Below are 56,474 nucleotides of genomic sequence, written 5' to 3' on the forward strand. Positions count from 1 at the left end.
CGACGCCCCGAGGACCCGGGTCCAGAGGCCACAGACCCCAGGATTGCGCGCCGCTTCCGGAGGTCGCACCTGGATCGCCCAACGCCGCGATGAACTGCGTCGATATGCGCTGGAACTTCGTCTGACCTCCGCCTGCGGCGTGAACCGGTTGAGCCACGGCGGCTATCGTCACCAGCAACGCCGTCGCAAGGCATGCGCGGCGAATGAGGCCCTGCGTTCTCCTCGTGAGCGCCAACAGGGCCCCTCGCGGTACATGGGTTCGCACCCCGATCGTTCTGAGTTCTGAAATCATCTCTCGACGTTCCTTTCAGAACTGGTCAGCAACAACTCGATCACCGCCGTGTCCTTATACGTTTCACGTTTAACGTCTTTCATAGAACAACTCCAGCGCGGCCGAGAAGCCCTTCATCCGTCCCTGGCGAAACACCTCTTCCAGCCGACCTCGTATAAACCTCACGCCACTCTCATCGCCCCGTTTCGCCACGCCTTGGGACAGCAGCATCTCCGTCGCCACTTCAAGGAGCCGCTCCTTGCGTCCCTCCATCTCAGCGGTCGCCAGCTCCTCCATCACCTCCGATGCCCGCTCCCGAATGATCTCTTCTTTAAATGTATCGTACCCTTGATCCGCCACGGTTCGCTCGCGAATCACGGCGAGTTCTGCCTTGACCCGCTTCACATCTTTCATCAAGACTGCGAACACTTCCTTGCGCCCCTCATCGAACAGTTTCTGCTCCATCTCGTCGACAATGACGGCTGGATCGGCTGCTTCATCCCGCTCAGTTTCATCTCCCCAAGTGAGCCGGTCATAGGTCCGCCGTTTGTCCGGATCGCCGACGACCTCGTAAGCTGCATTCAGTTCACGGATTTTCGCTTCGGCCTGAGCGCTATCGGGGTTACGGTCAGGATGGTGCTGAAAGACCAGCTTCCGGTAGGCCTTCTTGATTGCGTCGTCGGACGCATCGCGCGAGACCCCCAGCACCCGGTAGAAATCGATACGTCCCATGGCGAGGAACTATAGCATGGGGCTTCGAAGGGCTTCACCTTGACTCCTCATTCGAACAACTCTCGCCTGACGCTGCCACGGAACGGTCCACGACCCTTGACATCCCGGCAAAAGGGCTTATCTATATAGCTATGACAAACACACCATCGCCCAAAGTTCTGACCCATGACGAGAAGAAAGCCGCGGACGCGGCCTTTAGCGGCCGCCCGTTCGATGAGGCCTGGTCTGCCGCAGCCAGAACGGTCTACGACGGTATAGTAATGGCCTTGCCTCAGAGGGACGCCACGATTTCCACGCCAAGCGAGCCTCTCCAACCTCAAGAACCTCTCGCCCAGGAGCACGTCGCTGAGCAAGAGGTGGCAGTAGAGGGGACTGTAATGCCTTCAACCATTCACGACCGGGAAATGGCGATTCAGGCCGGAATCTTGATCGACGTGACGCCGACCGCCTTGCAACTCGGTATCACATTCCCTGTCACGATTACGCGGCCGCTCTGGGAGATGGGAATTGCCACAACTCAACCACTCCCGGAAGAAGATCAAACCGGACGGTTGCGCGACATTCTGATGGCGTTTCGTCTGCGCCTGGCCAGCCTGACAACTGTGTCTCCGCTTCTCGACTTTCCGGTTCTGCTGGCCTTGCCGCCAAACAGGGTTCCACAGCCGGTGCCTTTGTTTGCCCTCATTCAACCGGACCCCGCACACCAGGCGAATGTGACGCTCTTGTTGCCACAGGAAGTGTCGCTATCCATCAGTTCGCTGAATTAGGCAGGATTCTGAAAAAGTCCGCCAGAAGAAGACCGTTGTTTAGTTTATTTGGTTTGTCTCGTTTGTTTGGTTGAACTAGATAGGCCAGACAGACTGGCCTTGTCCCTGCCTGCTAACCGAACCGTTTCTTAACAAAAGCGCGCTCCTCCGCCTCGGTTGTGATCACGCCATCGATGCGCGCGCCCAATAATTTCCCCAAGATGGTTTTGTACTGCGGTCCTGGTTTCAACCCCATAGACTGAAGATCCCGCCCCGTCAGTGATGACTTGACCGTTCTGCTCTTCGTGTATGCAACAAGATGTCGTTTCAGCAGAGTTAGCCGCACGTCGTGTCGCATCGCGACTTGCCTTGCGAGAAGCAGCACGAGGGCCTCGTCCGAGAATTCTGCCAAGAGGCGATACACCTGCGATGGTCGTATCGCCCTTGCATCGGTAAGTCTCTTCCTTGCGCGATCGATCCGCCTTCCTCCGACCGTCACGTTCCTGGCCTGTTCTCGTGACAGCGCAAGCCGCCGGATCATCGTGGCGACCACGAGTGGGCTGGACTCACCCGACAAGCCCATCAGATACAGGATCGGCCTGTCGATCGCAGAGTCCTGGAATCGGCTCACCCACCAGGCGAGTGCCTTTGGAACGGCAGTGACCGTTCGCTTCACCTTCGTCGTGTAGCGCAGACGGCGATGGAGGAAGCGAAGCAATTTCAGCTGCTCTAGTCGCGCAATCGCGCGTACAGGATCTCCCTCGGCGAACAACAACAGGATTTCGTTCCGCAATCGAGGGCCGGAGAGTCGCTGGATCAAATTTGTAGAGACCGCTTGAGCGAGTAGGCGCGCTGTGGTGCGCTCAAGGTGGAAGCCGAACCGTTGTTCGAACCGGATCGCTCTGAAGATGCGCGTGGGATCGTCCAGGAAACTGCCTGCGTGCAGTACACGAATGGTGCGAGCCCGCAGATCGCGTTGCCCTTCGTAGGGATCGAGCACCAGACCGAACTGCCGCTGGTTGAGTTGCACCGCGATGGCATTGATCGTGAAATCCCGCCGAGAGAGATCCTCTTTAATCGACGAATGCTGAACCGTCGGCAGGAGGGCTGGCTGCGCGTAGGACTCTCGCCTAGTCGTCGCGATATCCATCTTGAGGCCATTTGGAAACGTAAGCCGCGCCGTTGCAAACCGCTCAAATACCGCCAGCCCGGCCCCGTACCGGCTTGCCACCAGCCTCGCGAAGGCGATTCCATCTCCCTCCACAGTAAGATCAAGATCCCAATTCCCCCGCTTCAGCAAGAGATCGCGCACCACTCCGCCGACAAGATAGACGGACAGGCTTCGCTCGTCTGCGAGCCAGCCGATTTGCCTCAATAGCCGGAGATGGCCCGCAGGCAATCGGTTGAGTGAAATGACCTGCTTGCTCCGGCTCCTCATGGCGCCATTGTAGCAAGCTCCCCGGAAGTCTGTCTGGTCGGGATGGTCTGACTGAACGAAACGAGGGGCTCACGATTCGGATCGTGAGCCCCCCTTCTTATCTCCACCGATACGCTTCTCGTTACTGATGCCGCTTCCCTTGAACATCGTGCTTCTCTCGGGCAATTTGGTGCGAGGCGCGATTCTGCGCCTTGTTAATCCTGGCCCGCTCTTTTTTCGTCACGACGCCATCGGCTTTTGCTTTGCCTTCCACCTTGTTGATGTGTCGCTGCTGCCTGTTTAGCCGGTTGGCTTCCCGCTTATTCAGCTGCCCACTGACAACTCCCTGATCGACCCGCTGTTCCTGATTCGCCTGTCTCTGGTCGATCACCGGCGTTTCAGCCTCCGCATAGGCCATTCCGGTCATCAGCAACGCCATTGCAGTGACTGTGAACAATACTCTTTTCATCGCGACCTCCTGGTGTGTGATTATGATGTCTCCTTGCATCGAGTCACCTGCGATCTCCCAAGACGTGACTAGACGAAGAGCGGCCTGACCCACAGGCTTTCTAGACGACACCAGTACTGTACGGGGTTTTTAAGGAAATGAAAGAAAAGAGAAGAATGCGGGTATTAATTAGTGGTCGCGCCCGCCGCCACCACCACCCCCACCACCGTCCGATCGCCCGCCTCGGTCGTCGCGGGCATCACCACGGTCAGGACGTTCACCGCGATCATCCCGCCCACCGCGATCCGAATCTCTGCCCCGATCTATCCGCTCCCCGCCCCGATCCCCGCCGCCGGACCCGCTGTGACCCTGGTCGCGGAACAGCCGATCGCTCCGCTCACCTCTGGAAATCTGATCGCGAACAGACTCCGTGGTGATACGACCCTCGCGGAATTCTTGCCCATGCCGTTTCATTTCGCGCGCAAGGTCCGCCAACTCAGACGGACGAAAGCCCTGGCGCATGCCCTCCGCCACAACCGCCGCGCCGTCTTTCGAAGGGATATGTGCTTCCTTGATCACCGCTAAACTTTTGGCGCCCATCGCCAGCGTGTCTTCGCTCATCCTTTGTCCCTGGTGCTGTCCCATTCTCGCCAATTCGCGCACTTCATCGACTGTAGCTCCGCGACCGAGTGCTTCCGCCAACGATTCCATGGCTCGCTGACGGTTACCTTGATCCTGATCGACCATCCCCTTCGCCACCGATTCTTGCAACACCTCTTTGGCCGACTCGAAGTTCCCCACCATCTGTTTCAACACCGGATCGATTCGCCTCGGCTCCACACCCTTCGCCAATCCTTCCTTCAGCTTATTCGCCAACGGCTCGGTCGGAAGGCCTCTATCGCCGGCCTTATTCACCTGTTCCAGCAACCGATTGACCTCTTCCGCCGAATGCCCCCTTGCCGCACGCAGCCGATCGATCGCCTCACGATCCTGCATCGAAAGCGGTTCTGCCAGGGCCGGAATGGCGGGCAGGCTCAAGGCCAGGCAGAGAAGCCACACGTGTATGTCGACTCGCTTGCTCATAGCCTTAGTGGACGATCACAACTCCGTTCGTTTGTCCGAATCCGTCCGTCACAAAATCTTCAGCCGCGGGAGGCGTCACCCACCTTGTCCCATCAACCAGATACATGAAGGTATATTCTCCAACTTTCAACGGCACATCCACCGACCAGAAACCTGTTCCATCCCTCATCTTCATCTTGATTGCCTCTTCGGCCCACCCGTTAAAGGAACCCACCAGCGCCACCTTCTTGGCTTCCGGCGCCAACAGCACGAATCGCACACCACCGGCAACAGGCTTCGGCAACTCCGGCTTTTGTATCGTCTTCGCGCAGGCCGACAGACCGACGATCATGTATGCGGCCGTGACGACGCACATGAAGCGGCTGAAGCATGCGGACAGTGTCACCATGCACGAAAGAGTACCCAACAGCCCGATCCGTTGCAAGGGACCGGCTCGGAGGCTCAGATGGCGACATCGAGCACCGCATTCTGTGCTCCAAATCCATCACCTGCTCCTTCCTCCGCCAAGGGATCGGCGATCCACTGTTTACCGTCAATCACGAACATGTACTGATACCGGCCCGGCTTCAGGGCGATCGTCGCAGTCCACATACCGCCTTCGGATCGCTCCAACTTGGTCTGGGCAGGATTCCAGCCATTGAAATCTCCGGCGACCGAGACAGAACGAGCCTCAGGCTGTAAGAGCACCAGACGCACGTATACCTTCGTCTCTTGCCCACTGCCGAGCGAGACTGTCTGCGCAGGCGTTGCAGCCACCGGTACTTCGACGATACGCTCCGGCCTTATCTGCACCAAGGCCCAGACAGCCACGAGGGCGACACAGGCAGTCGCCAGCGCTCCGGTCAAGTTCCATTCCAACGTGCGGGGTACAGTAAAGAGTTCCGCCATCCGGTCGAAGAACCCCTTCGGCATCTTATCGAGCTTGGCCAGCACCCCTGCGGTAAATTGGCTCGACGGTGCGATCTTGGGAAGCCGTGCTGCCTCCGACAGGACCATTTCAAGATTCAACCACTGTCGGCGCAACCGGGGATCAGCATCGACGGTTTCGAGGAACCGTACTCGCTCCTCGGGCGCCAAATCCTGATCGAGAAACCGTTGTATCAAGAGATCCTGGTCATCCATAGATCACCTCGCCACAGGAGGCCGACTGTCGTTGAACTCCGCCAACTCGCGGCTCAATTGCACCCGCCCCTTGTAGACCCGCATCTTCAATGTATCCCCGTTTACCCCAAGAATCTCTTCCATCTCTTCGTAACTGAGTCCTTCGACGTGCTTTAAGATAAATGCCTCCCGGTAGAGGGGCGGCAACCGCTGGATTGCCCGGTCCAGATGATCAGCCACCTGCTGCTGCGAAAGAATCCGCTCCGGGGTCCTGGCCTCCACTACCTGCTTATCCGCCACCGTGTCCACCTCGACATCGAGCTGCTCAGGCCGTTTGGCACGGAGCCAATCTTTACACTTGTTCGCCGCAATCCGATAGAGCCAGGTCGAAAACTTCGCATCGGCTCGAAATGTCGGAAGGGCCTTGAATGCCGCGATGAAAGTCTCTTGCGCAAGATCCTCCGCATCGGTCCGATTCCCCACCATCCGATAGGCCAGATTAATCGTCACAGTGGCATAACGATCGACCAGCTGCCCAAAGGCTTCGTGATCCTGTTTCAGGCTGCGGGCGATGAGTCTGGCCTCATCAACCCCTCCCTGTGGCTCAAGCGGCATACCCACCATCATATATAGACCAGGCCGCTCAGAACCCTTCAACACTTCTACTGAATATGACGAGCGACCGGCCGATTCGTAAACAGGCGGCTTCTACTGACCTATCAAGGCGTCAGATGTCGCCAAAACATCAATGCTTTCAACTACAAAGATTTTTTCGAGGAGCGCCATTCTATATTGCGCGCAAGACTGGCGGGATGCTTTGTGTCTACTTAGAAGCGATAGCTGGTTCCCAATGTGAACGCATAATCCGGCGCTCCGTTGGACACCCCGACTGTCACCCCGGCATTGTACCGCCAGGCATCAGAGGCCTTGTAGTTGCCGGCAAAATAGAAGTCGCGGATGTTCTGCCGTCCGGACACGAGCGACCGGTACTCTTCGAAGTAGACGCTGGTGAGCAGGTTTTTCGTCCAATAGTACCCAGCCCCCACGTCATACCACCACTGGTTCCGCAGCTCCAGCCCCTCGGGCCGTCCAATAACGTTAAAGCCTCCGTCGAGAAACGTGAGCCATTTCTCACCCAACAACTTGGACACTTCCGCTCCGACCCCTTCGTCCATTTTTCCGGTGCCCAATCCCTGACTCGCACTCGCTGTAGGAATTTTCAGGCGACCGGTAAGGGCGACTAACGGGAGATAGTCTCTCTCTTCAAGAACGTAGTAGCGCCCCCTGATGATGATGTCTCCGATTCCGGAAGTCGTCACATCATTGCCTTGCACACGAGTCGTCAGCCCTCCAGTGCATGCAGGATTATTGTTATTATTTCCAGGGCCACTATTAGAACATGTGTTGTTATTTTGATTTCCCGGTCCGCTATTACTACCGCTACCTTGGATCTGAACTGGGTTCCCTCCAACGAACGTGGTTTGCCCATCGGTCGTCGCTGTCACAAACGGAATCACCACCGCCACATCGCCATCGCGAAAGAACCTCCGCACAGAAATAGGTGCATACAAAAATGTGCTCGTTGTATCCGTTCCAAAGTTTCCACTTGAGTAACTCGGGGAAAAGCCAATTTGCCAATTCCGAATGGCGGCCGGTTGAACCTCAGAAGCCGATTGCGTCTCGGAGGCCGGTCGAGTCCCTTGGTCTATCCTATCTGCTGCCAATCCAGCGCTCGCCGTCACGACGAGACTTAGAATCCCCCCAATGACCCTGCTGCTCCACCTATCCATTCCGGTTTTCCCTAATACGGTACGGCACTAGTATTGAACCTGCTGCGAGGCCCCGGAAACAGACCGAGCGATGCCACCGGATGGTGGCATCGCTCGGTGCACGTCACATTGTGCAACTGTTCAGTTCAGTGCCGCCCCTGTCGTCCCTCTCGCTCCGGCCTCTCCAGTTGATCCGGCCTCTGGTGGAGTTCAACCCGGTCCGGTCGATTGGGCTGATCCATCTGAGCCGTCCTGGCATTATCGCGCCCTTCCCTCCCATGATCACCGGCCACGTGATCGGCACGGTCTAGGCCGCGTAGTTCCCCACCGCTGTTGGAGCGACGGTCTTCACGCCGGTCCTCTCGGCGATCCATTTGCCGGTCTTCCTGCCTGACATCACCGCTCTGTGAGACTCGATTATCATCCTGACCGCCTCGACCACTATTCTCCTCACTGTGCCCAGAGCCACTATTGGCAGAACCGTGCCCGCTGTTTGCCGAGCCAGGTCCACTGTTCTCCGACCCGGACCCGCTATTGACCGACCCCGGTCCGCTGTTTTCGCTCCCGCCACGACCGCCCCGGTTATCAACTCGACGGCCATCACGATTGTTTGCACTTTCGAGCCTGACACCGCTCGTCGTCTTCTGCGACGCCCCGGGGGTATCCACCTGACCACTCTGGATCGAAGGAGCTGTCTGGGCCAACACCGGGGTTGCCACGATTGCCAGAGTACTCGCAACCAGGACCAACCTCGTAAAACGTATCATGTTTCTCCTCCTTTTCAATTAATCTTCCAGTTCCGCTTCACGCCACGTCACCACGCCGTTGGCCAGCCGGCCCTTCACCTTGACCAGTGTCCCCTCCTTCACGACATTGAAGAAGGCTGCGCGGCCGATGATTTGATCATTCAGCCCTTCAAAGTTGTCGTTGCTGATCGTCGAAGTATCGACCGCCACTTCCAGGATCGTCAGGACCTGACCGGAGACTGACTGCACCGGTCCCTGGAGATCCACATCATCGTCCTGCGACCTCTGTTCGACTCGTGTCGCGATCACGGAGTTGCTGCTCCCCAGGCGGCCACGGACTCTCACGTGGTTCCCGCCCGACAAATTATTTCCACCCTCCGTCTGACTATTCACAGTGACCGTGATACCTGGAAGTCCGTCGATCGTGAAGGTATTCCCGTTGATCGTGGCAATGTTCCCCTCCAGCTTCACCGCCGCATGGAACTTCACATGCTTGGCCGTCAAAATCCCGTCAGCCAACCGGCCTTCGGCAGACAGTTTCGCTCCCACGACGATCTCGTCGATCGTGCCGCCTCGAAACTCCGTGCTTGGAGTCGTTTGCACATGGGTTGTCCCGATAAAGAAGTCCCCAACACCTACAACCTGGGTCACGAATCCTTCCACTTCGAATTCGTCCATATTATTGCCGAAGCCCTGATTTTCCCGCTCGACCTTTGTGGCAACGAGAGTCGTCGTCACAGAATTGAAGTTCGTTCCTTTTATTTCCACGAAGAGCCCATTCCAGTTGCTCCCACTCGGAGTCGGCATGTTGTCGATCAGCGATGTCGAGTAATCCACAGTTAAATTCCCGATTTTGAAGGTCTTCGCGGTCGCGTCATGCAGGCTCACAAACCCACGCACTTCAGGCGTCACTCCGACCAATTTCTTTTCGATGAACGTCGCCTGGATCACTCCGTCCGGCCTGATATGCCCATTCACCTCCACAAAGTCTCCAGCGGCGAGATTGCCAATGTTCCCGTTAAGACCATTGCTGTCATCGATCAGGGTCGTACTATCGACCAACACAGTTTGCCCCATAACCACCAGGCTCAGCCTGTCCGCCGCGATCGACTGCACCAAACCCTCTACCGCATCCTTCTGCTGAACTGTGCTGGCTGACCGTTGGTCTCCGTTGAACGAGCCGGTAACCGTTACTGTCATGCCAAGTTTGAGGTCACCCTGGCTGCCAGACTGGCCGTCGACTGTGAATGACGACCCGCTCGTGTCGAATCTTTTGCCGTTCACAAATACACTGCCGAAACCGGTAACGGTACCGGACGAGGCAGCTGATCCGCTGGCGCTGCCGGTTGCCGGACTGGACGACCCCCCGCCACCGCCGCAGGCACTGAGCAATCCCACCAAGCCAACTGCGCCGAGAAGATTGAATAAGAAAGATGACCGTCTCATGAAATGATCCCCCTGTGTTAGAAATTTGACTTCCAATCTAAAATATGAACTTGAGCCCGACAAAAACCGCGCCCTCGCCATCGGATTTGCCGAACGGTAACGGTTTTGTCCAACACACTTCAGCGAGGGTCGGAACTTCTGCCATGTTGATGGGCGTCGGCATATGGACCTTCATCACTTGTTCGATCGCCGGGGCCTGATCCATCAAGACCAGCATTCCTCCATTGCTGATGTTCAGAGAGAGCAATTCCCCTCTGTGGGTCGACGCAGCCGGGGTTTCTCCCTGTATCGTCATCTCGTATGGTATCGGCCTCAACAACGTCGCCCGCGCGCTGTGACTTCTCTGACTATCTGTGATCGGCCAGTCCCAGCCTGTCTGTGTCATCTCGCGTCTCCTTTGTAAAAAACTTTCTACGACCTCAATCTCATGACGGTTCACATTTTCTAAGGCGAGAGCCGGCGGGATCGCACTCTCTCTCCAACCTCATCTGATGGGTTAGACGGAGCAGGGGGGGAAAGGTAAACAGGGAATGCGGGCGTCTTACAGGATGTCTTGAAAGAAGGCCCATGGCCGCGTCGGCGGAGTGGTAGGTCAGTCACGTTCCGCTGTAATTTGGTAATTACTGGCCATCCCGGCCCTCTCCGATTAGGGGGGAGAATCTATATCAAGGGGAATCTATATAAAATGGTTAATGGCTTTCAATCGTTTCCTGGAGCCATTTTGAGACTTTAGCTAGCTTTTAACCGGCTCAGGAAACCATACCCCTCTTATAGTGGGTTGTAAGGTGATTTATGTAGACATGTCTAGCTGTCCTCTTAAGCAAAATATCCCTGACACCTGCGAGATGATTGACTAGTCCATTTCCCATATCGTAAGCGCCAAACCTCCCTCAGTATTTGGTGATTACAGGCACCGTCCCTTCAATCTTTCCCGATTGAGCGGAGGCTGTTGGTATGCGTGGATGGATGCCTGATAGGTGGTTCAGTAAATATCTACGGTAAACTGTGGGGTTTTAGGTTGGCTCAGGGAGCCTTGCCCCTCTTAAGGGCAGAGGTTAACTCTTATTAGGCCATCATGCCGGTTGCTCCGGTTGCAATGGAGCCACGATGGCCAGAGTATTCTTGTGGAGATACCGGTTACTTCTAAGCATGAACCGGCTAGAAGCCTGCGGGCAACCTTTTCTTGTCACGCCGGAATTTCACTGGCCTGGACGTCATCGCGTCTTTCTCGCATACCTCGCGCTTCACGCGCCACGGTCTCTGTGAGACTTTCTTAGTATCCTGCCAAATGACAGAAGCGTTTGGGTTATGGCCGTGCAGGCTACTGCCGTCAGCTCCGCCTCATATCTGCAGATACGGTCATATTTGGACAAACGCATGCCGTTTTTCTCCTGCGTCCTTCGTATTTCACTGACCCTTAGCCACCAGCTCTTCTCATCTGCTCAATTTTCTTGATCAGTTTCGTACCGCACCAAGGCACACAGCTTGCTGAGGGGTTCTGGGTTGGAATTACCCCACTCACTGGAAGGAGGTTCGTAATGCACAAGGCGAAAAAGCAGATTCTCCCGGTCCTGCTCACTGTCCTGGCCATTGTTGCGTTGGCAGTCACTCCGGCGCTGGCCAAGGATTCGAAAACCAAGAAGTCCAGCCAATCTTCTGCAAAAACGGCGGCTGAAGCAGCTGGACATGTCCCGGAACAGCCCGAGGCACCCAAGGCAGGCCAGTTCGACTCTGCACCGGGCCCGGCCTGGAAAACCCTAGGTGGAACCCTCAAAAAAGTCGAAGGCAACATCTACACAGTTGAAGATTACGAAGGGAATCACGTCAAGCTGCTGGTCGGACAAGGGACGAAACAGCTCCACAAGAAAAAGGTTGGGGACACTGTCCGCGCGGAAATTACGCGAGGCGGCTTCGCGAATTCCATTCAGTAACTCCCATTTCGAATCCGCGCACCCATCTCACGCGCGGGAGTGTCCATGAAGAGGCCGGCCCTGAACAGGTCGGCCTCTTCTTTTTTCCCCTTCCTTGAAGGGCTATTTCCCAACCGAAACAAACTGGATGTCGCCATAATAGGCAGTGGCCCGTTCCTTCGTGTTGTCCGTGTCGGTCATGATGGCGACGCCGTTCATCAACGGTGGTTCTTCGCCGAATGCCCTCTTGTAATCTTCATAGATGTTCCGTTCTTCACTCACCCAGAGACCCACCTTCTGGGCTCCACTCTCCACCACAACCATCTGCGCAAAATCGGTATAGGCATTCTCAACAATCGCCCCGACCGGCGCGTGCGTGTCCCAAATGTAATTCAACGCCCCGATCGGAATGTCGCCAAAGATCGCTTGACCGGCTTTGAACTTGAGCTTCTTGCCGAAACTGACTTTGTCCGGATCGTAGGCGAAGGTAATATAGAGCCTCGCTGGAAAATCATCGCCGTCTTTCCTGGTCACGTCGTTGTGTTTCAGAATATTCTCGATCTTCCATCGCCACCGCACAATCGGGTATTCCTTTGGATCGATGTTGACTGCTTTGATGAGGCCGGAAGCGGAGGCCTCGCTCACGGCCTTGACGACGACTGCGTCTCCATCCTTGACTAATTCATACACCGTCTGTTTCGGAATCTTCTTAAACGTGAGCGGCTTCCAACCTTCCGGGACAGTCTGCCCGACCATCCCGCTCGAAAACTTCGCAACGTCGATCACCGACGGAGACTCAGCCCTGGCAGCTATGGGTGCAATGAGTAGCCCCAACGCAATCAGCACGAATTTCCACACCCTTCTTTCTATCCACTTTTGCGATGAGGGAGGATAGGTCATCCGTACGCTCGCGTGTCCAACGAGGGCCTTCTGAGGCTGCGCGTTGCGCGAGCACAGAAGATCATCAGCCGGCATCCCCTCACCTCCTCCTCATCCATGCGAACAACTTCGCAAGCCAGGCCTTCGTACTCGGAGTGAAATGTTCCTTCCGCCAAAGATTCACCACCTTCTTGTTCACTTCTGCCTGGGTTGGATAGGGATGGATCGTCCCGGCGATCGTCTTGGCTCCGCCGCCGGCTTTCATCGCCACGGAAAACTCACCGATCATCTCGCCTGCGTGCGACGCTACGATTGTAGCTCCAAGTATCTTGTCCGTGCCCTTCTGAATGTGAATCCTCGCGAAACCCTCTTCTTCTCCATCGAGGATCGCGCGATCGACCTCATCGAGCTTGTAGGTGTAGGTTTCGACCCCGATGCCTTTCTCTTTTGCATCCCTCTCATACAGTCCGACATGCGCGACTTCCGGCTCCGTGAAGGTGCACCAGGGCATGATCAAGGAATCGACGCTTGCGTAGCCCAATCCAAGCGGATGTGGAAACAAGGCATTCTGACTAACGATCTGCGCCATGGCATCGGCCGCATGGGTAAATTTGTAGCGGGAGCAAACGTCGCCCGCCGCGAAGATCTTGGAATTCGTCGTTTGCAGCCGTTCGTTCACCGTGATCCCATTCTTGTCGAACTCAACGCCGACCGCCTCCAGTCCGACTCCCTCGACATTCGGAGTCCGGCCGACGCCGACAAGAATCTCGTCGACCGTTACATCGTACCGCTGACCGTGTGAATCGACCGTCAGCCGCTTGCCGGCCTCCGTTCTTTGTACCTTCACATCCTTCCCGCAACAGAGCAACTTTACCCCGTCGCGCAACATCTGCTGCTCGACGATGTCTGCTGCATCGCGGTCCTCTTTCGGCATGATGCCGTGAGTCGTTTCGATCAGGTAGACCTGGCTCCCGAAACGGGCGAACGACTGCGCCAACTCGCAGCCGATGGGGCCAGCCCCGATCACCCCGACGCGTGGCGGCAACTCCGTCAGCGAGAAGACTGTTTCGTTGGTGAGATAGCCCGCCTCTCCCAGGCCGGCTGTCGAAGGTACGGTGGGTCGCGCGCCGGTACAAATCGCGGCCCTTGCAAAGGTCAAGGTCCTGTTGCCGGCCGGTCCTTGGACTTGGATGCGATCGGTTCCAATGAAGTGCCCGTTGCCGATATAGACATCCACGCCCAGCTTGGTATAGCGGTTGGCCGAATCGTTGTGGCTGATCCGTGCCCTCAGCTTCCTCATGCGGGCCATTGCGGCTCCGAAATCGTACTTCACACCGGGAGGAATATGGAGACCGAACTCCTCGGCATTTCGCAAGTCGGTCCAAGCCCGCGATGCCCGAATCATTCCCTTTGAGGGCACGCAGCCGACATTGAGACAATCGCCGCCCATCAAGTGTTTCTCAATCAACGCCACTTTGGCCCCTAGGCCGGCAGCAATGACAGCCGTTATCAATCCTGCCGTCCCAGCCCCGATGACCACGATGTTGTAGCGGCCAGCCGGTTCAGGATTGACCCAATTGGACGGATGGACATTATCTTTCAGAATACGATTGTGCTCGTCGTTCGGTAAAAGGAGACCCTCTGTATGCTCACGCATCGAGGCCGTCCTCTCTGAACTGGGGGCAATCATAACGGGATTTTCCTTTTCTACTACACTTCACGCTTCACGCCTCACGTTTCACGTTTCACGGAATTCGCGCGTCATACCTTTTTGACCGAGAACCTCTTGTAAGCGATCGGCACAAGCGCGAGGAGCCCGAGGAGCACGAAAGCGGCAATGACCTTGGCGGAGGCGATGTCACCCAACGAGTTGATGGTCCCCAGTTGGCGGCCCGCATAGGCATAGACGAAGGAACCAGGGATGATGCCCAGGGCTGTGGCGGCTATGTAGCTTCCGACGTTCATTCTCGTCAAACCGGACACCAGATTGACGGCAAAAAATGGAAAGAGCGGAATCAGCCGGAGTGTGACGAGATAGCTGAACGCGTTTTTAGCAAACCCTTGTTGGAGCGGTTCCAACCACTTGCCGAATCTCTCCTCCACCCAGTCCCGCAACAGGTAGCGCGCAGCCAGAAACGCGAGTGTCGCTCCTGCTGTCGCTCCGAGGTTCACCAGCAGGGTGCCGAAGATACTACCGAATAAGAACCCTCCGGCCAATGTCAGGATCACTGCGCCTGGCAGCGACAACCCCGTCACCGCAATGTAGCAGAGGACGAACAGCGCCGCGGCTCCGACAGAGTTGGCTTCCGTGAAGGCTAGCAAGTGATCGCGATTATCTTTCAGTGCCGCCAATGACAAAAATCGTCCGAGATCAAAATAGAAGAAGGCTCCGATTGCGCCAGCAATCACCACGGCAATGGCAAGTTTTCCGGCACTCGAGTTAGCCGGCATAGCTGTCTCAGACAAGGGGGTGGGCATAGTAATCTCGTCTTGTATCATGGGGACTCCTCTTTTGACTGTCAATGTCGGACAGACTGCTAGAAGTTTCGTCGCTGGCCCCTGCAGGATATTACAAGCCAGTCTCTCGTGCGGCAGGGCCCTTTTTAGGAAGCAGATAGTGGGAAGGGTAGGTATTGCTTGGGGATTCCACAATATTGAGAGGGTGGGGAATTCCCGGCTTGGACCACCCGAAACTGAAGAAGGGCATGACAGCCAGACCAGTTCGTATAGGAGCCTGTGGGGAAAATATTGGCGACTGCTTTTTTTCTGAGTCGATTCGAGGGGCCTTTTAAGGGAGATTTACGTGGAGGGGGGGGATATTCCCATTGATAGTTGCTGACATCACGATTCATGTCGAGCCGGCCAAAGGCTCGCTCGAACGGATCGATCATTCCGTCATGGTTCTTGTCGAGTTCTTGAAAGTGATCGTGCAGGATCTCACCGGCCTGGGGATTTGGCGGTCGGCCTGCTCGGCGGTCCCTGCTGGGATCATAACGTTGCGGCTGCTCGAGTATTCCATGATACGAGAGGTCCGGCTTCGGCTCGACGATGGCTGGGGAAGGCCGTTCTATCACCGCCTTCTGGTGGAGAGTGATCTTCCGGGGAACTTGCTTGGAGGGTTTCTGTCCCTGCGCCACCGTAGGCAGCATCTTGGTTGACTCAGTCCCGGCCTGTGGCTTGGCATCTGCCCTGGGTGACTTTGCTGAACCATGGCGTTCTGGGGCGAGCGGATGAACCACTGGTTGCTTGGCAGAAGTCGCCAACGCAAGGGAGTCCAACCCTCCGAAACCACTCAGAGGCACCAAGATCCCTACAAGGAGAAACCAGCCTGTATATGGATGTAACACTGTCCTCCCTCGGCGGACTTTCACGAAAGCCTTTCAAGTGTATCAGGCCCTATGATGCCTCAAAGACCCCGGATTCCTTAAGTGAATTCCTACTCCTGTCCAAAGACCTCCTACTGTCTAGAACCTTCCCAAACCCTGGCACGCTTTTCTAGCAGGCTGTTGAGAAAGTCCGCCAGCGGCGTTCTCGCTGCGCGCAGAGGCTCAACGTACTACAGAGAGTACGCGTCGCCTCGTCGCTTGCTGCGGCCTTGCTGAACGGCCTTTCTGAACAGCCTGCGATGGCTTCTGAACGGGTCTGCGAGCATCCAGATGTTTCGTGTCTGTTTTGCTCGAGTCGTTTGTCAACACACTGCCAGAGATCTTGCCAGTTGTCAGAAAGGCCTTGGCTCGCGTAGTCTGTGATGAGGAGGCCACCATGGACGAACCCAGCAGACTGACCAAGACGAAGGAGCAATGGGCCAAGGCGCGCCGAGGGGGTGAAGAACGGGAGGTATTTTACGAAGGAGACGCCCGCCTGCCACCGGGGCAGCACCTCGTCGAGACATTTCCTGTGCTGGATCTGGGATTTAAGCCTGACATTCCCTTGACTGACTGGAGCCTGACCATAGACGGGTTTGTGACCACCCCTGTTACCTGGACATGGGAGCAATTCTTGGCGCAACCCCAATTCACAGATGTCTCAGACTTCCATTGTGTGACGAGCTGGAGCCGATTCGACAACGAATGGGAAGGGGTCAGTTTCCAGCACATCCTGTCCGTCGTGAAGCCGCTGTCTTCTGCAAAGTTCGTTCTCTTCAAATCGTTCGACGACTACACCACCAATTTGCCGCTTGAATCCTGCGATGACAGCGACGTGCTGCTCACTTACAAATGGAACGGCAAACCCCTCACGAAAGAACACGGAGGCCCGGTTCGCGTGATCGTTCCGAAGCGTTATGCCTGGAAGGGCGCAAAGTGGGTGAAGGAGATTACCTTTTCGGATAAGGATGCAAAGGGGTTTTGGGAAGTGAGGGGCTATTCGAATAGCGCGCTTCCTTGGAAGAATGATCGCTATGGGTGAGACCGAATGGATCAGATGGATCCATTAACGGCCTTCTTAATCTGAAGAATTTCCTTCCCACCAAGCACAAAATGTCGGGCAGCATACGTAAGATCGAATTTTGGCCGGTGGATGTGCCCATCACTGACCCATTTGTCGTCGCCACAGGCGCGCGAACGATTGCGGAAAACGTCTTCCTGCAAATTACCCTATCGAACGGCGCCCAAGGATATGGCGAGGCAGCGCCGTTTCCCGAAGTTGGAGGAGAGACGCGTGATGGTTGCCTTACGGCACTCCGCCAACTCTGCACGACAGTGCTTGGTCGTTCAGCTGCAGATTACAAGAATATAGCGCTGGAGCTGTCCGAGCAAGCGCCCACTCATCCAGCCGCACGTTGTGGACTCGAAACCGCCGTCATCGATGCCCATTGCCGTTCGTCAAACATCCCGCTGTGGCAGCTCTGGGGTAGCGCGGATGTGCGGGCGCGAGAAACGGACATCACCATTCCTATCACCGACCGCGACAGGACCGTCGCTCTGGCGCGCGGATGGTATGAACGGGGATTTCGCCTCTTCAAAATGAAGGTCGGCAAGGATGTGGAAAGCGACCTTCGGCGTCTGGAAGCAGTCCACCGCGCACTTCCCGGCATTTCATTCATCGGTGATGGCAACCAGGGCTTCTCACGCCGGGACTGCCTGACGTTTGCGCGGGGAGTCAAAGCATTCGGCGGGACAATGGTGCTGCTTGAACAGCCGGTCGTGCGGGAGGACCTCGACAGCATGGCGGCAATCCGTCGAGAGACCGGTATTTCTGTTGCAGCGGATGAATCGGTCCGCTCGCTTGCGGACGCGCAAGAAGTCGTCGCCCTGAGAGCAGCTGATTACATCAATATCAAGATCATGAAGACCGGCGTAGTTGAAGCGGTGGAGATTGCCTCCTTCACCAAAACGTCAGGCCTCAAACTGATGATCGGTGGGATGGTCGAAACACGCATCGCAATGGGCTGTTCTTTTAGCCTGGTTCTAGGGCTCGGAGGTTTCGACGTACTCGACCTCGATACCCCGCTCTTACTGACCGGCGATCCCGTCACAGGTGGCTACCAATACAACGGCCCTCAGCTGCAAACCTGGTCAAGCCCAGGACTCGGTATGAGGGTAGCACCTTCTTTGAACGTGACGACCGTCGAATAGTTCAACCGCTCGCCTCATCACATTTCTTGCAGTTTAACGTCTCACCGAGATGTTGTTTCCGACCTTCTTCTTTCAGAACCCAGGGCCGATTCGTCATCGGCGGCTGGTGACGCACATGCTGACCATGGCCGCATTGCAGATCTGCGACCCAGTCACCCTGTTCGTCCAGATGAAACCCAATAATGGGTTGATGCATACGCAAGCCTCCCTGACATCCTCGTTACGGAGTCGAGGTATGGTAGACTCGCGCGCATGCTAACATGAACGAAGGAGTAACGGTGATGCGGCAATCGACATTAAGGATCGGCTTCGTCGGGGTTGGACGGATGGGGGCTAACATGGCCCGGCGCTTGAGGGATCAGCAAGAAACCGTCGTGGCTGTTTACGATAGGGACCACACGAGGGCCGCCGACCTTGCGACCGAGTTAGGCTGTGAAGCGGCTGCAACCCCAGCCCGTGTTGCAGAACTCGCCGGCATCATATTCACAGTCGTGTCTGATGACGCTGCGATGCGTCAAATATTTTCTTCAACCGGCACGGAGAGTCTTCTCCGCCATGCTAAGGACCGTCTTTTCGTGAACTGCGCCACCCTCTCGCCCTCTATGCACATCGAGGTCGAAACTCTGGTGACTCAACATGGAGGCCGAAGCCTCGAAGCCTGCATGGCCAGCAGCATCACGCAGGCGCGTCAAGGCACACTCTACCTCATGTGCGGCGGACGTCCGGATGTGTTCGAGTCGGCGAAACCCCTGTTGGAGAAATTGAGTGCTCACCTCCGCTATATCGGGACGTCAGGAGAAGCAGCGAAGGTCAAAGCCCTAGTCAACATGGTGATGAACTGCAATACGGCGGCGCTGGCCGAAGGGCTCGGACTTGGAGCGGCACTCGGCCTCGATCTGACAATGTTGCGAGGTATCTTCGCTCAAACGGGAGCCGCATCGCGCGTGTTAGAGACGGACGGCGAGGATATGCAGAACCGCGCACATGACTGCTACTTCTCGGCTATCCATGCAGCCAAAGACTCGGGCATCGCCCTTTCGTTAGCGAAGGCTGCCGAGGTCACAGTCCCATTAGCTCAAGCGACCTACGATCAATACCAGCGGCTGGTCACACTTGGGAAAGGCGAGCTGGACAAATCCGCCGTCTCTGAACTCACCTTCAAAGACCGAAGCTCGCACTAGCAGGATGCTCCCTCACCGTTTCTCAAAGGGAAGTTCTGACCTCTGACTGGCGGGAAAGTACGCCCACCGCTTCTGCTCGTTCTCGTCGAAGCTGCCAAGAAATGTCACGTATCGATTGAGGGTGCGAAACTCCGCGAGCGTGATGGTGCAGTGTATGGTGTCGACGACGCGGGCATCAAACTGGCCTACCACATAGAGCAGGCCCGCTCCCGCTTGATAGAGATTCCGTCGACTCACATACCCCGTATTGGGGAACAGCGTCTCCTCAACCGAACAGCCATCAGGCCCTTCGATCGCGAGCCGAAGGTTGTGTCTGGAGAGGAACATATCCGTGGCAACCCTGGTGATCGTCAGGCGGATATGATCAGCCGGGAATTCAACAGTGGCTGGCACCGCTTCATCACTGTTACAGGCGGCCAACAATAGCAATAGGCCGGCCACGTACCTTACCGGATACGTCCTGTTCACTTGGTTGCTGGAACTTTCGGCGCTGCGCCAATCGCTTCCAGCCCTGCCTGAGCGCAGGCATCGTCGAGGTGCGCACCTGGTGCCCCCCCAACTCCAATCCCTCCGACGAGCTCACCACCGATCTCGATGGGCAGTCCGCCCCCGAGCAGCAGTATCTGATCGTTCATGTCGCGAAGGGCTTGCAGGGTCGGCACCTTGGTGACCAGCTCAGCAAGCTCCGTCGTTGGGCGCCGGAGACTCGCGGCTGTATAGGCCTTCTTCCTGCTACTATCGACCGTATGGGGCCCGGCCCCATCGGCTCGGCCCATAGCGCGAAGCACGCCGGCTCGGTCCACAACCGACACGCTTACCCGGTGACCGTCTTTGTTGCAAGCATCCAGCGATGCCTGGATTGCCTTGGTGGCCTTCCCTATCGGCAACACTGCTTCTCTTGGCAATTCATCAGACGCCTGGACTGTATAAGGCATCAGCAGCAGAGCCGTCGCGACCATCAGTTGAAAGGCCAGGGGGACAGAACGCCTCTGAGGAGGTAGGCGAAGACGAGCCATTGGTATATCTCCCTGTAGAAGAACTCTGGACGGGAATGAGGGTACGAAGCCCTGACAGGACTGTCAAGGGGTGAATTCTTGGAGTTCAGGAGAGGAGGAATGCGGTCGTCAGCTCCAGACGACGCGCTCTTGATTGAGGAGATAGTCGATCACTTCGATGCTATTGCGCATCTGGATCTGGGCCTTTTCAGACATGGGGAGGACGGCACCGACCAGCTTGCCTGACTCGACATCGTCAAGCGACGGAATCCCTTCAGGTCCACGCTTTTCCAGCTCTTGTCGGTAACTTGCCACGCTTGCCTCCTGTTTATCTGAAAAGTCCAGCAAATCCTACGCCAGAAAATCATCACCTATCTGACTATCGGCGTACAGGAAGCATAGCACATGGAAATCAGCATGCCGGTGAGAGTGGTCATCCTATTGATTCAAAGCTACTTTTCAGCTGATCGAGGTGCAGCTGGCGAGGCAGGTGGAAGGGCCCCGAGGTATGGGAAATGGCCGATCTTTTGAAGCGGTGTATCGAGGCGCAGTCGAAAATCGTCATGCATTGGGTCAACAAAGTACGGGTCACCGGTAATATCTGACCGGGCCTTGAGTTCCGGGGCCGGTTGGTTTGGGTTACCCGCACGAAAATAATCACCCTCCCGGTTGTAGAACGCATTGAACGCGGTGCTGGTCTGGGTGGATGAGGCGATCACAAACCCGACACGATTGAGCCCGACGACATTGCCGGTGACATCGCTCTGTGATTGCCCAAGAAACGATGCGCCACCATCATTCTTGACCAATGTATTGCTCACCAGCACGGCTCTGGCATGATCGCTGACCACGATGGCTTCAAACAGACTTCGGGTAATGACATTTCGCTCTAATCGCACCGTCGACTTGCCGGCAATCGAGACCCCATGATCGTTATCATGAATCACATTCCCAATGAGGATGGCCTCTGAATCGGCAAACTGAGCTCCGGTCGTCTCGCTCCCCCCGATGACACAATCCTCAATCCGTACATTCTGGACCTGCTGACTGAACATCATGCCATTGATCTTCATCCGACGGAGGACAATCCCTTGCCCATTGAACAGACCGACAGCATGGCCGCCACGGTCATTGATGGTCATGTCGCTGATTTCAATGTTCGTTGCCCCATAGGGCCACTTGCCGACATGCAGTGCGCCCACCATGGTATCACGCCCGAGAATCGTTACCTGGTCCATGCCAGCCCCAACGAACCTAATCTTTTCCTTGCTGTGGATAGTCACATCCTGTGGATAGTGACCTGCCTTGACGAAGACCATATCCCCTTTCTTCGCGGCATCCACCGCTTCCTGAAGAGAGCTATAGTCCCCGGTTCCATCCAACGCAACCACCAGGGTCCGAGGGACCGGCAACGGCCCCTCTTCAGCCCACACCGAGCCGAAGACCCCCAACCAGGTCGCCGCGAGGAGGCAGAGGAAAACTTGGCTTTTCATGCGTGATCTCATACAGACCTTCCGTGGCGGAAGTCAATCAGGGCCGGTGGTTGTGAGGTGCGGACCCTCGTGCTATGCTCCGCTCCCATGATTGTCGTTGGCCTCACAGGGGGTGTCGCCTCTGGCAAAAGCACCGTCGCCAAGATGTTCAATCAATGTGGCGCCGTTGTCATCGATGCCGATGAACTTGCGAGGGAGGTCGTCAAACCAGGCAAACCGGCATGGCGAGAGATCGTAGACACGTTCGGTAAATCCGTCCTCAACCCCGATCGCACCATCAACCGCCGAGCTCTAGGTGCCATTGTCTTTGGAAATCGAGCCAAGCTGCGCCGCCTTGAGAGAATCGTTCACCCGCGCGTCTCACGCGAACAGGCCCGGCTGACAAAACAAACCGTGCGCAAGGATCCCGATGCCGTCGTGATCTATGATGTCCCCCTCCTCTTCGAAGCCGGCGTAGACAAACGTGTCGACAAGATCATCGTGGTCACCGCCGACCGCGAAACCCAGATTGCGCGCCTCAAGAAAAGAAACGGACTAATCAGGACTCAGGCAATCCGCCGCATCAACAGCCAAATGCCCCTGTCAAAGAAGATCCGACGAGCCGACCACCTGTTAGATGGAACCCTCCCTCGCCCTTCGCTTCACAAGCAGGTCGGTCACCTATTGAAAAGCCTCCGCCTTCTCGCTTAACCAGCGCCGTGCATTCCCTCCACCCCCTGTGCTAAATTTTCGCCTATGCGCAACGTCGCGATCATAGGCTCGGGACCTGCTGGACTGACAGCCGCAGTCTATGCAGCCCGGGCGAACCTCTCACCTCTGCTCATAGAGGGCTGGCAATCGGGCGGGCAGCTCACGACGACTACCGAGGTAGAGAATTACCCCGGTTTTGCCAAGGGCATCATGGGCCCTGAGCTGATGAAGGAGATGCGCGCGCAGGCGGAGCGCTTTGGCACCGAATTCCTTACCGGAGATGTTTCCTCGGTCGATGTCATGAAACGCCCCTTCGGCATCACTGTCGATGGTGAAAAGACCGTACACAGCAAGACGCTCATCATTGCGACCGGCGCATCGGCCATTACGATCGGGCTCAAGAATGAATCGCGCCTGACCGGCCACGGCGTCTCAACCTGTGCCACTTGCGATGGATTTTTCTTCAAAGGGAAAGAGCTGATCGTCGTCGGTGGGGGCGACAGCGCGATGGAAGAAGCGACGTTCCTGACGAAGTTTGCAACCAAGGTCTCGATTGTTCACCGGCGCGACAAACTTCGAGCCTCCAAAATCATGCAAGACCGGGCAATGAAGAACGAGAAGATCTCGTTTGTCTGGAACTCCGTTGTCGAAGACATCCTGGGAAATGACATGGTGACAGGCGCGCGAGTGCGGAATCTTGTAACCGGCAAGGTCACAGAAGTGCCTTGTTCTGGCGTCTTCGTCGCAATTGGGCACCGCCCCAACACCGCTCTGTTCGCCGGCCAGCTGGAGATGGATACAAAAGGCTACCTCATCACCAATGACGGCACCGCCACCAGCATCCCCGGCGTCTTCGCGGCCGGAGATGTGCAAGATTCGAAATATCGTCAGGCTGTCACCGCTGCTGGCTCAGGCTGCATGGCAGCCATCGACGCTGAACGATTTTTGGAAGCGCTCGGCGCGTGAAACGTCGTTCGTAAACAAAGATGGAACCCCTCTGCAAAGCCAACCTCGCTTCACGCTTCACGAACGACGAGCGACGCACGTTATGAGATGCGCGATCGTCCATTACCACGAACTTGCCCTCAAAGGCCGCAACCGGGAATACTTCGAGCAACGACTTGTGCGTAATATCCAATGGAGCCTGAAAGATATCGGCGTCAGGCGCGTCGAGAACCTTCGCAGCAGGGTTCGCGTCAGCCTGCCTGACACAGTTCCAGACCAGTCCGTCATTGACCGGCTCACACGGGTCTTTGGGATCGCCAACTTTTCGCTCGCGCATGGGTTGCCGCTCGATCTGGACAAGCCGGACCTGAAAACACTCAGCAAGGCAATTATAGAATCCCTCCGGCCCGAATCCTTTTCGACCTTTCGCGTATCGGCGAAACGGTCCGATAAACGGTTGACTCTGACTTCCATGGAAATCGCGCGAGATATAGGTGCCGCTGTCTGTGAAGAAACAGGAAAAAAAGTCAGTCTGAAGGACCCGGACATCACGGTGTATCTCGAACTGCTTGCCAAAGAGGTCTATTATGCTATCAGAAAGATTCAGGGACCGGGCGGGATGCCGGTCGGAGTCAGCGGAAAGGTCGCTTGTTTGATCTCCGGAGGGATTGATTCGCCGGTTGCAGCCTATCGTATGATGAAGCGGGGGTGCCGGGTCCTCTTCGTCCACTTCTCAGGCCGACCTCTCGTCAGCCGTGCCTCGGAAGAAAAAGTCCGCGAACTGGTCCAACTCCTCACAAGCCATCAATACACATCGAAGCTTTACATCGTCCCGTTCGGGGAGATCCAACAGGATATTGTGGCAAGCGCGCCGGCCCCCTATCGCGTGGTGCTCTACCGGCGTGTCATGATCCGCATTGCAGAGGAATTAGCTAGGCGGGAACAATGTTGGGGCCTTGTCACGGGCGATAGCTTGGGGCAGGTCGCCTCGCAGACCCCCGAGAACCTGACGGTCATCGAAGAGGCGGCGGAACTGCCGATCCTGCGCCCGCTCATCGGTATGGATAAGTTGGAAATTACCGACCAGGCGCGACAGATCGGCAGCTTCGCCACGTCGATCGAGCCGGATCAAGACTGCTGCTCACTCTTCACTCCGCCGCACCCCAGCACGAGGACTAGGCTCGATGATATTCTGAAGGTTGAACGGCTGTTCGATATTGACGGACTGGTGAAACAGGGACTCGACAAGGCCGAGCTGTCTCAATTCAGATTTCCTCTGTAGCGTAATATTTGCTAGGATCCTCACTGCGACTGGATCGGCTTCGACTGGGCAAGTGCCTTTTCCTTTATCAGGCGAAAATGCGATTCCAAATCTCTCTTCATCGCTAAAGCGATGAGCCACTCCGGCATATTCGAATCAACCTCTACAAGCAGTTCAAACTCGCCTTGTGTATGGACCCCTCCGTCGATCGGGGAGAGTTTCCAGAGCCGGCGGTACTGTTTGAAGTCGCCCCCCTTCAATTCCGTCAGAAACCCACCGGGCGGCAGAGCCCTCGTCTCGCTCAAGAGGCGGCGTTCCCCCGGAAGCAAGACATGTTCGATCCGAATATCCGTAAATACCTTGCCGTCTTGCTCACGTATTTCTGCCATCCGCATCCGTACGTCGAAAAGCTCAGGCCAACGGGCATAGTCGGTCAATATTCGCCGAATGATTGCCGGTTCCACTGGAAAGAGAATCGTGGCAGTTGCCCGCACGCCGCCCGCGGGTTCCGTACGAACATCCAGCAGGACAGACTCGGCTGCACTGCTCCACCCTGCCCAGCCAAGCACGAGGCAACTCATGACGATCATCGCACGCCACAACATAGGGCCAGTATACAGACTCCGTGAGACCCAGACGAGTAAAAGCGTGTTGAATCCCAATTGACGGTTCCAAACATCCCTGTGCTAGGATGCGACGTGATGACTCGCTGGTCCTTCCTGTTACTCATGCTCGTCGGCCTGTTCTGCTTCGCGGGAACGGCTCACGCACAGCCCATGGATGATTCACACCCCACGACTGAACAGTCGTGTAGTTTTGGCATGGCAAAGGGAGAGGGTTCGCAGAGCTGCCTTGTCCCTTTCCCCATAGGCTGCCTTGTGGTTCATATCCCCGGAACCAGCAAACCATGGACGACCATCTCCAAGGGTGGCAAAACCTCCTGCCGATTTGACGACAGCACGACGGACTGGAAAAGCAAGATCACCGGCTCTTGCGACCAATGCAAATCCGACCATTGCTCGGTCCAGTTTATTGTCCGCTTTGACTGTTCCCAACAATCGCACTAACAGGATGCTGAAAAAATCCGCCAGCATCGTTCTCGGCTCATCGAAATCCTCAACGTACCCCGCCCGGGAAAAGAGCTGTTCCGACAGCTCGGGGTGGGTGGGTGAAAACCGCCACGCCTCCGGTTTCGATTCGCCTGCGGCCTTGCTGGACGGCCTTTTTAAGCATCCTGGTCTGTATTCTCCTGCTATCCCAAGCCTGACGACCAGTGAAATTGCAGCGTGCCCACCTAGTCTTCCACCAATTACCAGCCATCATGTCCTTAGCTGAAGCAATCAAAGCCGAAGCTCGATCCCTAGGTTTTGAGGCCGTCGGCATCAGCCGAGTAGACGAAAGCGGCCAGCCATCAGCGATCAGCTACCAGCCGAACTCATCCCTTCCTGACCCCGCTGCCTCCTTATCCCGTCGCTTGTTCGGTTATCTCACCGAATGGCTCAGACTGGGCTACCACGGCGCAATGGCCTGGATGACGCGCGACCCAATCCGTCGATGCGACCCGCGATTGGTATTGCCAGGGTGCCGATCGATGGTATCGGTCGGCATGAACTACTACACAGACAACCGTGCGAACGAGCAGCCTGGAATGGGGCGCATCGCACGCTATGCATGGGGAAAGGATTATCATACGGTGATGAGCCAGCGACTCGCGCAACTCGAAGCGAAGATCGTAGCACTGGCGCCAGACGTCGCTACACGCAGCTACGTCGATACAGGCCCGATCATGGAAAAGGCCTGGGCCCAGGAAGCCGGCCTCGGCTGGATCGGGAAACATTCCAATCTCGTCTCGGCCGAATGTGGGTCCTGGCTTCTGCTCGGGGAGATCCTGACGACCCTGGATCTGGAACCGGATGAGCCTGCCACAGATCTGTGTGGAAGCTGTACCCTTTGTATTCAAGCCTGTCCGACCGGCGCCATCGTGGAACCCTATGTCGTCGATGCCCGACTCTGTATCTCGTACCTGACCATAGAATTACGAGGTGGTCGAGAGGTTATCTCTGACGAACTCGCCTCTCAAATGGGGAATCGCATTTTCGGCTGCGACGATTGCCTGGATATCTGTCCCTTCAACCTTCGGGCAGACACGACGAATGAACCGGCGTTTACCCCTACCCCCTTGACCCTCGCTCCTAGCCTCAAGGCTCTGGCCGAGGTCAGCGATGAAAGTTTTGCGAATTCGTTCAAGGAAAGCCCCCTCAAACGAGCAAAACGAAGCGGCCTCCTTCGAAATGTGGGGATTGCAGAGGAAAACTGCCGCCGACAGACAGGGCGCCAAGCCTCCCAATAGACCCCCCTTCTTTCTTTCCGGGAAGAGGAGTACGCTGTTTTCAATATTCAGGGTGACTCGCGGGGAGGCTTGAATAACTTGCACCCTCCGATCTTGCTGCTCATCTCGGCCGATCCTCTGGCCAAGCTCTTGCTCGAGCAGGCCCTCGACCAGCGCAACGCCACGATCCTTGTTGCTGCCACGACCGACGAGGGTCTGCGCATCCTGAAAGACCAAGCAGACCTCGTACTCGTCGTGTGTGATGAAAGCCGGGGACGGATTTTGAGCCAGGTAATCCTGTCTCAGGCTATACGCGTCGCTCACCACCTTCCGGTGATTATCCTTGGAACAGATGGATCAGCAAAAACCGCTGTCGATGCGTTACACCGTGGCGCCAGCGACTACCTCGCGCAGCCTGTCACGGCAAAGGATCTCCGGACGGCCATCCACAAGACCCGCGCACTAGAAACGCCAGGGTCCCGAATTCCTGTCGAGCAGACCTTCGCTTTCGATCAAATCATTGGCCGGTCGCCCCAGATGAAACTGCTGAAACACCTGGCAGCAGAAGTCGCCCAAACCAATGCCACTGTCCTTATCACAGGCGAAAGCGGTACAGGAAAAGAACTCTTCGCCCAGGGGATCCATGTAGCCAGCCCCAGATCTAAAGGCCCCTTTGTGGCGCTCAATTGTGCTGGTATTCCCGAGCACCTCCTCGAATCGGAATTGTTCGGCTATCAGAGAGGCGCCTTTACCGATGCGAAACAGGCCAAGCCGGGACGATTCCAACAAGCGGAGGGAGGCACGCTCTTCCTCGACGAAATCGGTGAACTGAGTCCTTCTGCGCAGGCGAAACTCTTACGCGTCTTGGAAAGTCGGCAGGTCGATCCGCTAGGGGACACCCAAAGCATTCATGTCGACATTCGCGTGATTGCGGCCACCAACGAAGATCTGCCGGCACAGATCAAGGCCGGACGATTCCGCTTGGATCTCTATTATCGGCTGAACGTGTACCAACTGCGCATTCCGCCGCTCCGCGAACGACCCGAAGATATCGAACCAATCCTCATTTCCTTCCTGGATGTCGCCCGCCGAGATCATGGCTGTCGTATCACTGGCATCGCTTCAGCCGCATTGACAATCTTGCAGAACCACGCCTGGCCAGGCAACGTACGGGAGCTGCACAACGTGGTCGAAGGGCTCACCATCACGTGCAAGGATGAGACGATCACACCGGACCATCTCCCTGCCTCCGTGCGAGACGCTCCATCGGTGGGATCGAGCAGAGAGATTGACCAGCCCTCGCTCCTGGACTTTGGTCTCTCTGCCCAGGACATGGAGAAAAAACTGTTACAGGAGGCGCTGCAACGCGCTGGTGGCAACATATCCGAAGCCAGCCGACTCCTCAAGATCACCCGTAATACACTCAGATATCGAATGGCGAAGTACCACCTCTAATCGTATGCTGAAACAGACCCCCAACTTTGTTCTGGGCTCGGCAGAATCCTCAACGTAGCCAGCAGGCTACGCCTCCGGTTCTGCCATCACCTGTGGCCTCGTTGGATGGCCTGTTTGAGCATCCTCACCCGAGCATGCGGAGTTCAGCGGGCACTGACAGAATTGTCCGTCACAGCCGACGATCAAACCACGTAGCAGAGTCTGGCCCGCTTGCGTAGGCCTCTCTTGTCTTCCACGGTGCGCTTATCTAGAATGTGCCGTCTTGCAGGACTTAGGGGAGGAGTCGGTGAAGGGTCTACGGTTCGAACGTATCGGAAAAAACCGCTACTACAATGTGGTCTTCCACATGGGGAACAGCTACGTGCCAGTGAGTGATGAGACCCTGGAAGAACTCAAAGCCCAAAGTCTACTCCCAGTCGAACGGTTTCTCGACTTCTTAATCGACCGCGTCGGCTACTCCTCCTACCTCAAAGAGCAGATCCGTGCAGAACTCAAAGCTTCCGGCGATCCGGTGACGCAGATCACGGTGCTACAAGGCGCCATCCGCGAACTCTAAGCGGCTGCTGAAAATTCCGACATTCTCACCCACCCAACCCCGGCGCGCCAAGACGCGCTCTTTCCCAAGCTTCGTTCTCAGTCTCGTGCCTCCCTGCGACGTACCGCAAGGGTACGCCTCAGTCGTCCTGATCCCTGCGGCCTTGCTGGCGGAAATTTTGAGCATCCGATAAAGCCCCTAAAGCCCCTAAAAAGACGACCCCGTTAAGGACTGGTTGATTGGCGTGATCGTTGACAAGGGAACGTCGATGTCATTCGTCCACAAAATCTGCAAGGACTCCAGCCTCCGAACTCTCGAAGTCCGAACCTACCAAGACTACCCGTCTTGTATCCCTAAATCAGATACCTGATAAGTCGCTGATATCCCCTTCCTTCAAATTTGACCTTGAGACTTTGGTGCGGGCCTTCTAAAATGACTGTTGTCTCAGCCGTATCACATTTCTTGCGTTTCTATTGTGTCGTGTTTCTCCAATCAAATATCTCGCGGGATACTGTGACCTGATGAGCAACAATCTCGTTCTTGGCGACTCTGAAATCCGTTCGGTTCTTCGATCCAGCCTTTCAAAAAAACACGCCAATACATCTCGGACAGTCTTCATCGAAGAACTTGGGCTCTGCCGTGGGCAGGTAAGAGTCGACCTTTCGGTCGTCAACGGCCTGCTGCATGGATATGAAATCAAGTCTGATCGGGATAGTTTTCGTCGGTTACGCGGCCAGGTGGAACTCTATGGGAAGGTGTTAGATCGAGCAACACTAGTGGTGGGTGAGCGCCATTTGGATGAAGCACTCGATAACGTGCCTGAATGGTGGGGAATCTTACTTGCTCATCGATCGGCCAAGGGGCTGCAGCTCAAAACCATGCGTTCACCACGCAGTAATCCCAAGAAAGATCCTCGCGCCTTGGTTGAGCTATTGTGGCTCGATGATGCTCTAGCATTGCTGGAGAAACGTGATACCGCACGAGGTTTTCGGGGAAAAGCTCGTTGGATTGTTTGGGATCGAGTCTGCGAAATTTGCAGTCTCAACGAAATCGCAAGAGCTGTGAGAATACAACTCAAGGCCAGGGCAAAGAAGCGAGTGCCTGTGTAACCACTGAAAGATGATGGGTAGTCCCCAGTTGGCGCCATACCCCAGCTGATCCCAAACTCGGAGCTCCATCTGCCGCCGCCTTCATCGCATGACAACCGTTGCAGTGATCTGATCCGCAAAAACTTGACCGGAAATTCCCATAAACAAGTTCATGAGCCAGAGCAGGAAACTGCTCGCCCGCGCGAATAGCTTTAGTACTCTCGCCCTTTATCAACAACCACTCATTCTCCAAGGTGTACCGAATAGCGGCAGACACCGGCATTATCCGAGGGTCAAATCCCTCAACACCTGCCGGATGTTGAATCACGCAGTCACTAAAAGTCGGAAGGCGAGGAATATTATTTTTCTCATCGTAAAGATGCCGCTTCCATGCCAGCCAATCACCTCGCTCAGCAAGAGCATGTGAATTCCTGTCGACTCCTCTCATGCTCTTAGGGAAAGCGCAGGCCGAAATTGTGAACGTGTGCCATCGACTATGATCAGGAACTTCGGCCATGAAGGCGCCAGTCAAGGCTTCGATCCCTTCAACAATGAAGTCCTCTACTGCGCCCAGATCAATAATGAGATCTAACTGTTCTGGCGTAAGATTGTGTTCGGTCAAGAACACATTTACTCGTGTGGAGAGATCTCCTTGCTCAAACTCCGTTCGAGTTAATCGGAGTGCGAGCCCATATTCTCTGTGAGCAAGAGCGGGACCCACATCTGCCGTACGGGATATTCCTGTGACAGGAGTAAATACGATACCGGCGTCTGATGCCCGCTGAAAAACATCGGCCGCACCTGCCTGCCCTTCAACGGCTATCTCACGCGTGTCAAGAAAGCACCGCGAGTATGGGCGAATGGTTTCTGCAAGATCGGTGAACGCCGTATCAAGATGGCCGCTGCGAGTTTTGGGAGGTTTTCTCTCAACAATCTCTAGAAGAGGGGTCATTCGTGACTGGAGAATTGGGGAAATACGCTGAAGAGCTCTTTTCTCTCCTCCCTTCACTTTGAGCACCGGCACGTAATGATCTGGCCCAAATGTCATGTCTACCCTTACCCTCTTGGATCCCAGAGTTTGAGCGGTGCCAGTTCCATTTTAAGTGCCCGATAGTATGACATCAGTGCGGTTGAAGGATCTGGGTTCCCACTGGAGAAACAGACTTCAACCATCCGATCTACTGCGGCAAGCGGAGCCACCCGCAGGCGCATCTCCTCTTGTCCCAATCTATCGCAAAGGGCCAGCAAGACGGCCTCCAGTATGACTACACGCCCATCGAGTACAGTGATAAAATCATCAATGTTCTTGAGTGCTATGAGGGCTCGCTTGTCGCCAGACAAAAACGGCTGCCCTAGTTCTGCAGCTACGGCAAAGATCTGGGCTTCCCCCGGGTCAATAGCTTCAATCCCTGTCAGCTTCTCAAGCCAGGTGACACTGGGATCAGACATGACGGGTATTACATCGGCGACAGGGATTAATGCGTCACAGGCAGGTCCTCCGAACAGATTTCGAAGGCGGCCTTTCTTCAACATGAATGGGAGGGCGTATAGCCTTCCGCACTCCTGCAACTGCCCGCCGAAGATCTGTGCTGCGTCCTGAAGTAGGCTAGCGATTCCAAGCTTGCAGAAAGCATCTGTATCAAACAGTAGCTTCATGACGCTCTGGCTCGCCAAAAACGCAGCGGAGCAGTGCGCGGTCAGTCTCGGTTGCAGCGTTTACATCAACATACTCATCAAATAATTGTCTCAGCTGTCTGCGTGCTCCGGCATTTCGGTAAAGGGCCCTTATGGCTCGTGTAGCCTTCTGATAGCTGTCTGGGCTGTCTATCCGCCGAGCCCAAGAAAAAAGTATCGTGCTCGCATTGGCGCCTGTCTGGCGTTCAAGCTCGGCAGCACGACGAGCGAGATCTTTGAAACTACCACTATCTAGGGGGTGAACATTGTCGCTACCAATAAGAACACGATTCGCATACTGATCTGCCTTAAGCTCCATCTGAGAATTGTCCGAAGTTTCCTCATCTTCATCCACAACAGGCTGATCTGGAGTGCAATCACCTGTAGCCACATGCCCAGTCTCATGCGAAACGACAAAGGCTAGTCGCCCCGGCTCGTCATGCCTGTGGCCAAGCAATATGACTGGCCGGCCTTCGACAATCCCTGCTAATCCTTGGAAACTAGGGACTGGGAGCACATCAAGGGGGATTACAGGAATCCCTCGTATCCAGAGATCCTGAGTGACGTCCTTCAAAGTTATCGAAGGACCGGTGTGCTGGATCAAGTTCCGCCAAGCCAGACCGTCAGCAGGTGGGATGGTTACATTCGGGACGGTCTCCCGTAGACTCCGAACTACAGCAGCGGCTATACGCATACCCGAATGAATCGCGGGTCCAAGCCTGTCACGATCTATATCCTTAACACGTCTCAGCTGCGCTCCTGGATACGCAGGCGCTGCCAACCTCATGCTAGGATCTTTAACCTCGGCTAGAGACTGGCCAAGGAATCGTGCAACCCGGATCTCAATGTCTTGGAGGAGCCTAGGGTCTTCTCGACAATCGTCGTCCCACCAATCCGGCAAGATTGCTGATCGAAGAAACTCATTCGTGAAACCGGCTTTCGACAACCGGCTTGTTAGGCTCTTGAAAGTGTGCCTCGCCAAAGGATTGCTCCGTTTGTATTAGATCCAACCATCCTGTGACCCACACGGAAAATCTTAGGCGCGGCATTTTAGCACCCTATATCTTCGAACACCATGTATGGGCGGGTAAGCAGCGCTACCGCCTAACCAGTTCCAAATCCCTCCTGCTGAAAGATCCTTCCAAGCTGGCTCCTCTTCATCCTCCTCCACACATCAAGAGGGCCCGCCATCTCTTCGTTCGACCGCGCGCATTGAGCGAGCACCGCCCATGATGTAGAAATCTGATTGTTTCGTGTGCGCGCTCAGCGAGCGAGGAACGAGGAGATGGCGGACCCTCAATCCGCCATTTGGCCTTCTTGGAATAGCTGATTCAAAATCGCGTTTTTCATTTCGGGATCTTTGTAGTACTTGAGCGCATTGGTAAAGTTTTCCATTGCGCTCTCTCGTTTCCCCTTATGGGAATAATACTCAGCAATGCCATGGTAGGCTCGAGGATCTTCGGCGTTGGATTTGAGGGCGCGATTGAAGGATTCGTAGGCGGCCTGCATCTGTTGTTTGCCCAGCGCCAACCAGCCGATTGCCGAGTGCGCTGGGCCGAAATTCGGATCGGCGATGAGAGCCGCGTCATACGCCTTCTGTGCCAGATCCAGACGGCCTCGCGTTTCATAGAGGCCTCCCAGCGCAAGATGGACAGCTGCATCCATGGGGTTCAGGCGCAATGCCTCCTTATAGGACTGCAAGGCAGGCTCCAACTTGCCCTGCTCGACAAGCGCGCAGGCAAGATTGGCATGCGCCACCGGGTCGTTTGGGTGCAACTTGATCACTTCGCGATATTGGGGAATCGCCATCTCCAGCCGTCCTTGCTCTTGATAGGACACGCCCAGATTGGTCCGCGCCGGCGCATAGGAAGGATCAAGTTGCACGGCTTCTCTGTATTCCTTGATCGCCATTTCAAGATGGTTGGCCCGCTCATGAATCTGGGCAAGAAAATAATGAGGATGGGCGGACTCTGGTTCGAGGTTGATCGCCTTCTTATAACAGGCAATGGACTGTTCCGACTGGCCTGATTGGGCCAGGAATAATCCCATTACGAGATGGGCGTTGGCCCGCTCCGACTGCTGCATCACAATACCTTCGATCCAGGCTTTGATTTGAGCAATATCTTCCGGTTCTTGTAGGCACTTCGAATGGGTGTTCCAGGCTTCCGCAAACTCTCCACGGAGCAGATGGATCACGTTGAGCGCAAACTGGGGCTTCGGATCTCTGTCTGTGCCGCTGACGGGATGGCGGGCCCAGGCCAGCGCCGCCTGTTGCGCCTGATCCCATTGGCCTTCCAACAGCGCTGTTTCACACTGGGTTTGGTAGTCGATCATTGGGATCGGTCGTGAATGGTTATCTCGTGAGGGTGTCTTCAATGTCCGGCGAGGTCGCCTGGATGCGATCTCCAAGTGCGGGGTAGCGCGCCGAAAGTTTCTGTTTCATCAACCAAGCCACCGTCCGGTACGACCAGTGGCCTTTCACACCAGAGCGCAGTTTCGCGATGTACTCGGCTTCTGCATAGTCCATCTTGAAAAGGCAACGCACTTTGAATCCAAACGGCGTCGCGTAGAGCGACCCCTCCGCGCTCGTTTTCCTCAGTTGTTCAATGTCCGAGCGGACTGCGTCCATCGCCTGCCGGTACTCCTGATCCAATCCTGCCTGCACGAGCGGTGGTGGGACTTCATAGCCATGCACCGTCGTAAAGTTCTGTTGAATCTGCTGACAACGCCGATGCCGATGCATGTCGCGCCAGCCCCCGATGTCCATCAGCACATCGAACGTGAACGCATAACCGCTTCGAAATTCTTTGATCAGTTCGTCATAAGGCCCTCGTGCACTCGTCGCCACGTCGACAGCCTCCTGTTTTTGCTTTTCTGTCCAGGAGCGGACGAGCGCGAGGATGTTCCGATAGGATGCGTGTGAGACACGGTATAGCAAGGTGGTCACGATTTCGTCCATTGGATCGTGGAGTTCGATGAGGTCCACAGGCTCCGGCGCCCCCCAGGCTGTCGGTTGATCCAACCCGGTTCCCCTGAGTGCTTCCTTCGCGTATTTGGCGAGGTTCTGGTAGACCGAGGTCTGGTAGTCGTTTGACGTCGCATGGCGGGCGAGGGTCGGGGCGAGGGGCTCATGCGCTCCGGCCGACTGACCACACAGCTCACCCCAGAGATTGATGGGTGACCGTTGGCAGGAATCTTTTAGTTCGTCTCCGATTGCACGAAGCTCCGGCAGCTGTGATGACAACAGTCTGGTGATTTGCTTCTCTAATGTCCTGATACTGACAACCTGCCCGACATTCGTCCTGGCCGCGAGGGGCAGGAGATACCGCGTCACATCAAATGCACGGGCGTCAATCGTACGCTGGTAATCGGCCTGTTTCATCGACTGCGGGCACGGTTCACGCTTCGAAAGAAATTCTGTGACCGGTTGGTGTAAGAGCCGATAGATTTCGGCAAGACTTCGAAGAATGCCGTAGTACGTGCCTTCCGTTTCCGACCCTCGGATGGAATCCGGCACGAACCACCCGCCTGAGGCAAAGTTCTGATATCGGCTTGATTTTGCCTGGCCATCCCACAAGGGCTCGTCTTCAAGCCGAATCGCGGCGAGTTCCGAGATGTTCTCAAAGCAGATGATGACATGGCCAAGGTCGGCAATCGACGCATGACCATAGTCGAAGTAAAACTGATCCCAGAACTTTTCAGATGAATGCCCGTGCACCCAGCGGAGGCTGCTCTCGATAGAGTCAGGTGAACGGCTGTACCGGGCCAGGGCGTATGCAGACTTCTCGGGCGGCATCGGTGCGAGCGCGATGACGCGGCGAGTCGGTTGTTCTCCACTCATCACATCTCCTCAGATGGTAGGTAGGCCGCGAACTATACGCCCGCGCGCCGGTCGGCGCAAGAAGGCACGGTATCTCTCACCATGTGTCGTTCATGAACCGTAGAATCTCCGAACTTGCGTTCTCGCAGGATGCTCAAAAAGACTGCCCGGCAAGGCCGCAGCGAGTGAAGACCGAAGGCGTACCCTCTGGGGTACGTTGAGGATCTGAACGATGCGACCTGCCTGCGCGAAGCGCTTCGGCGGAGGCAGGGAACGATGCTGGCGGACTTTTTCAGCATCCTGCCAGGCCTGCGTTGACTTGCCGGTACCCCGCGGCTATAGTCCCGATCTTTCCCAATTGTCGCTGGCCTATGGATTCGATCAAAGGCATCAAAGGTGTCAAGGATATCCTTCCGGAGGAAACGCCACGGTGGCGTCTCATTGAAGAGACCGCGAGGCGCTGGGCGCTTTGTTATGGATATCAGGAGATCCGTATTCCCATCTTCGAACTGACTGCGCTCTTCTCCCGGAGTATCGGATCGGCGACGGACATTGTCGAGAAAGAGATGTATACCTTTCCTGACCGAGACGGGGCATCATTGACGTTGCGCCCGGAAGGGACGGCCGGCACGGTCCGTTCCTTCATCGAGCACAATCGTGCGGCTGATCCACTCCCGCAGAAGTATTTCTACATTGGTCCAATGTTCCGCCACGAGCGACCGCAGGCAGGGCGCCTGAGGCAGTTTCATCAATTCGGCGTCGAATTCTTCGGCACAACGGACCCTCGCGCTGACATCGAGGTCATTGCGCTCCTGTGGCATCTGCTATCTGACTTGGCTCTGCCGGACTTGACCCTCGAGATTAATAGCCTCGGAAGCTCTGGTGATCGCGCTGGCTACATACCCCTCTTGGGCTCGTTTCTCTCACAACGGCAAGCTGATCTCTGTGAAAACTGTCGGCGCCGTATGGACACGAATCCCTTGCGGGTGTTGGATTGCAAAGTGCCTGACTGCCGAGCTGCGACCGAGTCAGCCCCCAGGTTGACGGATCACCTTTCCAGTGAAGCCCGTATACATTTTGACGAGGTGCTCGGCGGTCTTCATGCCCTGGGAGTGCCTTATCAACTCAATCCTCGCTTGGTCCGCGGGCTCGACTACTACTGCTTGACAAGTTTTGAAATTACGTCGACTCATTTGGGCGCTCAGAATGCCGTCGGTGCAGGTGGCCGTTACGACGGCTTGGTCGAAACACTCGGCGGTCCTTCTGTTCCTGCTGTAGGATTCGCGCTCGGGCTTGAGCGCGTGTCGCTGATGCTCCACAAGAGATCCTCACCGTTACGAGACGCATGTCTCTATTACGTGGCAGCATTCGGGGAAGAAGGGAAGAAGCGTGGGTTGGTTCTTCTCGATGAACTCCGAAGAGCTGGCCTTTCTGCCCAATGTGACTATCGCGCGACCTCGCTCAAGGCCCATCTTCGACAGGCCGATCGCGCGAACTGCCGTTATGCGATTCTGTTAGGCGATGATGAAGCAGCTCGTGGATCGATTATCCTCCGCGACCTTGAATCGAAGGCTCAGGAAGTACTTCCTCTCGCAGGGCTTGCCCCGGTCCTTACACATCGCGCTTTGCCTACATAGGAAGCTCATTTTTGGTATTGACTTTGGAAACTAAAACTCGTAGTCTCGCCGAGTGTCAACTTCATAACTAATTGATTGTATTGATTTGTTTTATTTATAACTATGGCGGATCGCAAGCTGGGCCTCCTGTTATCCACACCCCCGTCCCATCCGAGTGTTGAAACTGTCGTTGAGTTGGCTCGGGCGGCGTTGCGTCGGGGAATCGAGGTCTATCTCTATCTTATTGATGAAGGAGTAAGGACAGCCACAGACCGACGCTATCTTGGCTTGATTGACGCCGGCGTGAAGATGTCTGTTTGTGCGTATGGCTGTCAGCGACACGGAGTTCCAACGGTTGTTATCGATTCGAGGGCTTCTTTGTCCGGGCTGGTTGTACTATCCGGGATCATTGATGGCTGCGACCGTTTTCTTGCCTTTACATAAAACGTCTCTCCCTTGCGGCTGGTCGTTCTATGTCAAAACGGATCGCCGTCGTCATTTCGGAAGATCCCCGTACGACGGCTCGCCCAGTTGAGGCACTGAGGATCGCCTTGGGGCTTTATGCAGGGGACCATAAGCTGACTGTTATTCTCCTAGGCCAAGCGCCGCTTCTCCTGAAGGAAGACTTGGAAGACATCACTGATGGCGAGATTCTCGAAAAATATCTTCCTTCTTTCAAACACCTCTCCATCCCTTTTGTCATTGAGGAGGGAACGGTGCTGGACGTCGGCATGAAGGATTTTTCTGTGACAACTCTACCGGCAGATGACATAAGACGCTTTGTGAGGTCGGTTGAGAGAAGTCTCATTTTTTGACTGACCAGTGATTGTATGAGTGGAACTCTCTATCTTCTTCGACAACAGCCTGAATATATATCTCCATCACTCTTTCTCGGAAGTGATAGAGAACAGGATTTTGTTGAGCTGGGTGAATCTTCTCAGGCACTGACATATGATGACCTGGTTGAAAAAATTTTCTCATCGTCGCATGTGATTGTTATCTAGGTATGTGGGAGACTCTTCTCTTAGATTTTTGTGAAGTAAAGAAAAATTATCGTAGGAGTAGGAATAGGAGTAGGGTTTGTGGATAGGGGGGAATGAAATTAAACCGTTGAATTTATTCGTATAATGTAACGTTACTGCTGTGGAAAAAGCTGGGGGTTGACTCTTGGTAAGCACCGTACGCAGAGTGCCCAAGCTGTGGCAATCCTCGTAAGAGAGAGGATCACGGTCTTGCTTGTGGCGTGTCGATTCTTCATCTATTGGATGGAAAGATCATAAGAAGACCCAGGTTATCAACAGATGTGAATAAGTCTGTGTATGAAAAATGATGTGGAAATTATGAATATTGCGAGCGAATGGCAGAATGCCTTGGCCTATATTCAAGGCAAGGTTCCAAAGCAAGTTTACGATACATGGTTTACACCGATTCACCTCGAGCGAATTGAGGGATCCACGGCTCAACTTGTTGTGCCGAATAAATTTTTTGGTGACTGGTTAAGTCAACACTATGGATCTCTCTTGGCCGAAGCGATCTCTCACACTCGAGGTGGAGAAGAGATGACGATCGCGTTCATCATCTCCCAGAAACAACCCCAGAAACAGTCTGAGGCCAGTGCGGATTCCTCTCCTGGTCGTCAAAACACAGGGGCAAGGACGAAGCGGGGAATGCTGCTCAACCCAAAGTATTCATTTAAGAATTTCGTAGTCGGTGCCGGAAACCAATTTGCCCATGCCGCCTGTATGGCGGTCGCTGAACAACCGGCGAAGGCCTATAATCCACTTTTTATCTATGGCCAGACTGGGCTAGGGAAAACGCATCTCTTGAACGCGATCGGAAACTATGTCGCTGAGCGGAGTGATCTGAGGATTGCCTATTTGACGACAGAGCAGTTTACAAACGAGGTGATCAACTCCATTCGATACGACAAAATGCCGGATCTTCGGAAGCGCTATCGTCACATCGACATGTTGATGATCGACGACATTCATTTCTTGGCAGGCAAAGAACGTACGCAGGAAGAATTTTTTCACACGTTCAATGCCCTCTATGAAGCGCATAAACAGCTTGTCCTCTCGAGCGATCGCTTTCCGAAAGACATGCCTGATATCGAGGAGCGGTTGAGGTCACGGTTTGAATGGGGACTCATCGCTGATCTCCAGCCGCCGGACGTTGAGACACGAATAGCTATCTTGCGGAAAAAGTCCGAGGACGAGGGCGTCACGTTGCCGGAAGATGTCATCCAGTTTCTCGCCACGACGATGAAGAGCAACATTCGCGAACTGGAGGGTTCACTGGTGCGTCTCAGTGCGTATGCCTCGCTGACCGGCCAGACGATTACACTGGAAATGGCAAAGAACGTGCTCCGGGATCTGATCGGCAGCAAGAAAAAGATCGTGTCAATGGACGACATTCAAGAAACAGTGGGCGCGCGCTTCCACGTGAAAATCACCGACCTGAAATCTCGCCGGAGAAGCAAGACATTGGTACATCCGAGACAGATCGCCATGTATCTCTGTCGGGAGCTCACGGATTCCTCGTATCCCGAGATTGGCCGGCAGTTCGGAGGCAAAGACCACACGACGATCATCCATGCCTGCAAGCAGGTGATGAAAGCGAAAGACAGCGACAGCGTATTGTGTGCCACCTTGGACAGCCTGAAGGAACAGATCCTACGAGCGTGAGCGGCGTTAGCGAGAGGGGAAGAGATAATGAAACTGCGCATGGGACGGGTTGAGCTCTTAACGGGTCTCCAGCGGGTCCAGGGTGTCGTTGAGAAGCGCAATACGATGCCGATCCTCTCGAATATCTTGATGGAGGCGAAACAGGATGGAGTGGAAATTATCGCCACCGACCTCGAAATCGGTATGCGTGGGCACTACAAGGCTACTGTCGAGAAGCCCGGGGGGGTGACAGTCTCGGCCCGGAAGCTCTACGAGATCATAAAGGAACTGGCGGTCGGTGAGATCGAGATCATCTCGGGTGATAATAATTGGACGACGATTCACGCGGGGAAGAGCCAGTTTAAGATCGTTGGACTTCCCAGTACCGACTACCCCGCGCTTCCCGCGATCGAACGGGAAGGGCTCATTCCCCTTGCTGGAGCCGGCTTCCTGGAGTTGATTCGGAAGACACTCTTCGCCGCCGGAGACAATGACGCACGCTACATTCTCAACGGCCTCCTGGTGACCCTGATCTCGTCGGAGAAGAAAACGATCATACGGTTGGTCGGCACCGATGGACATCGTCTGGCGGTAGCCGAGCAAGAAGTTGGAAAGGCAGGCGCCAAAGGCGCTCCGCAGGAAATCAAAGCGATCATTCCGAAGAAGGCAGCACATGAGATGCAGCGTCTTCTGGAAGAAGGCGGGGAGGGTGAGCCCTTGATCGGGTTCACCAAAAATCTCATGATTTTCCGGAAGAGCGGCCTGCTGCTGACGTCGAGGCTTATGGAAGGGAATTACCCGAATTATCAGCAAGTCATTCCGAAAGAGAGCGGCAGGAGGATCGGTGTCAATCGTAACGAGCTGGAAAGCGCGCTACGACGAGTCTCCGTGCTGTCACGCGATAAGGCAAGTGCGGTGAAAGTGTCCTTTGTTTCCGGACAGCTGACCTTGTTTTCCAGCAATCCTGATTTTGGCGAAGCAACCGAAGAGCTCGCGGCACAGTACGAGGGGGAGACCCTGAACACCGGGTTCAACGCCCGCTACTTGTTGGATGTCCTCGCGGTGATGGACGGAGAAACGATTTCTCTGCAAATGGACAATCCGCTGAGCCCCTGTTTGATTCAGGAATCAGACAGTCCTGGGTTCAAGTGTGTGGTCATGCCGATTAAAGTTTGATGTAGGAGTTTATGAGGCTGAGGCGAGAGGAAGGGTTACAAGCTACTCGCTTCGTGTCGGGGCGAGAGTTAGGAGACTGATGGCCAGTAAGGACAGTGAGACCACGCCGCAAACTGACAGTTACGGCGCGGATCAAATCAAAGTATTGGAAGGCTTGGATGCCGTTCGGAAACGACCGGCGATGTACATCGGCAGTACCGGTGTGGATGGGCTCCACCACCTTGTCTATGAAGTCGTCGACAACAGTGTCGATGAACATATGGCGGGATTCGGCGAGACGATCGAGGCGACGATTCACATTGACGGCAGCGTCACGGTTGTGGACAACGGCCGCGGTATTCCGACGGGTATGCATTCCATACAAAAGAAGTCGGCTGCCGAGGTGGCGCTGACGGTTTTGCACGCCGGCGGCAAGTTCGAACAGGGGGCCTATACGGTGTCCGGGGGACTCCACGGCGTTGGAATCTCAGTGGTCAATGCCCTCTCAGAATGGCTCGAGCTGGAGATTTGGCAAGACGGCCAGGTGTTTGAGCAGCGTTACGAACGCGGCAAGTCGACTGGTCCCCTGAAAGTGACGGGTAAAACCAAGCGTCGTGGCACGATGGTCACATTCAAGCCGGACGAACAGGTTTTTGAGACACTCGACTTCAGTTTCGACGTGCTGGCACAGCGATTGCGCGAGCTCGCTTTTTTGAACAAGGGGCTGGAGATTACCCTCAAAGATGAGCGGAAAGAACCGGTCAAAGAACAGGTCTTCAAATACAAGGGTGGGATCGTCTCGTTCGTCGAGCATCTGAACGAAGCCAAGGTGCCGCTGCACAAGCCTATCTACGTGCAGGTGGAGAAATCGGAGATGGTGCTTGAGGTCGCACTCCAATACAACGACAGCTACGCCGAGAACCTGTTTTCCTTTGCGAACAACATCAATACAAAGGAAGGCGGCACACACCTGGTAGGCTTCAAAGCAGCCCTCACCCGCACGATCAACACCTACGCGAACACCAATGACTTGCTCAAGAAAGATACCGAATCGCTCACCGGTGACGACGTACGTGAAGGGCTTACCGCCGTAGTCAGTGTCAAGGTCCGGAATCCCCAGTTCGAAGGCCAGACGAAAGCGAAATTGGGCAACAGTGAGGTGAAAGGCATCGTCGAGTCCGCGGTCAACGACGCACTCGGGACCTATTTTGAAGAAAACCCGACTGTGGCTCGAAAGGTCATTGGGAAAGCGATTGACGCGGCTCGTGCTCGTGAAGCGGCACGAAAAGCGAAAGAGCTTATCCGACGCAAGAGCGCGCTCGACGGGGGTTCGCTTCCCGGCAAGCTGGCCGACTGTGCGGAAAAAGATCCGGCGTTGAGCGAGCTGTACATTGTGGAAGGTGATTCGGCCGGCGGTTCAGCGAAGCAGGGGCGCGACCGCAAGTTTCAGGCGATTCTTCCGCTGAAGGGCAAGATCCTCAACGTCGAGAAGGCGCGCTTCGACAAGATGCTCTCGAGCGATGAGATCAGGACGTTGATCATGGCGCTGGGAACCGGCATAGGACGCAAGCGCGAAGAGAGCGAAAAGGCGGACAAAGACGCGTTCGACATCAGCAAGGCCCGGTACCATAAAATCATACTCATGACGGACGCCGACGTGGACGGGAGCCATATCCGGACCCTGCTTCTCACGTTTTTTTTCCGGCAGATGCCGGAGTTGCTGGAGAGAGGCTACATCTACATCGCGCAGCCGCCGCTTTTCAAAGTGAAGAAGGGGAAGACGGAACGGTACCTCAAAGACGAACCGGCATTGAACGAACATTTGGCCGATATCGCCGTCGAGGATGTGGAAGTGTATATGGAAGGAGCACAAGGGTATGTCACGGGACGCCGGCTCCTGCCCATCCTCAAGAAATTGATCGCTTTCGAAACATTGCTCGGACGGCTCAACAAGAAACCCCACGAGGCCAGCATGGTGCGGGCCTTTGTGTGTGAACCGGGCCTCGATCGTGATTTACTCAAAAATGCGGCGGCTCTCAAGAAAGTCCTTGCCAACGTCAAGAAAACCCTTGCGGTGGTCTATCCCAAGCTGACAGCGACGTTGGAGATCGTGGAGGACGAAGAACATCAATCGAACAAAGTCATCTGCCATCTGCAAGCCAACGGGGTTTCCCATGCCTTTACCGTGACGCACGAACTGGTCGGCTCCGCCGATTTCCGAGAGTTGCAGAAACTCTCACCGTCGGCTATCGGCTTGGGCCGGGCGCCTTACAAGATAAAAACCGACGGTCAAGAACAGCTCCAGCCCGCGACGGTCGAGTTGGTCAAGGCGATTCTCGATAAAGGCAAGCAGGGGCTCAGCATCCAGCGCTACAAAGGTCTTGGCGAAATGAACCCGAGTCAGCTTTGGGAAACGACGATGAATCCAGAGGTTCGGACACTCTTGAAAGTCAAACTCGAAGATGTGCCCGGTGTCGACGAGATTTTCACCATCCTGATGGGTGATGAGGTCGAACCCCGACGAGACTTCATTCAAGCCCACGCGCTCGAGGTTAGAAATTTAGACGTATAGGACTAATGGTTGATGGTAAATGGTCGATGGATTCATCACGAATCATTAACCGTAATCCATAAACCATGGACTTGGAGAGACTATGCCACCTGATGAAAGATTAGGACAGATCGCCATAGAAGACGAGATGCGCTCATCGTACCTGAGTTACGCGATGAGCGTGATCGTCGGCCGGGCGCTTCCTGACGTGCGTGACGGGCTCAAGCCAGTCCATCGCCGTATTCTCCACGGCATGAACGAAATGGGTCTCGCGTCGAACAGGGCTTATCGAAAGTCCGCCAAGATTGTCGGCGAAATCATGGGGAACTACCATCCCCACGGTGATAGTGCAATCTACGACACCCTCGTGCGGATGGCCCAACCCTTCAACATGCGCTATATGCTCGTGGACGGTCAGGGCAATTACGGATCAGTCGACGGTGATCCGCCGGCCGCCATGCGGTACACCGAAGCCCGCCTGACCAAGGTTGCCGAAGACATGCTGGCCGATATCGACAAGGAGACGGTCGATTTCGGGCCGAACTATGATGAGTCGCTCGTCGAACCACTGGTGCTCCCTTCAAAAATCCCGAATCTTCTCGTCAACGGGGCTGGCGGTATTGCGGTGGGCTATGCCACCAACATACCGACCCACAATATCGGTGAAGTGGTCGAGGCGCTCCTTCTGTACCTGGAGAACCCGGACATCACGCTTGCCCAGTTAATGAAGAAAATCCCCGGCCCCGACTTTCCTACCGCCGGATTCATCTATGGAACGGCCGGCATCAAGTCCGCCTATGAGAGTGGACGGGGTCTCCTGACCTTGCGCGCGAAAGTGAAGATCGAATCAGATGAACGCACGGATCGTGAACGGTTGATCGTCACGGAGCTGCCCTATCAGGTTAATAAGTCCAAGCTGATTGAAAAGATTGCCGAGTTGATCAGGGATGAGCGAATCAAAGGGATTTCCGATCTGCGTGACGAATCAGATCGGGAAGGCATCCGCGTCGTCATTGAGCTTAAACGAGGGGAAATTCCGCTCATCACCTTGAACAATTTGTATAAGCTCACGCAACTCCAGACGACCTTCGGGGTCATCATGCTTGCGCTGGTGAACAACCGGCCGGAAGTGTTGACCCTCAAGCAGATTCTGCATCATTTCATCGAGCACCGGCGCGAGGTCGTCGTCCGTCGGACCGCGTTCGAGCTACGCAAGGCGGAAGAGCGAGCCCACATCCTCGAGGGTCTCAAAATCGCGCTCGACAATCTGGATGCGGTGATTGCCTTGATCCGGCGGGCGCAATCGCCCGATGAAGCTCGAGTCGGCCTGATGCGGCAATTTTCGTTGAGCGAAATCCAGTCCAATGCCATTTTGGAAATGCGGCTCCAGCGGCTCACACAATTGGAGCGCCAGAAACTTCTTGAGGAATATAAAGAGGTCTTGAAACAGATCGAACGGCTCAAGTCGATCCTGGGCAGCGACGCCCTCGTCCGTTCGATCGTCAAAGACGAATTGATAGAGGTGCGTGAAGCCTACAAGGACAGCCGTCGCACTCAGATCGTGAAAGAAGAAGCGGAAATCACGCTGGAAGACATGATCGCGAACGAAGAAGTGGTCGTGACAATCTCGCACGCCGGTTATATCAAGCGTAATCCGGTTACTCTGTATCGGGCGCAGCGGCGTGGCGGCAAAGGCAAGATCGGGATGGGGGTCAAGGAAGAGGATTTTGTCGTGACGCTCTTCACCGCGTCGACCCACGAGTCGCTGCTGTTCTTCACGGACGCCGGAAAGGTCTATTGGTTGAAAGTCCATGAGATTCCTGACGCCGGGCGGGCTGCGAAAGGCAAAGCGCTGGTGAATCTGCTGGCGCTGTCCAGCGACGAGCAGGTCACCGCAACCGTGCCGGTCAAGGAGTTCCGCGAAGACCAGTTCGTGGTGATGGCGACCGCTCAGGGCATCGTCAAGAAGACCGAACTCTCGGCCTACAGCAATCCCCGCCAGGGCGGCATCATTGCGTTGTCGTTGGACAAGGGAGATCGGCTCATCAGCGTGCATGTCACCGACGGTCAGCGGGAAATCCTGTTGGGCACGAAGAAGGGCATCACAATCCGATTTAAGGAAGACGATGTACGGTCTATGGGGCGCACGGCGCACGGAGTCCGCGGCATTACCCTAGAGGAAGGCAACGAAGTCATCGGCATGGAAACGATCACCCCAGACTCGACCACACAAATCCTCACGGTGACGGAGGGCGGCTACGGAAAGCGCACGCCGGTGAACGAGTATCGGGTTCAGGGACGCGGCGGGAAGGGCATCATCAGTGTGAAGACCACGGAACGCAATGGGCTGGCCGTCGGGTTTCTTCAAGTCAGGGACGGCGATGAGATCATGCTGATGGCCGCGCACGGCAAGGTGCTCCGGTGCAAGGTCGATGAGTTCCGTGAGATCGGCCGTAACACCCAGGGAGTTCGAATCCTTGATCTTGAGGGGACGGGCGATCGGGTTGTAGCCGTTGCGCGGTTGGCAGAAAGTGCCGAAGTGTTACCTGAGGAAGGCGGCGGGTAACGGATACGAACGGGATCACCCGCCTTGTTCGTTGAGCGCAGGCCTTCCATGCACGAGCAGGACTCCTCTCCAGCGCCCAATCCTCGATCCAGGCGCAAGAAGCCACTCGACACGGTCGTCAAGTTGGGCCTTGCCGTGCTTGTCGGATGTTTTTCCCTGATCTGGGGCGGGATGTATCTGACCCGTCCCGATCGATCGATCCCTCCTTTTAGCGTCGGAGCGCAAGAAGCAACAGTCGTCGCGATTCATGTTCCCGACGAGACGAGCGACGACGAAATTGAAAAGCTCATCGAGCGATTCCGCAAAATCGGTCGCGAGTCGAGAAAGTTCGAATCGATGAAGATCAATCCGACGACGCCGGACAGGCCCGGCGATCATTACCGCCGCATGACCATCTATATCTTTTCCGACAACACCTGGACGGAGCCGGAGACGCTGCACAAATACTTGACCGGGGAGGATCGTGGAGGATTTCAACGGTCCTTGCGGGGGCTGTACCGGCTGACGGAATCGGAAGAAGAAGGGCGCATCGGTCCGTTGCCGGATGGTCCGGAAACGAAAGAGATGCAAGCAGAAATCCGTCAACTGTTTAAGGGACCGCTCAGCGAGCCTTCGGGGCCCGTGGTTGATCCAATACCTGCACCATAAGCTGTGCGAGGCGATCGCGGAGAAGCGGGTCTTGAATGGTGGTCACACGCGCAGAAATTTCCTCGATCAGTGCTTCGTTCGCCGGTGCAATCGTTGTGCGAGGGGTGTCGGGCGATGCCGAGATGTGTCCGGCCTCCGGCAGCTCCCCTACCCGCAACACGACATCGGTAATGAGCTCCATGCCGGCCACACCGTTGAGTTTATGAATGAGTGACGGCTTGAGGAATGTGAGCTGATGGAGCCAGACACTGTTGTGGACCAGGATATAGAGTTTCTTAAAGCGGATCTGATCGGGCCAGGTATTTGACGCGATCGGCTCTCCGACGATAGAGCCCCAGTCTCGGCGCAATCGGTTCTCGAGTAACTTGGACTCGAGGCCCAAGCGACGAGCCAACCCTTCGAGGATGCTGGAAATAGAATCGATACGACCAGTGCCGCGCATAGCGGCATCATAACAAGAACAATGGTGGTATTCAGCAACCAGCTCTCAGTGGCCCTTGAACGGTTGACAGCGATCTACCTCTGGATGTGAAAGTTTGACGCCTGATGGGGAAAGAAAAGTCCAGCTTTGAAAAGGCGGTCGTAACGAATCGCAAGGCCTACCACGACTATTTTATTGAAGAAAAGTTCGAGGCAGGCATCATGCTCCAGGGGACGGAGGTCAAATCCATCCGAGAAGGACGCGTAAATCTACAAGATAGTTACGCCAGTGTGAAGGGCTCAGAGGTCTTCCTTCACCACTGCCACATCAGTCCCTACAGCCACGGTAACATCATGAATCACGACCCCCTCAGAACGCGGAAACTGCTTCTCCACCGCAAGGAGATTAATAAGCTGCTCGGGAAGACGCAACAGCAAGGACTCACACTCATCCCGCTCCGCATCTATTTCTCCAAGCGGGGTCTTGCCAAGGTGGAGCTTGGACTGGCCAAAGGTAAGAAGCAGCATGATCGAAGGGAATCTATCAAGACGCGGGAGGCTGGTCGTGAAGTGGAACGGGCGATGAAAGAAAGAAGGTGAGTCCGGCGGGTCCTGTCACCGATCCGACCTAGCCGTACTCGCACCCCGCCCGGTGTAGGGACCCCGCTGCGTGCGGCTGGGTCTGTGAGATCGGCGCCACCCGCCGACTGAGGGGAAAGGGGATCGCATGGCGTCTTTTTCGAAGGGATTCAGAGGGTGGCGCCGGTTGTCGCTCTCGGGTGCCAATCAGCCAATCGCCCCAGCATTGCCACGGCTCTCCGCGACATTCCCAAACAAAGTGAGCACGGTGCCAATGCGACAGTAGTGTGGGCTGACAGTAACCAATTCGCCTTTATGGGTAAAGAAGTTTCCCACGGTTATGCGGACTTTTCTCCGTTGCATGAGGCAGGCTTCAAACACCGTGAGCCCGGTCGTCCGGTCTGCCACGGTGACCGAAGGAGGGTCATCGTGTGTTGGCGCATCACTGGTCTTAACATTGATAGTGAAACGGCTCACACTAGTTGCTGAGAGTGCATTCCGTCTGATATGGCCGACACGGGTTCCCCGCTCATCGTATAGGTCCATCGTCAGGATCAACACCGATGGATCGGGTTGTGTTTCCAACACCAATTGCTCCTTACCTTGAAGCTTGACGACGCCGTTCGTGTTTCGAAACACATTTGAGCCGACGTGTAGCTCAAGGCCCTGTTCAGGCTTCTCGATGTCAATCAGTTCAGGAGAGTCCGTGTCGCCGATGGTTTTGATTTGAAGCGGGTTGTTCATGTTCCACCATGTGTCTACCGACGGGAAGAAGAACCGTCGATCGAGGAATCCTCTTTCCCAGTGACCCGTCGACGTATTTTCCGAAAGGTAGGCTATACGATCGTCCCTGTCAAGTCGTGTGTGCACAGAGGGTGTACGGGCCTAAATCCTACTGAAGGTTCGTTAGGAATTGAAAAATGAAAAGTCCCTGTGCTACCCTGCTAGGTCGATCCCGCGAAGTTAGTATAGATGGTCCCATCGTCTAGCCTGGCCTAGGACGGAGCCCTCTCAAGGCTTAAACACGGGTTCAAATCCCGTTGGGACCACCACATTGTTTTTACGAAGTATTTTTACCTTCATGTTTGAGGACCATTGGGTTGGTCCCTAAACATGGACTGGCACCTAGGCTCTAACTCGTCAGCATCCGTCTCGCCGGCTCTTCATAAAACGACACCACTTGCTTCAACCGCGTAGGCCGAATCATGGTGTAAATTTGGGTCGTGTCGATGCGCGCATGCCCGAGCAAGGCCCGAACCTGTTCCAAGTCATGCTGTTGCTCCAGCACTTCCATTGCAACCCCATGACGCAAATCATGGGGTTGCAGCATCGGGTACCCAATGAGCCGCCCATAGGTTTTGCAGAGCCGCCAGATATTTTTGCCTTGCATCGGTGCTCGACTCTTCCCAACGGTTCGCCGTCCCCACAGAGACCAGAACAGCGGGGTCTCTGGCCCGATCTGACCCATCGCGAGCGCCAACCGTTCGACGTAGGTATGGAGATACGTCATCACGCTTTCCGGCAACGGAATGTCCCGTGTCTGCCCGCCTTTCACGCGTACCCGCCGCAAGCCCCAGGTGCCGTCGAGGTGTCGGACTTGAAGCGTCGCGACCGACTCGCGCCGCATCCCGGTGTACCGCATGATCAGAAAGATCGCGATATCACGAGGCCGCTGACGTTGCTGGGCCGCGGCGATCAACGCATCCATGAGGGCCGGTGTCGGCACTTGTCGCGGTGGTTCCATGCGATGCGGTGGTCGGTCCATGGTCGCGATGGGATTCGCCTGCAGCACGCCCCGCTTCACGAGCCAAGCACAGAAGCTTGACAGCGTGGATTGTCGTGAGCGCATCGTACTCAGGGCAAGATCACCGCTAGCCATCTCGTCCATCCACATCTGAATCGAAGACACCGTGAGATCAGTGGCGCGGGCCACCCGTCCCTGTTGGGATTTGACGAACATCAAAAACTGTTCGAGCACCCAGCGATAGCTTTGCACCCCTCCTTCCGTTTTGCCGCGCTGTTTGAGTTGGTACAGACAAAACTGCTCCACGAGATCCACTAACAGTTGCGTCATGGCATTGCCTCTCCGGCCCCTGCCACGACCACGACTTCGCCGGGGGAGAGTATGCGGAGGTACCATCCACCCGTCAAGCGGGGTCGGGAGCCATTCGCAACGGTCTTGTGTGAGCGATTCCGTGTCCATCGTCCGTTCTCTGGCCGTATGCGAAATCGGGGGAGTCTGACGACACCCCCGAACCCCCTTCTGCGCTCGCGTCGGCACGCCAGCGTCTCTTTGGTGGCAGCGCGGCGCGACAGAGCATCGGGCCAGCCTTCCTGCAACCTTCCAGGCCCGCCCGCTGCGAGGTGCGCCGCCCCGCGACTCGGATTGCTCCCTGCCCCGGAGGTGGTGGGGGGCAGGGAATGTATGGTTATCGGACCAGCGCCTTCAGTTGCTCTTTGTCCAACTTGGTTCCGAATTCCCGTTCCACTCGTTCGGCCATCTCGTTCCACGTTCGCCCAGCGGCTTTCATATCCTTGAGGACCGCAAGCGCCTTCGCCAACGAGCGGTTCTCTATAACGTCGGCCTCGGGTTGGCCTGTCCCAAACGCCTTGGCCATTTCTCTCCCCAACGAGTTTTGGATATCTTTTGGACTTACTGAAGCGACGACGGGAACGGGCATCCTTTTCACTCGGCGGGGACGAGCCCAATAGTGACTCTTGCATCGAGGGCAGCGTACGGGCTTGTTGAGGCGACGAGGCCACCAGATGTTCCCGCAACGAAGACAGGTCTGCTGGTGGAGCACCGCTGATTCAGGACTTCCTTGTCCGAGTACTCTCGTGCGAGCAGGGTCGGTCCGTAATCCGTTGGAAACGCTCACAACCTCTCCTCTAGAAATTGCGCCCCCGTTTTACCAGCCGGGGGCTGATCGGCCTGCGCGCGGCCGGCAGTGCCGCCCGGCGCGCGAGTCGAGCGTGCCCCAAACCTGGCCTCTGCGTTCCGCTGCATATAGGTACTGACTTCCTGTAGATCAAACCGTAACGCGGTCCTGACCCTTGTCGCAGGTATTTCACCCTTGCGAACCGCTCGCCGGATGGTGTCCGTGCTCACGCGAATGAAGGCGGCGAGTTCTTTGATCGACAAATCCGATGTCTTCATAGGCCCTCCTTGGTTCAAACGTTCTCCCACCCTACGCTGGAGATTCCGCCCTGGGAATTAGGCAGATGTATGCTGATGTATCCAGATGTGCTCTCTCGTGCGCATGCCATCGCGCTCAGGTGATCAGACCTGTATCCGCTCAGCGTGATGAGGAGCGTATAGCAATGAGGGGGAGAATGGAATTAGGCAGTTGAGGACAGCTGGGGACAGTACAGGACAAATAGTCCTCTATTCTGTAACGGATCGTGCATTTTGTGAGCCAGCGGAGGAATGTGGTTGCCTTGACTCACCGCGTACAACGAGACGAAGATCGCTCATGCATTAGCAAGGAGGCCCGCAATGGTCATGACGACGATTTCATCGAAATTTCAAATTGTGATCCCCAAGGAAGTGCGTGAAAAGCTGCATCTTAGTCCCAGACAGCGTCTTTACGTCGTGGCGAAGGGTGGGATCATTACCCTGGTGCCGGAAGTCCCCCTGAAATCACTCAAAGGTACGCTCAAGGGGATGTCCAAGACAGATCTTCGGGAGAAGAAGGACCGATTGTGAAGGTCTTGCTGGATTCCAGCGGATGGATCGAATTCTTCACGGGTGGACCACTCGCCGAACGGTATCTGCATCAAGAAGCTGAGGTGGTTACTGGCGACGCAGGTCTGAAGAACCTTCCGGGAGTGGTCTACGTCAAGTAGGTGGCCGATGCAGTCCTCTGTTCCAGCGTCAACAAAGATCCCCGGCCCTTTTAGATTCCCCCAAACGGCATCAAGTTCTCGAGCGCGCCGGCTCTAGAAGGATTTTGCCCCTCTTTGATTTTTGAATAGCATAATAAATCTATTGATAGTACGCTGGTCGACAAGGCCGGTAAGACTTCCTCACCGAAAAAAGCCCACCGAGCCTGCTGCTGTTAGAGTACGCCGTGTTCATCGCCACGGATCGTGGGAGATTGTGTATGCGCTCACTTCGGGTGACGATTCTGGATCTGGTCACCAAGGGTCCCACGAAGTCCCTCTATACGCGCGTGATGAATCCAAATCTGGCGAGCATTATGCCGCAGGTCGTCGGGGTGTGGTGTGAGGAATTGGGCCATCAGGTGCGCTTTGTGTGCTACACCGGCCGAGAAGATCTCCACCAGGAATTGCTGAACGAGACGGATCTGGTGTTTATCGGGGCCTTTACCCGATCGGCGCTGACCGCCTATGCCATTAGTAATATGTATCGCTCTCGCGGAGCCGTGACGGTGATAGGCGGGCCACATGCGCGCAGCTATCCGCAGGATGCCGCCAAGTATTTCGACTATGTGGTGGGGTTTACCGACAAGAATCTGATTCACGATATTCTCGCCGATTGTTCCCCGCACCGTCCGCTTGGGGTCCAGCTCGCCGCGGCTCGACAGCCGACCGAGTTGCCGGGAGTCAAGGAACGGTGGAAATTCATCGAGCCGACCCTCGCCAAAGCTCCCACCTCCTTTAAAATGGTGCCCATGATCGGCAGCATGGGGTGTCCCTATACCTGCGGGTTTTGTGTGGACGCCAATGTTGATTATCAGCCCTTGTCATTTGACCAGATCAGTGAAGATTTGAAATTTCTGCGAACAAAGATGAAACGACCGATGGTGGGCTGGCACGACCCGAATTTCGGGGTCCGGTTTGAGGAGTATATGCGGGCAATCGAAACGGCGATTCCCCCCAATAGTATCGACTTTGTTGCAGAAAGTACGCTGTCGCTGCTGTCCGAGCCCCATCTCAAGCGATTACGCGCAAATGGATTCAAGGCGATTTTGCCGGGCATTGAGTCGTGGTATGACATGGGAGAAAAATCCAGGACGGGCCACCATACCGGACAAGAAAAGGTGAAGCAGGTGGCGGATCATATCAATTTGATCCTTCGCTATATCCCCTATGTCCAGGTCAATTTTGTGTTGGGAATGGATTCAGATCAGGGACCTGAGCCCTTTGAACTCACCAAGCAATTTTTGGATCTCGCCCCAGGGGCTTTTCCGGCGTTTAACCTGATTACGGCATTTGGTCAAGCGGCCCCCTTTAACCGGGAATTGCAACGGGAAGGGCGGGTGCTGCCATTTCCCTTTCATTTTCTCGATAACCTTCACGCGATGAATGTGCGTCCCAAGCATTATGCCTGGCCGGAATTTTATGATCATGTCGTGGATCTGTCGCAGCACGCGTTTTCCTGGCCGATGATTGCGAAGCGTGCGATGGTGAATCGGGGCTGGACTCCGAGATGGTTGAATTTCATTCGGTCGGTGTCGAGTGGGTTCGGCCAGATATATCACCACACGAAAATCCGAAGATTACTGGATACGGATCTGTCGGTCCGACGGTTTATGGAAGGCGACACGTTGGTGGTGCCACCGTGTTATGCAAGAAAAGTTCGTGGAAAGCTGGGTCCGTTATGGGACATGCTTCCTGACGGGGCGATCACGCACGATCATCATGCCTACCTGAACTCCTACCAGGAACCCGTTCCCAATTTTATCGAGGTGGGTCCACCATTGGCGGTGGAAAGTCCTACCTGAACGTTGGCCCGCATTAATGACATGGGTCTTCCGAAATGAGTGCCGACATGCCAAAGCCATGGGAGCTCATTATTCCAGCCCACTCCACAGCCCACATTCGCTTTTTCTTTAACTCTTGGCTAGACCTGGCCTGAATAAGCTGGAGTAGGGTGGTGACAATGTTTTCCTAAACCGCTGGTCGGCGCCTCGATGCCTTCCCTTTCAATGGACGGTTGTTTTAGTCGCGCTGTCTTTCATATTAAGTAAGTCTTCCAGTCTCGCGTAAATTAAGGCGAAGTCGAGATCGTGTTAAAACACGGGTTCAAATCCCGTTGGGACCACCAATCCCAAGCCTGCTCATGTCGTGCGTGCGCCTCCCCTAATCACTCGCGCACAAAAAATATTCACGTAAGATGTTTCACCAGTGTGCGCTGTATCCCGAACTCATCGATCGAGCATGGCACAGGGATAGCTCGCCTCGGGCCATTTTCTACACTCGCCGCCAGTGGGGCAGGCCGCTCAGGCGAGTTCTTCTCGCGAGTATAGCGGTTCTATAGTCATGCCATGTGACTCACGCAGCAGGATGCACGGGGAAACATATCGCGCAAACTTCGTTGACGCCTCTATTGCCGGTTGTGTATAAAGAATGGTCCGTTTTCTCTTTCACTACGTATGGTGGGTAGACTCTTCTATGGGTGCACGTGAATTCCACGATGGGGCGAAAGACGGCCTCGAAGCGCTCGAGCCTCTCGACCCGGAACAAATTGATTCCTTCGATGGCTTGCTGACCGCCATGCGCAAGACAGCCTTTGGGGGCCGCAGACTGGGTGAGGCCTACGAAGTGCTGTGGACAATGATCGAAGATCCTGACTGCTCCGTTGTGTTGACGCTGTCAGGGGCAATGACCATTGCGAAGATGGGCAAGATCATCAGCGCGATGATCGATCATGGCATGGTGCAATGTGTCGTCTCGACCGGAGCATTGATCGCCCATGGATTGAGCGAGTCCGTCGGTAAAACACACTATCGGCACCATTCATCTATGTCCGACCAAGAGCTGTTTGCGAAGGGCTATAACCGGGTCTACGACACACTGGAGATGGAGTCCAACCTCAATTACGTAGAACAAGTTGTTGCCCGAACGATGAAGCGGATGGATCAGGACCGGTCCCTTTCTTCCGAAATCCTCACTCGCGAGCTGGGGCGGACGCTCGCAGAGGAATATGACGGAACGGGTATTCTCAAAAGCGCGTATCTGAAAAACGTCCCGGTCTTTATTCCCGCCTTTACCGATTCCGAGATGGGACTGGATATCGGAACCTGGGCCATGAGTCGAGATCTCAGTCAGGTCCATGCGCAGTTACAGGGAGGAAGCGACCTTGATGTGCTGCGTACGATTCTTCGCTCTTATCCATCGTTCAATCCATATCTCGATCTCAACAGCTACGCGAGCCATGTCATTTCTGCCAAGCGGCGCGGGATCTTTACGATCGGGGGAGGGGTGCCTCGTAATTGGGCGCAACAAGTCGGCCCCTACATTGAGATCAGCAATACGCGGCTCGGCCTTCATGTAGAGCCGCCTCGATTCCAATACGGGGTTCGGATCTGTCCGGAACCGGACCATTTGGGAGGGTTGAGCGGCTGTACCTATCAAGAAGGCCTTTCCTGGGGGAAGTTTGTGCCTCCGGAAGCAGGCGGGCGCTTTGCCGAAGTGTTGAGCGATGCCACAGTTGTGTGGCCTCTCCTTATGGTTGGATTGCTTGAGCGCATCAAGGCCAAGCGTACCGCACGCATATGACACGCACATGGTGGTTCCACACAGTGACCGGTGCATGTCTGCTGGCCTTGGTTCAATTGGTCGAGGCCGGTGTGGGCGTGACGACGGAGGATGGGCGAGTCCGAGGACGCGCCGACGCCCCGATAACGTTGATTGAGTATTCTGACTTCACATGCGGGTACTGTGCAAAGTTTTTCCAGGAAACCTGGCCTCGCTTGCAGGCTAAATATATCGAGACAGGCAAAGTGCGGTTCATGTATCGTGATTATCCCAGAGCAGACCAGGGTATCGGCGTTGAGGCGGCAGTGGCGGCGCGCTGCGCCGGAGCCCAGGGCCAATATTGGCCGATGCACGATCGGCTCTTCAGCGAGCGAGGCCGCTTAGACTCAGGATTGTTCAAAGGTTACGCGAAGGCGATCGGCTTGGACCAAACGGCGTTTGCCAAGTGTTTCGACGAACGGCAATATCTCGAATCGATTTTCCAGGATCGCCAAGAAGCGAATCGGTGGGGATTTCGGGGGACGCCGGGATTTATTCTGATGCGAACGGCTGGCGGGCCTACTGAGAAAGAGCCGGCGATCGCCATCCCTGGCGCAGTCCCATTCCAGGATTTTGCTGAGGAGATTGATCGCATGTTGGCCACTGCCCCTCGCTCCCAGGGAGAGCCTACTGAGTTTCATGGGTCGACTGCGGTGGCACAGAGTAGTCAGTTCATCATTCACTAAGGAATACCTATGTCTGCAACACAATCGTTTTGGTCTGTTCCGCTGCGTGAGGGAGAACCCGCCTACTGGGTCTGCATGTCATGTTTATCAGAAGTCTTCTATGGCAAGGTGCCGATGCCGGATTGTCCGACGTGCCAAGGTGTCTCAACGTATGAGGCATTCACGCTTGAGGCGATTCATGATTGGGGGACGGAAGATTTGATTGCGAAAGCCGGTGCCGCCCATCAGCCAGCCAGCCATGAGTCGGCTCCTGCAGCATCGGTTAAGTCCGCCGACTAGATCTTCACCACAAGCGGAGCGGCTTCGTGCAGGAACCACGTCCATTTTTAATTGGAGGTTTGTGGCAGCACGGGGAGACCGTGGCACCTGTGAACAATCCATTCACAGGACGGCTACTCGCCGAGGTGTCGAATGCAGGTTCAGCCGATGCCGAAACAGCGATCCAATCGACGGTCGAGGCTGCTGTTGCAATGGGAGCCTTGCCGTCCCACGCGCGCTATCATGCGCTGCAAAAGATC

At 55.6% G+C, this 56,474-nt stretch carries 61 protein-coding genes and 1 tRNA gene (2 of these 62 cut by a window edge); 29 read left to right on the forward strand and 33 right to left on the reverse strand.

Annotation, left to right across the window (positions count from 1 at the left end):
- A protein-coding gene (locus HZB34_13690; protein MBI5317012.1) for a hypothetical protein crosses the window boundary here: on the reverse strand, window positions 1–205 show its start. It extends 431 nt beyond the left edge of the window; only the first 205 of its 636 coding nucleotides appear in the window; its start codon is at window positions 203–205; the stop codon falls past the left edge of the window.
- Between the two features lie 156 nt (window positions 206–361).
- Entirely contained in the window at window positions 362–1,003 is a 642-nt protein-coding gene (locus HZB34_13695) for a DnaJ domain-containing protein (GenBank protein MBI5317013.1), read from the reverse strand.
- Between the two features lie 131 nt (window positions 1,004–1,134).
- Between HZB34_13695 and HZB34_13700 the strand changes: the two genes are divergently transcribed.
- A complete protein-coding gene (locus HZB34_13700) occupies window positions 1,135–1,770 on the forward strand; it encodes a hypothetical protein (GenBank protein ID MBI5317014.1) in 636 nt (211 codons plus the stop codon).
- Window positions 1,771–1,882: 112 nt separating this feature from the next.
- Here the strand turns inward: HZB34_13700 and HZB34_13705 are convergent, their stop codons facing one another.
- From HZB34_13705 to HZB34_13750, 10 genes are all read right to left on the reverse strand, one after another.
- Window positions 1,883–3,187, reverse strand: coding sequence for a CCA tRNA nucleotidyltransferase (locus tag HZB34_13705; protein ID MBI5317015.1), 1,305 nt, complete (start codon window positions 3,185–3,187; stop codon window positions 1,883–1,885).
- A gap of 121 nt (window positions 3,188–3,308) precedes the next feature.
- Window positions 3,309–3,635: a hypothetical protein gene (locus HZB34_13710; GenBank protein ID MBI5317016.1), complete on the reverse strand. Its 327-nt coding sequence runs from the start codon at window positions 3,633–3,635 to the stop codon at window positions 3,309–3,311.
- 168 nt (window positions 3,636–3,803) lie between these two features.
- On the reverse strand, window positions 3,804–4,697 hold the full coding sequence (locus HZB34_13715) for a hypothetical protein (protein ID MBI5317017.1): 894 nt from the start codon (window positions 4,695–4,697) through the stop codon (window positions 3,804–3,806).
- Between the two features lie 4 nt (window positions 4,698–4,701).
- Window positions 4,702–5,103, reverse strand: coding sequence for an isoamylase early set domain-containing protein (locus HZB34_13720; GenBank protein ID MBI5317018.1), 402 nt, complete (start codon window positions 5,101–5,103; stop codon window positions 4,702–4,704).
- 35 nt (window positions 5,104–5,138) lie between these two features.
- Complete coding sequence (locus HZB34_13725) at window positions 5,139–5,819, reverse strand: isoamylase early set domain-containing protein (GenBank protein ID MBI5317019.1); 681 nt, start codon at window positions 5,817–5,819, stop codon at window positions 5,139–5,141.
- 3 nt (window positions 5,820–5,822) lie between these two features.
- Entirely contained in the window at window positions 5,823–6,413 is a 591-nt protein-coding gene (locus HZB34_13730; GenBank protein ID MBI5317020.1) for a sigma-70 family RNA polymerase sigma factor, read from the reverse strand.
- Window positions 6,414–6,625: 212 nt separating this feature from the next.
- A complete protein-coding gene (locus HZB34_13735; protein ID MBI5317021.1) occupies window positions 6,626–7,369 on the reverse strand; it encodes a transporter in 744 nt (247 codons plus the stop codon).
- 344 nt (window positions 7,370–7,713) lie between these two features.
- Entirely contained in the window at window positions 7,714–8,334 is a 621-nt protein-coding gene (locus HZB34_13740; GenBank protein ID MBI5317022.1) for a hypothetical protein, read from the reverse strand.
- A gap of 18 nt (window positions 8,335–8,352) precedes the next feature.
- Complete coding sequence (locus HZB34_13745; protein MBI5317023.1) at window positions 8,353–9,759, reverse strand: hypothetical protein; 1,407 nt, start codon at window positions 9,757–9,759, stop codon at window positions 8,353–8,355.
- A gap of 37 nt (window positions 9,760–9,796) precedes the next feature.
- On the reverse strand, window positions 9,797–10,144 hold the full coding sequence (locus HZB34_13750) for a PilZ domain-containing protein (GenBank protein ID MBI5317024.1): 348 nt from the start codon (window positions 10,142–10,144) through the stop codon (window positions 9,797–9,799).
- 1,153 nt (window positions 10,145–11,297) lie between these two features.
- Between HZB34_13750 and HZB34_13755 the strand changes: the two genes are divergently transcribed.
- Entirely contained in the window at window positions 11,298–11,690 is a 393-nt protein-coding gene (locus tag HZB34_13755; GenBank protein MBI5317025.1) for a hypothetical protein, read from the forward strand.
- A 102-nt stretch (window positions 11,691–11,792) separates the two neighbouring features.
- Here HZB34_13755 and HZB34_13760 read toward each other — a convergent pair whose 3' ends face one another.
- The 4 genes from HZB34_13760 to HZB34_13775 all read right to left on the reverse strand — a co-directional run bounded on the left by HZB34_13760 (window position 11,793) and on the right by HZB34_13775 (window position 15,895).
- Window positions 11,793–12,569 carry a DUF3047 domain-containing protein gene (locus HZB34_13760; GenBank protein ID MBI5317026.1) on the reverse strand — a complete coding sequence of 259 codons (777 nt, stop codon included), beginning with the start codon at window positions 12,567–12,569 and terminating at the stop codon, window positions 11,793–11,795.
- Between the two features lie 79 nt (window positions 12,570–12,648).
- Window positions 12,649–14,205 carry a mercuric reductase gene (locus HZB34_13765; GenBank protein MBI5317027.1) on the reverse strand — a complete coding sequence of 519 codons (1,557 nt, stop codon included), beginning with the start codon at window positions 14,203–14,205 and terminating at the stop codon, window positions 12,649–12,651.
- A 104-nt stretch (window positions 14,206–14,309) separates the two neighbouring features.
- Window positions 14,310–14,999, reverse strand: coding sequence for a TVP38/TMEM64 family protein (locus HZB34_13770; GenBank protein ID MBI5317028.1), 690 nt, complete (start codon window positions 14,997–14,999; stop codon window positions 14,310–14,312).
- 152 nt (window positions 15,000–15,151) lie between these two features.
- Window positions 15,152–15,895 (reverse strand): hypothetical protein, encoded by a 744-nt coding sequence (locus HZB34_13775; GenBank protein MBI5317029.1) that lies wholly within the window; start codon window positions 15,893–15,895, stop codon window positions 15,152–15,154.
- A 415-nt stretch (window positions 15,896–16,310) separates the two neighbouring features.
- Between HZB34_13775 and HZB34_13780 the strand changes: the two genes are divergently transcribed.
- Entirely contained in the window at window positions 16,311–16,955 is a 645-nt protein-coding gene (locus tag HZB34_13780) for a sulfite oxidase-like oxidoreductase (protein ID MBI5317030.1), read from the forward strand.
- Between the two features lie 71 nt (window positions 16,956–17,026).
- Window positions 17,027–18,124 (forward strand): dipeptide epimerase, encoded by a 1,098-nt coding sequence (locus tag HZB34_13785; GenBank protein MBI5317031.1) that lies wholly within the window; start codon window positions 17,027–17,029, stop codon window positions 18,122–18,124.
- Between the two features lies 1 nt (window position 18,125).
- Here HZB34_13785 and HZB34_13790 read toward each other — a convergent pair whose 3' ends face one another.
- On the reverse strand, window positions 18,126–18,320 hold the full coding sequence (locus HZB34_13790) for a DUF3565 domain-containing protein (GenBank protein MBI5317032.1): 195 nt from the start codon (window positions 18,318–18,320) through the stop codon (window positions 18,126–18,128).
- A gap of 85 nt (window positions 18,321–18,405) precedes the next feature.
- Between HZB34_13790 and HZB34_13795 the strand changes: the two genes are divergently transcribed.
- Complete coding sequence (locus HZB34_13795) at window positions 18,406–19,305, forward strand: NAD(P)-dependent oxidoreductase (protein ID MBI5317033.1); 900 nt, start codon at window positions 18,406–18,408, stop codon at window positions 19,303–19,305.
- 12 nt (window positions 19,306–19,317) lie between these two features.
- Here HZB34_13795 and HZB34_13800 read toward each other — a convergent pair whose 3' ends face one another.
- The 4 genes from HZB34_13800 to HZB34_13815 form a co-directional block, all read right to left on the reverse strand.
- Complete coding sequence (locus tag HZB34_13800) at window positions 19,318–19,698, reverse strand: hypothetical protein (protein MBI5317034.1); 381 nt, start codon at window positions 19,696–19,698, stop codon at window positions 19,318–19,320.
- A 71-nt stretch (window positions 19,699–19,769) separates the two neighbouring features.
- Window positions 19,770–20,264, reverse strand: coding sequence for a heme-binding protein (locus HZB34_13805; GenBank protein MBI5317035.1), 495 nt, complete (start codon window positions 20,262–20,264; stop codon window positions 19,770–19,772).
- A gap of 165 nt (window positions 20,265–20,429) precedes the next feature.
- A complete protein-coding gene (locus tag HZB34_13810) occupies window positions 20,430–20,615 on the reverse strand; it encodes a hypothetical protein (protein MBI5317036.1) in 186 nt (61 codons plus the stop codon).
- Window positions 20,616–20,752: 137 nt separating this feature from the next.
- On the reverse strand, window positions 20,753–21,793 hold the full coding sequence (locus HZB34_13815; GenBank protein MBI5317037.1) for a right-handed parallel beta-helix repeat-containing protein: 1,041 nt from the start codon (window positions 21,791–21,793) through the stop codon (window positions 20,753–20,755).
- Between the two features lie 87 nt (window positions 21,794–21,880).
- On the opposite strand from HZB34_13815, the gene HZB34_13820 reads away from it, so the two are divergent.
- From HZB34_13820 to thiI, 3 genes are all read left to right on the forward strand, one after another.
- On the forward strand, window positions 21,881–22,483 hold the full coding sequence (locus HZB34_13820; GenBank protein ID MBI5317038.1) for a dephospho-CoA kinase: 603 nt from the start codon (window positions 21,881–21,883) through the stop codon (window positions 22,481–22,483).
- Between the two features lie 45 nt (window positions 22,484–22,528).
- A complete protein-coding gene (trxB, locus tag HZB34_13825; protein ID MBI5317039.1) occupies window positions 22,529–23,449 on the forward strand; it encodes a thioredoxin-disulfide reductase in 921 nt (306 codons plus the stop codon).
- 82 nt (window positions 23,450–23,531) lie between these two features.
- Entirely contained in the window at window positions 23,532–24,710 is a 1,179-nt protein-coding gene (gene thiI, locus HZB34_13830; GenBank protein MBI5317040.1) for a tRNA 4-thiouridine(8) synthase ThiI, read from the forward strand.
- A 20-nt stretch (window positions 24,711–24,730) separates the two neighbouring features.
- Here the strand turns inward: thiI and HZB34_13835 are convergent, their stop codons facing one another.
- On the reverse strand, window positions 24,731–25,270 hold the full coding sequence (locus HZB34_13835; protein MBI5317041.1) for a hypothetical protein: 540 nt from the start codon (window positions 25,268–25,270) through the stop codon (window positions 24,731–24,733).
- A 204-nt stretch (window positions 25,271–25,474) separates the two neighbouring features.
- Window positions 25,475–25,783: a hypothetical protein gene (locus tag HZB34_13840; protein MBI5317042.1), complete on the reverse strand. Its 309-nt coding sequence runs from the start codon at window positions 25,781–25,783 to the stop codon at window positions 25,475–25,477.
- Window positions 25,784–26,010: 227 nt separating this feature from the next.
- On the opposite strand from HZB34_13840, the gene queG reads away from it, so the two are divergent.
- The 4 genes from queG to HZB34_13860 all read left to right on the forward strand — a co-directional run bounded on the left by queG (window position 26,011) and on the right by HZB34_13860 (window position 30,117).
- Entirely contained in the window at window positions 26,011–27,039 is a 1,029-nt protein-coding gene (gene queG / locus HZB34_13845) for a tRNA epoxyqueuosine(34) reductase QueG (GenBank protein MBI5317043.1), read from the forward strand.
- 69 nt (window positions 27,040–27,108) lie between these two features.
- Entirely contained in the window at window positions 27,109–28,473 is a 1,365-nt protein-coding gene (locus HZB34_13850) for a sigma-54-dependent Fis family transcriptional regulator (GenBank protein MBI5317044.1), read from the forward strand.
- 286 nt (window positions 28,474–28,759) lie between these two features.
- Complete coding sequence (locus HZB34_13855) at window positions 28,760–29,029, forward strand: hypothetical protein (GenBank protein MBI5317045.1); 270 nt, start codon at window positions 28,760–28,762, stop codon at window positions 29,027–29,029.
- Window positions 29,030–29,529: 500 nt separating this feature from the next.
- On the forward strand, window positions 29,530–30,117 hold the full coding sequence (locus HZB34_13860) for a sce7726 family protein (GenBank protein MBI5317046.1): 588 nt from the start codon (window positions 29,530–29,532) through the stop codon (window positions 30,115–30,117).
- On the opposite strand, the gene HZB34_13865 is transcribed toward HZB34_13860, so the two are convergent.
- The 5 genes from HZB34_13865 to HZB34_13885 all read right to left on the reverse strand — a co-directional run bounded on the left by HZB34_13865 (window position 30,083) and on the right by HZB34_13885 (window position 35,566).
- The gene (locus HZB34_13865; protein MBI5317047.1) at window positions 30,083–31,144 is read right to left on the reverse strand and encodes a beta family protein; all 1,062 of its coding nucleotides are present in this window, start codon (window positions 31,142–31,144) and stop codon (window positions 30,083–30,085) included. The two genes, HZB34_13860 and HZB34_13865, sit on opposite strands and share 35 nt — an antisense overlap.
- An 8-nt stretch (window positions 31,145–31,152) precedes the next feature.
- Window positions 31,153–31,752 (reverse strand): hypothetical protein, encoded by a 600-nt coding sequence (locus tag HZB34_13870; protein MBI5317048.1) that lies wholly within the window; start codon window positions 31,750–31,752, stop codon window positions 31,153–31,155.
- A complete protein-coding gene (locus tag HZB34_13875; protein ID MBI5317049.1) occupies window positions 31,736–32,344 on the reverse strand; it encodes an ImmA/IrrE family metallo-endopeptidase in 609 nt (202 codons plus the stop codon). The genes HZB34_13870 and HZB34_13875 overlap by 17 nt, the downstream gene beginning before the upstream one ends.
- A gap of 722 nt (window positions 32,345–33,066) precedes the next feature.
- Window positions 33,067–34,104 carry a tetratricopeptide repeat protein gene (locus HZB34_13880; protein MBI5317050.1) on the reverse strand — a complete coding sequence of 346 codons (1,038 nt, stop codon included), beginning with the start codon at window positions 34,102–34,104 and terminating at the stop codon, window positions 33,067–33,069.
- Window positions 34,105–34,123: 19 nt separating this feature from the next.
- Window positions 34,124–35,566 (reverse strand): FAD-dependent thymidylate synthase, encoded by a 1,443-nt coding sequence (locus HZB34_13885; protein ID MBI5317051.1) that lies wholly within the window; start codon window positions 35,564–35,566, stop codon window positions 34,124–34,126.
- A 395-nt stretch (window positions 35,567–35,961) separates the two neighbouring features.
- Between HZB34_13885 and HZB34_13890 the strand changes: the two genes are divergently transcribed.
- The 8 genes from HZB34_13890 to HZB34_13925 all read left to right on the forward strand — a co-directional run bounded on the left by HZB34_13890 (window position 35,962) and on the right by HZB34_13925 (window position 46,789).
- Window positions 35,962–37,227 (forward strand): histidine--tRNA ligase, encoded by a 1,266-nt coding sequence (locus HZB34_13890; GenBank protein ID MBI5317052.1) that lies wholly within the window; start codon window positions 35,962–35,964, stop codon window positions 37,225–37,227.
- A 102-nt stretch (window positions 37,228–37,329) separates the two neighbouring features.
- Entirely contained in the window at window positions 37,330–37,650 is a 321-nt protein-coding gene (locus HZB34_13895) for a DsrE family protein (GenBank protein MBI5317053.1), read from the forward strand.
- Between the two features lie 29 nt (window positions 37,651–37,679).
- Window positions 37,680–38,021, forward strand: a complete 342-nt coding sequence (locus tag HZB34_13900; GenBank protein ID MBI5317054.1) for a DsrE family protein — start codon at window positions 37,680–37,682, stop codon at window positions 38,019–38,021.
- Window positions 38,022–38,543: 522 nt separating this feature from the next.
- Window positions 38,544–39,890, forward strand: coding sequence for a chromosomal replication initiator protein DnaA (gene dnaA, locus HZB34_13905; protein ID MBI5317055.1), 1,347 nt, complete (start codon window positions 38,544–38,546; stop codon window positions 39,888–39,890).
- A gap of 27 nt (window positions 39,891–39,917) precedes the next feature.
- Window positions 39,918–41,045, forward strand: a complete 1,128-nt coding sequence (gene dnaN, locus HZB34_13910) for a DNA polymerase III subunit beta (GenBank protein ID MBI5317056.1) — start codon at window positions 39,918–39,920, stop codon at window positions 41,043–41,045.
- Window positions 41,046–41,124: 79 nt separating this feature from the next.
- Complete coding sequence (gyrB, locus tag HZB34_13915; protein ID MBI5317057.1) at window positions 41,125–43,596, forward strand: DNA topoisomerase (ATP-hydrolyzing) subunit B; 2,472 nt, start codon at window positions 41,125–41,127, stop codon at window positions 43,594–43,596.
- A gap of 82 nt (window positions 43,597–43,678) precedes the next feature.
- Complete coding sequence (gene gyrA / locus HZB34_13920; protein MBI5317058.1) at window positions 43,679–46,141, forward strand: DNA gyrase subunit A; 2,463 nt, start codon at window positions 43,679–43,681, stop codon at window positions 46,139–46,141.
- A 48-nt stretch (window positions 46,142–46,189) separates the two neighbouring features.
- Window positions 46,190–46,789 (forward strand): hypothetical protein, encoded by a 600-nt coding sequence (locus HZB34_13925; protein ID MBI5317059.1) that lies wholly within the window; start codon window positions 46,190–46,192, stop codon window positions 46,787–46,789.
- On the opposite strand, the gene HZB34_13930 is transcribed toward HZB34_13925, so the two are convergent.
- Window positions 46,743–47,231 carry a DUF721 domain-containing protein gene (locus tag HZB34_13930; protein MBI5317060.1) on the reverse strand — a complete coding sequence of 163 codons (489 nt, stop codon included), beginning with the start codon at window positions 47,229–47,231 and terminating at the stop codon, window positions 46,743–46,745. The genes HZB34_13925 and HZB34_13930 overlap by 47 nt on opposite strands.
- Window positions 47,232–47,335: 104 nt before the next feature.
- Between HZB34_13930 and smpB the strand changes: the two genes are divergently transcribed.
- A complete protein-coding gene (smpB, locus tag HZB34_13935) occupies window positions 47,336–47,809 on the forward strand; it encodes an SsrA-binding protein SmpB (protein MBI5317061.1) in 474 nt (157 codons plus the stop codon).
- Window positions 47,810–47,995: 186 nt separating this feature from the next.
- Here the strand turns inward: smpB and HZB34_13940 are convergent, their stop codons facing one another.
- Window positions 47,996–48,532, reverse strand: a complete 537-nt coding sequence (locus HZB34_13940; GenBank protein MBI5317062.1) for a hypothetical protein — start codon at window positions 48,530–48,532, stop codon at window positions 47,996–47,998.
- Window positions 48,533–48,762: 230 nt separating this feature from the next.
- Between HZB34_13940 and HZB34_13945 the strand changes: the two genes are divergently transcribed.
- Window positions 48,763–48,840: transfer RNA gene (locus tag HZB34_13945), tRNA-Glu, on the forward strand.
- 80 nt (window positions 48,841–48,920) lie between these two features.
- Here the strand turns inward: HZB34_13945 and HZB34_13950 are convergent.
- From HZB34_13950 to HZB34_13960, 3 genes are all read right to left on the reverse strand, one after another.
- Window positions 48,921–49,862 carry a tyrosine-type recombinase/integrase gene (locus HZB34_13950; protein MBI5317063.1) on the reverse strand — a complete coding sequence of 314 codons (942 nt, stop codon included), beginning with the start codon at window positions 49,860–49,862 and terminating at the stop codon, window positions 48,921–48,923.
- A 355-nt stretch (window positions 49,863–50,217) separates the two neighbouring features.
- Window positions 50,218–50,406, reverse strand: coding sequence for a hypothetical protein (locus HZB34_13955; GenBank protein ID MBI5317064.1), 189 nt, complete (start codon window positions 50,404–50,406; stop codon window positions 50,218–50,220).
- Window positions 50,407–50,663: 257 nt separating this feature from the next.
- Window positions 50,664–50,945, reverse strand: a complete 282-nt coding sequence (locus HZB34_13960; protein ID MBI5317065.1) for a helix-turn-helix domain-containing protein — start codon at window positions 50,943–50,945, stop codon at window positions 50,664–50,666.
- 339 nt (window positions 50,946–51,284) lie between these two features.
- Here HZB34_13960 and HZB34_13965 point away from each other — a divergent pair, with 339 nt between their 5' ends.
- The 7 genes from HZB34_13965 to HZB34_13995 form a co-directional block, all read left to right on the forward strand.
- Window positions 51,285–51,494 carry an AbrB/MazE/SpoVT family DNA-binding domain-containing protein gene (locus HZB34_13965; GenBank protein MBI5317066.1) on the forward strand — a complete coding sequence of 70 codons (210 nt, stop codon included), beginning with the start codon at window positions 51,285–51,287 and terminating at the stop codon, window positions 51,492–51,494.
- Window positions 51,491–51,634: a hypothetical protein gene (locus HZB34_13970; protein MBI5317067.1), complete on the forward strand. Its 144-nt coding sequence runs from the start codon at window positions 51,491–51,493 to the stop codon at window positions 51,632–51,634. Before HZB34_13965 ends, HZB34_13970 begins: the two co-directional genes overlap by 4 nt.
- Window positions 51,635–51,891: 257 nt before the next feature.
- Window positions 51,892–53,475, forward strand: coding sequence for a radical SAM protein (locus HZB34_13975; GenBank protein MBI5317068.1), 1,584 nt, complete (start codon window positions 51,892–51,894; stop codon window positions 53,473–53,475).
- Between the two features lie 670 nt (window positions 53,476–54,145).
- Window positions 54,146–55,252, forward strand: a complete 1,107-nt coding sequence (locus HZB34_13980; GenBank protein ID MBI5317069.1) for a deoxyhypusine synthase family protein — start codon at window positions 54,146–54,148, stop codon at window positions 55,250–55,252.
- Complete coding sequence (locus tag HZB34_13985; GenBank protein ID MBI5317070.1) at window positions 55,249–55,956, forward strand: thioredoxin domain-containing protein; 708 nt, start codon at window positions 55,249–55,251, stop codon at window positions 55,954–55,956. Before HZB34_13980 ends, HZB34_13985 begins: the two co-directional genes overlap by 4 nt.
- A 9-nt stretch (window positions 55,957–55,965) precedes the next feature.
- Window positions 55,966–56,235 carry a hypothetical protein gene (locus HZB34_13990; protein ID MBI5317071.1) on the forward strand — a complete coding sequence of 90 codons (270 nt, stop codon included), beginning with the start codon at window positions 55,966–55,968 and terminating at the stop codon, window positions 56,233–56,235.
- 26 nt (window positions 56,236–56,261) lie between these two features.
- Window positions 56,262–56,474, forward strand: partial view of an aldehyde dehydrogenase family protein gene (locus HZB34_13995; GenBank protein MBI5317072.1) — the 5' portion only. Its footprint extends 1,227 nt past the window's final position; 213 of the gene's 1,440 nt are visible here — the first part of the coding sequence; the start codon lies at window positions 56,262–56,264; the stop codon falls past the right edge of the window.

This window comes from Nitrospirota bacterium (assembly GCA_016219645.1).
Taxonomy (GTDB): domain Bacteria; phylum Nitrospirota; class Nitrospiria; order Nitrospirales; family Nitrospiraceae; genus Palsa-1315.

Excerpts from the sequence above, each read along its gene's own strand:
- HZB34_13695 (MBI5317013.1), bottom strand. The coding sequence starts at position 1,003 with ATGGGACGTATCGATTTCTACCGGGTGCTGGGGGTCTCGCGCGATGCG.
- HZB34_13700 (MBI5317014.1), top strand. The coding sequence starts at position 1,135 with ATGACAAACACACCATCGCCCAAAGTTCTGACCCATGACGAGAAGAAA.
- HZB34_13705 (MBI5317015.1), bottom strand. The coding sequence starts at position 3,187 with ATGAGGAGCCGGAGCAAGCAGGTCATTTCACTCAACCGATTGCCTGCG.
- HZB34_13710 (MBI5317016.1), bottom strand. The coding sequence starts at position 3,635 with ATGAAAAGAGTATTGTTCACAGTCACTGCAATGGCGTTGCTGATGACC.
- HZB34_13715 (MBI5317017.1), bottom strand. The coding sequence starts at position 4,697 with ATGAGCAAGCGAGTCGACATACACGTGTGGCTTCTCTGCCTGGCCTTG.
- HZB34_13725 (MBI5317019.1), bottom strand. The coding sequence starts at position 5,819 with ATGGATGACCAGGATCTCTTGATACAACGGTTTCTCGATCAGGATTTG.
- HZB34_13730 (MBI5317020.1), bottom strand. The coding sequence starts at position 6,413 with ATGCCGCTTGAGCCACAGGGAGGGGTTGATGAGGCCAGACTCATCGCC.
- HZB34_13740 (MBI5317022.1), bottom strand. The coding sequence starts at position 8,334 with ATGATACGTTTTACGAGGTTGGTCCTGGTTGCGAGTACTCTGGCAATC.
- HZB34_13745 (MBI5317023.1), bottom strand. The coding sequence starts at position 9,759 with ATGAGACGGTCATCTTTCTTATTCAATCTTCTCGGCGCAGTTGGCTTG.
- HZB34_13750 (MBI5317024.1), bottom strand. The coding sequence starts at position 10,144 with ATGACACAGACAGGCTGGGACTGGCCGATCACAGATAGTCAGAGAAGT.
- HZB34_13755 (MBI5317025.1), top strand. The coding sequence starts at position 11,298 with ATGCACAAGGCGAAAAAGCAGATTCTCCCGGTCCTGCTCACTGTCCTG.
- HZB34_13760 (MBI5317026.1), bottom strand. The coding sequence starts at position 12,569 with ATGACCTATCCTCCCTCATCGCAAAAGTGGATAGAAAGAAGGGTGTGG.
- HZB34_13765 (MBI5317027.1), bottom strand. The coding sequence starts at position 14,205 with ATGCGTGAGCATACAGAGGGTCTCCTTTTACCGAACGACGAGCACAAT.
- HZB34_13770 (MBI5317028.1), bottom strand. The coding sequence starts at position 14,999 with ATGCCGGCTAACTCGAGTGCCGGAAAACTTGCCATTGCCGTGGTGATT.
- HZB34_13780 (MBI5317030.1), top strand. The coding sequence starts at position 16,311 with ATGGACGAACCCAGCAGACTGACCAAGACGAAGGAGCAATGGGCCAAG.
- HZB34_13785 (MBI5317031.1), top strand. The coding sequence starts at position 17,027 with ATGTCGGGCAGCATACGTAAGATCGAATTTTGGCCGGTGGATGTGCCC.
- HZB34_13790 (MBI5317032.1), bottom strand. The coding sequence starts at position 18,320 with ATGCATCAACCCATTATTGGGTTTCATCTGGACGAACAGGGTGACTGG.
- HZB34_13795 (MBI5317033.1), top strand. The coding sequence starts at position 18,406 with ATGCGGCAATCGACATTAAGGATCGGCTTCGTCGGGGTTGGACGGATG.
- HZB34_13805 (MBI5317035.1), bottom strand. The coding sequence starts at position 20,264 with ATGGTCGCGACGGCTCTGCTGCTGATGCCTTATACAGTCCAGGCGTCT.
- HZB34_13815 (MBI5317037.1), bottom strand. The coding sequence starts at position 21,793 with ATGAAAAGCCAAGTTTTCCTCTGCCTCCTCGCGGCGACCTGGTTGGGG.
- HZB34_13820 (MBI5317038.1), top strand. The coding sequence starts at position 21,881 with ATGATTGTCGTTGGCCTCACAGGGGGTGTCGCCTCTGGCAAAAGCACC.
- trxB (MBI5317039.1), top strand. The coding sequence starts at position 22,529 with ATGCGCAACGTCGCGATCATAGGCTCGGGACCTGCTGGACTGACAGCC.
- thiI (MBI5317040.1), top strand. The coding sequence starts at position 23,532 with ATGAGATGCGCGATCGTCCATTACCACGAACTTGCCCTCAAAGGCCGC.
- HZB34_13835 (MBI5317041.1), bottom strand. The coding sequence starts at position 25,270 with ATGAGTTGCCTCGTGCTTGGCTGGGCAGGGTGGAGCAGTGCAGCCGAG.
- HZB34_13840 (MBI5317042.1), bottom strand. The coding sequence starts at position 25,783 with ATGCTGGCGGATTTTTTCAGCATCCTGTTAGTGCGATTGTTGGGAACA.
- queG (MBI5317043.1), top strand. The coding sequence starts at position 26,011 with ATGTCCTTAGCTGAAGCAATCAAAGCCGAAGCTCGATCCCTAGGTTTT.
- HZB34_13860 (MBI5317046.1), top strand. The coding sequence starts at position 29,530 with ATGAGCAACAATCTCGTTCTTGGCGACTCTGAAATCCGTTCGGTTCTT.
- HZB34_13865 (MBI5317047.1), bottom strand. The coding sequence starts at position 31,144 with ATGACATTTGGGCCAGATCATTACGTGCCGGTGCTCAAAGTGAAGGGA.
- HZB34_13870 (MBI5317048.1), bottom strand. The coding sequence starts at position 31,752 with ATGAAGCTACTGTTTGATACAGATGCTTTCTGCAAGCTTGGAATCGCT.
- HZB34_13880 (MBI5317050.1), bottom strand. The coding sequence starts at position 34,104 with ATGATCGACTACCAAACCCAGTGTGAAACAGCGCTGTTGGAAGGCCAA.
- HZB34_13885 (MBI5317051.1), bottom strand. The coding sequence starts at position 35,566 with ATGCCGCCCGAGAAGTCTGCATACGCCCTGGCCCGGTACAGCCGTTCA.
- HZB34_13890 (MBI5317052.1), top strand. The coding sequence starts at position 35,962 with ATGGATTCGATCAAAGGCATCAAAGGTGTCAAGGATATCCTTCCGGAG.
- HZB34_13895 (MBI5317053.1), top strand. The coding sequence starts at position 37,330 with ATGGCGGATCGCAAGCTGGGCCTCCTGTTATCCACACCCCCGTCCCAT.
- HZB34_13900 (MBI5317054.1), top strand. The coding sequence starts at position 37,680 with ATGTCAAAACGGATCGCCGTCGTCATTTCGGAAGATCCCCGTACGACG.
- dnaN (MBI5317056.1), top strand. The coding sequence starts at position 39,918 with ATGAAACTGCGCATGGGACGGGTTGAGCTCTTAACGGGTCTCCAGCGG.
- gyrB (MBI5317057.1), top strand. The coding sequence starts at position 41,125 with ATGGCCAGTAAGGACAGTGAGACCACGCCGCAAACTGACAGTTACGGC.
- gyrA (MBI5317058.1), top strand. The coding sequence starts at position 43,679 with ATGCCACCTGATGAAAGATTAGGACAGATCGCCATAGAAGACGAGATG.
- HZB34_13925 (MBI5317059.1), top strand. The coding sequence starts at position 46,190 with ATGCACGAGCAGGACTCCTCTCCAGCGCCCAATCCTCGATCCAGGCGC.
- HZB34_13930 (MBI5317060.1), bottom strand. The coding sequence starts at position 47,231 with ATGCGCGGCACTGGTCGTATCGATTCTATTTCCAGCATCCTCGAAGGG.
- smpB (MBI5317061.1), top strand. The coding sequence starts at position 47,336 with ATGGGGAAAGAAAAGTCCAGCTTTGAAAAGGCGGTCGTAACGAATCGC.
- HZB34_13940 (MBI5317062.1), bottom strand. The coding sequence starts at position 48,532 with ATGAACAACCCGCTTCAAATCAAAACCATCGGCGACACGGACTCTCCT.
- HZB34_13950 (MBI5317063.1), bottom strand. The coding sequence starts at position 49,862 with ATGACGCAACTGTTAGTGGATCTCGTGGAGCAGTTTTGTCTGTACCAA.
- HZB34_13955 (MBI5317064.1), bottom strand. The coding sequence starts at position 50,406 with ATGGCCAAGGCGTTTGGGACAGGCCAACCCGAGGCCGACGTTATAGAG.
- HZB34_13960 (MBI5317065.1), bottom strand. The coding sequence starts at position 50,945 with ATGAAGACATCGGATTTGTCGATCAAAGAACTCGCCGCCTTCATTCGC.
- HZB34_13965 (MBI5317066.1), top strand. The coding sequence starts at position 51,285 with ATGGTCATGACGACGATTTCATCGAAATTTCAAATTGTGATCCCCAAG.
- HZB34_13975 (MBI5317068.1), top strand. The coding sequence starts at position 51,892 with ATGCGCTCACTTCGGGTGACGATTCTGGATCTGGTCACCAAGGGTCCC.
- HZB34_13980 (MBI5317069.1), top strand. The coding sequence starts at position 54,146 with ATGGGTGCACGTGAATTCCACGATGGGGCGAAAGACGGCCTCGAAGCG.
- HZB34_13985 (MBI5317070.1), top strand. The coding sequence starts at position 55,249 with ATGACACGCACATGGTGGTTCCACACAGTGACCGGTGCATGTCTGCTG.
- HZB34_13990 (MBI5317071.1), top strand. The coding sequence starts at position 55,966 with ATGTCTGCAACACAATCGTTTTGGTCTGTTCCGCTGCGTGAGGGAGAA.